Origin of the sequence: Actinoplanes sp. G11-F43, assembly GCF_050589265.1 — a bacterium.
GTDB lineage: Bacteria > Actinomycetota > Actinomycetes > Mycobacteriales > Micromonosporaceae > Actinoplanes.
This window is the reverse complement of sequence record NZ_JBNZCE010000035.1, coordinates 1-54,093: the sequence shown is the minus strand read 5'-3', so window position 1 is coordinate 54,093 and position 54,093 is coordinate 1. Positions and strand designations below refer to the sequence as shown.

Genomic DNA, 54,093 nt, shown 5'->3' with positions numbered 1-54,093 from the left:
CACGATGCCGTTCTTCGCCGGGGGTGTTTCGCTCGCCGCGTCCGGGGCACAGAAAGTGACGTACCACGATCCCCACGGACCACGATCCCCACGGACGAGGAGGCCCCCCGATGGCCGGGAACGAGCACGAGGTCAACCGCAGCGCTCGCAGCGGGCGGTTCGTCAAGGAGAGCACCACCGAGCGTGATCCACAGGGCACGGTCACCGAGACGGTGGGCGGTGACCGTGAGCGCGGCGACCGCGAGGTGCACCGCAGCACGAGCACCGGCAAGTTCGTCACCGAGACGACCGCCGACCTGCACTCCTCCTCCACGGAGACACAGAAGCTCTGACACGGGTCGGTGAACACCCAGGGGAGAGCCGCCCCTCACTCCACGTGAACTCGTCATGAGTGCACGTGAGTGAGGGGCGGCTCGCTTTGCACCTAGTGCAACGATGCACTTAGTGTAGGGACGTGACCATCTCCGTGGACCGGCGCGCCGCTCTCAAAGCGCGCCACCGGCGGGCCATCCTCGACGCGGCCAACGCGCTGATCAACGAGGGTGTGCGGGTCAGCGTCGACCAGCTCGCCGAGCGGGCCGACGTGTCCCGCCGCACCATCTTCAACCACTTCGTCTCGGTCGACGACGTCGTCACCACCGTCTGCACCGAGATGCTCGGCCCGGTCATCAGCACCTTTCGGGACTCCTTCGCCGCCGGCGGCCGGCCGTCGATGTTCGACGACATCGCCGAGGCGCTGCGCGACACCGACGTACCGGGAATCATCGGTTTCCTCCGGCACGCCCTCGGCGGATTCACCGCCGACGACCCGCGGCCCAACCAGATCTTCCTCGCCACCTTCTCCCGCACCGCCGACGAGATGGCCCGCGAACTGTCCGCCCGCTACCCCGAGGTGGACCCGCTGGACGCCGCCGTCCTGGTCAGCTCCCTGATGAACGGGATCGTCGTGGTCGCCAAACACTGGATCGCCGCCACCGACGCGGCCACCGACGACCGGTCCCGCGCGCTCTGGTCCGAACTGCTCGAACGCATGATCCACAACGTCCGTACCGGCTATTGAACCTCTCACCGAAGGAACGACACATTGGCCGAGTTTCTTTATCGCCTGGGCAGATTCTGCGCCCGGCGCGCCGGGGTGGTCCTGGCCTCCTGGCTGGTGATCCTGGGAGTCGCCGCCGGCGGCTACTTCCTGGCCCGCGGCGAACTCTCCCCGGTCGTCGACATCCCCGGCACCGAGACCGCGAAGGTGAGCGACCGGCTCGGTGAACGGCTCCCGGTCGCGGCCGGCGGCAACGGCAAACTGGTCTTCCACACCGTCGACCAGACCCCTCTCGACGACACCCAGCAGGCGGCCATCACCAACCTGCTGAAGACCACCGCCGACCTCGACGGGGTCAGCTCCACCACCGACCCGTTCGCGATCCGCAAACAGATCGAGGACCAGCGGGCCGAACTCGACGCCGGGCAGAAGCAGATCGACGACGGCCGGGCCCAGATCAACGACGGCCAGAACCAGATCAACCAGGCCAAGGGGCTCTGGGACGACCTGGACGCGGCCACCAAGGCCGAAGTCGAAGCCCAGCAGAAAGTGCTGATCGAGAAGAGCACCGAGCTGGAGGCCGGGGCCGCCAAACTCGCCAACGGCCGGCAGCTGCTCACCATGGCGTCACCGATCCGCACCGTGTCCGAGGACGGCACCACCGCGGTCGCCCAGGTGCAGTTCGAACTGCCCCAGCTGGACGTCACCCCGGAGGTCAAGGACGCCCTCATCGCCCACGTCAGCGCGGGTGTCCCGGCCGGAGTCAAGGTCGAATTCTCCAACGAGATCACCCAGAACGTGCCGGAGATCCTCGGCGTCGGCGAGGTGGCCGGCCTGGTCATCGCCGCGATCACCCTGCTGGTCATGCTGCGTACGCTGATCGGCGCGGTCCTGCCCCTGTTCAGCGCCCTCACCGGCGTCGGCATCGGCGTCACCGCATCGCTCGCCCTCTCCGGCGTCGTCGACATGCTGTCCATCACCCCGGTCCTCGGCGTGATGCTCGGCCTGGCCGTCGGCATCGACTACAGCCTGTTCATCCTCAACCGGCACCGGCGCCAGCTCATCGACGGCGTCGAATTCCACGAGTCGATCGGGCTCGCCAACGGCACCTCCGGCAACGCCGTCGTGTTCGCCGGATCCACCGTGCTGGTCGCCCTGCTCGCCCTCAACGTGACAGGCATCCCGTTCCTCGGCCTGATGGGCACCGTCGCGGCGATCTGCGTGGCGGTGGCCGTCCTCATCGCGGTCACCCTGACGCCGGCACTGCTCGCCCTCGTCGGCACCCGGATCCTGACCAAGAAGCGCGCCGAGAAGAAGGTCACTGTCAAGCCGATGGGCACCGGCCGTGCGGTGATCACCGTGCTGGCCCTGCTCGCCGCCCTGATCACGGTGGCCATCCCGGCCGCGTCGATGCGGCTCGGCCTGCCCGACGGCTCGTCCGAGGCGCAGGACTCCAGCCAGTACCAGGCGTTCAAGCTGATCGAGGAGAAGTTCGGCGCCGGCGTCAACGGCTCCCTCGTCGTCGTCGCCGACCTGCCCACCGCCGCCACCGGCGACACCCTGATCGCCGAACAGGCCCGGATCGGCAACCTGCTGCTCGCCCAGAACAACGTGGCAGCGGTCGCCCCGATCGGCGCCTCCGCCGACAACCGGACCCTCGGCTTCCAGATCATCCCGGAGACCGGGCCGACCACCGGCGAGACCGAACAGCTGGTGCACGACCTGCGCTCGCTCTCCCCGATGACCGGCGACGTCACCCTCGGCGTGGCCGGCTCGGCCAGCGGCAACATCGACATCTCGGAGAAGCTGGACAACGCGCTGCCCGGCTACCTCGGCCTGGTCATCGGCATCTCGCTGATCATCATGATCCTGGTGTTCCGGTCCATCCTGGTCCCGGTCACCGCCACCCTCGGCTTCATCCTGTCGCTGTTCGCCACCTTCGGCGGCATCACGGCGATCTTCCAATGGGGCTGGCTCGGCGCGATCTTCGGCATCCACGACCCCGGCCCGGTGCTGAGCTTCCTGCCGACCATCCTGATCGGCATCCTGTTCGGCCTGGCCATGGACTATCAGCTGTTCCTGGTGTCCGGGATGCGCGAGGCGTACGCCCACGGAGCCCCGGCCCGGCTCGCCGTCCAGCAGGGTGTGCACGCCGGGCGGACCGTGGTCACCGCCGCCGCCATCATCATGATCGCGGTGTTCGGCGGGTTCATCTTCTCCAACACCGCGATGATCCGGTCGCTCGGCTTCGGACTGGCGTTCGGGGTGCTGGTCGACGCCTTCCTGGTGCGGATGCTGCTCATCCCGGCGGTCATGCACCTGCTCGGCGACAAGGCGTGGTGGATTCCGCGCTGGCTGGACCGGATCCTGCCCAACGTGGACGTGGAGGGGGCGGCTCTCGAACGCGCCCATCCCGTGGTGCACCGGCAGCCGCACTCGGAGCCGGCTGAGCCCGTACTCCGGTAGCTCTCGCGCCTTGCGGGCCTTGTGCCCGTCCGCCTTGCGGGCCTTGTGCTTGTGGGCCTTGCCGGGTCGCTTCCTGTGCCGCCGGTCACCGTCTCCTTCGGTGACCGGCGGTTGCCGTCCCGGTGCCCTGCTCCGGGGCGTTCGTGACGGTGACGATCCGGGTCAGCGGCCTCATGCCCAAGCCGGTGTAGAGCCGGTGCGGCACCGGATAGGCGTCGTCCCCGCGCGCGTTCACCACCGCCTGAACCGCCCCGAGACCCGCCGCCACCCGCAACACCTCGGCACCGAGCGCCCGGCCCAGCCCGAGCCCGCCGTGCTCCGGCACCGTGCCGACCGGCTCGAACAACACCGAACGAGACACCGGATCAAACCAGCCGATTGCGTACGCCACGAGCTCACCGTCCGCTCCGACGGCCACCAGATCCAGCTCCGGCCGGTAGACCGGTGACGCCATCACGGCCCGATGCCGCGTCAGGTCGTAGCCCGAGCCGCTCTCGTCCCCGGTGACGGCCAGCCCGAGCATCCGCTTGATCCGCTTCGGATCCCAGGCCCGCCGGTGCACCTCCACCCGTGCCGCGATCTCGTCGCCCGCCACCGCCCGGATGGTGAACCCCGGTGGCGTCCCGGCCTCCGGAAGATCATCCAACTGCCGCCACAAGCGCGCGAACCACGGCCCCGGCCCCAGCCCTGGCTTCGGGTCCGCCCCCAGCCCTGGCTTCGGGTCCGCCCCCAGCTCGGGCTCCGGCCCTGGCTTCGGGTCCGCCCCCGGCTCCGGCCCCGGCTCCGGCCCCGGCTTCGAGCCTGCCCCCGGCTCCGGCCCCGGCTTCGAGCCTGCCCCCGGCTCCGGCCCTGGCTTCGAGCCTGCCCCCGGCCCCGGCCCTGGCTTCGGGCCCGCCCCCGGCTTCGAGCCTGCCCCCGGCCCCAGCCCTGGCCCCGGGCCGGGCTCCGGCCTCGCCCTCGGGCCCGGCCTCGGCTCGGGCCTCGGGCGGAAACCCCGCGCGGCCAGCACCGCGACCACGTCACTTTCGCCTTCGGACACCTCGACGGTCAATGTCGGCACCACCGCCAAGACCTCGTCGACCGCCGCTGCCGCCGCCCTCGGGCTCAGCCCGGCGAGATGCAGCGAGGCGGACCCGTCGGCCCAGACGTCGGCGAACCCGCGCAGCGGCGACCCCCACCCGAACGAATGCTCCGGTTCGGTACTGCCGTCCCCGTGCGCCCCGGACCAGGCCACATCTCCGACATGCAGCCGCCGCTGCGGCGTCCAGCCCTCGGCCACACAGTCGAGACGGCTTCTGCCGGCTCGCTCCGAGCGGCTCGTATCGGCTCGTTCCGGGTGGCTCACACCGGCTCGCGGAAATACTCGATCGGCGCCACCGAGACCCCCTCGACGATGCGGCGCGGATCGTCGTCGGGCGCTCCCGGATCCAGCTCGGCGGCGGGCAGCGACGACATCGAGAAGATCGCGAAACCCGGCTCGAAGGCGAACCCGATGTCGAACGGCTCGGCCCGCAGCCCACGCCCGGCCAGCTCGGCGACCACGTCGTCCATGAACCGGTAGGTCAACTGGATGCCGTCGTAGAAGACCTCCTCACCACCGTTGGCGATCTCGACCAGCTCGACGGTGTCACCGTCGGTGTAGGTGATGACCAGCATCGGCTCGGTGTCGTAGACGGCCCGGCTGTGCCGCCCCGGGTGCACGGGAGCGCCTATCCGGCCCTCGACCACGTCACGGCTCTCGCCCACCCTCGCGAACACGACACCCTCACCTGGCCGAATCTCCATGCACTTGATGATGCCAGCACCCTCTGACACTTTCCGGGCAGGATTCGGGCATGGACGAGGTTCTCCAGAATGAGCCGCACCGCCGGATCGAACGTATCGGTGACACGGTCCGGCGCCCCACCCATCCGTGGTCGCCGTCGGTCCACGAGCTGTTGCGGTATCTGGAGGATGTCGGCTTCCGCTGGTCACCCCGTTTCCTCGGGATCGACGACCAGGGCCGGGAGATCCTCACCTTCCTGGACGGCGACTCCGGCGGCGGCGCCTGGCCCCGTGTCGCCGACGAGACCGGCCTGGTAGCGATGGCCCGCCTGCTCCGCGAGTATCACGACGCGGTCCGCGACTTCCACCCACTCGCCGAAGCCGGCTGGGCGGCACCCACTCCTCCAGCCCCGGCTCCCGGAACCCGCGTTCCCGCGCCCGGCCCTCATCCCGCGCCCGGCCCTCATCCCGCGCCCGGCCCTCATCCCGCGCCCGGCCCTCATCCCGCGCCCGGCCCTCATCCCGCGCCCGGCCCTGGTTCCGCGCCCGGCCCCGGCGGCTCCTTCGGCGCGGGCACCGTGATCTGCCACGGTGACTTCGGCCCGTGGAACCTGGTGTGGCATGGCCTTCAACCAGTGGGCATCCTGGACTGGGACTATGCGTGGCCGGCCCGCCCGGTGCACGACGTCGCCTACGCCCTGGAGTATGTCGCGCCCTTCCGCGACGACGCCGAATCCCTCGGCCCGCTCCGGCATCGGGTCCCGCCGGACCGCCGCCGCAGGCTGGAACTCTTCGCCACCGCCTACGGCCTGACCAGCACGGACGGCCTGGTCGAGGAGGTGATCATCCAGCAGGAACAGGTCCTGGCGAGGGCCCGCCAACTGGCCGTCGAGGGACGGGAACCGCAGGCGTCCTGGCAACGAGCCGGAGCCCTCGACGCGGTGACGGCCCGGATCACCTGGAGCCGAGCCCACCGCCACCTGTGGCGCTGACAAGATCCATCGCCAACCGCACCCAGGACGACACGGAGAGCAGACGGTCCAGCGGAAGCCCCCGGGCACCACGGACCAGAGCGGCCGCAGCGCCCAGCAGTACCGCCACCCCTGCCGCCGCGGACACTCCGAGCGGGCCGTACGACGCCCCCTCGGTCAGCTCCGGATCCCCGGCCCGGTGGGCCGACCACACCATCCAGCCGATCGCGGCCAGCCCGCCGACCGCCCCGGCCGACACCAGGGTCAGGAACGCGAGCGGACATCGACAGCCCCGTGCCGCGGCCATCCGCGGTCCCTCTCGCCGCCGTCGATGCGCCGGTAACGCTATCGGACGGTATCGGACGGCGGTGCGGTCCGTGGGCTTGAACCGCCCCTCCCGGGGTAGCCCTTAGCGCCGGTCGTCGAAGGAGGTTGCCGGATGACCCGCATGATGGGGGTGCTGCTGGCGATGGTGCTGTCGGGTGTCGTGGCAGGTTGCGGGCTGCCCCGCGACAGCGGCACGACCCTGCGTGACGTCCGTGGGGGAGTGCTGCGGGTCGGGGTGACCGAGAACCCGCCCTGGACCGAGGTCCCCGGTGACGGGCCACCGGCCGGGGCCGAGGCGGTGCTGGTCCAGCGGCTCGCCACCCGGATGGGGGCGACCGTGCAGTGGTATCCGGGATCCGAGTCGGAACTGATGGCCGCGGTCAAGGACCGGGTGCTCGACCTGGTGATCGGTGGTCTCGACGCGGCCGCGCCGTGGACCGACGACGCCGCGCTGACCAGGCCCTTCGTCACCATGCGGACGGTGGTCGCCGCGCCGGCGGGCGTCCCGGTGCCGGATGACCTGGCCGGTGTGACGGTGGCGGTGGAGGCCGGCACCGCCGAGGTGGCCGCGGTCGCCGCCGAGGACGCGACGGTGGTCCCGGTCCGTGAGGTGACCGGTGACGAGGGCATGCCGGTCGTCGTCGGGGAGTGGCGACTGGCCGAGCTGAACCTGATCGAATCCGGCCATGAACTGGGATCCCACGACCACGTGTGGGCGCTTCCGCCGGGTGAGAACGGCTGGCAGGCCGAGGTCGAGCGGTTCCTGCTCGCCCAGACCCACACCGGTGTCGAGGAGTTGCTGGTCGCCGCGGAGCGCGCGTCATGAGGGTCTACCGCCGGTTCGAGCTGCCGCCGGACAAGGCCCGCCTGCACGCCCGGGCGGTCCGCCTGGAGTGGTGGACGATCGTCTTCTTCGTGGTGGCGATCGGCATGCTGGCGGCGACGCTGGGTCAGTCGCAGGCGATGAAGGCCGCCTGGATCGAGGACATGCTCGGTCTGGTCCCACCGGCCGCTTTCCTGATCGCCGCCCGTTTCCGCCATCGACCACCGACGACCCGTTTCCCGTACGGCTACCACCGCGCGGTCAGCATCGCCTTCCTCTCCGGCTCGGTGGCGCTGCTGGGCCTCGGTGGCTATGTCGTCTACGACTCGATCGTCCGGCTCGCCCTCCGGGAACGCCCACCGATCGGCATGATCGAACTCTTCGGTCAGCGTTTCTGGCTGGGCTGGTTGATGATCGTGGTGCTGCTCGCCACCATGGTCCCGGCGATCCTGCTGGGCCGGGTCAAACAGCGGATCGCCCGGGAACTGCACGACAAGGTGCTCTTCGCCGACGCCGAGATGAACCGGGCCGACTGGCTGACCGCGGGCGCCGCCGTCCTGGGCATCCTCGGCATCGCGGCCGGGCTGTGGTGGGCCGACGCGGTGGCCGCCCTGATCATCGGCGGTGACATCGTCCGTGACGGGGTCCGGACCACCCGGGCGGCGGTGGCCGACCTGATGGACGAGGCCCCGTCGCTGGTGGACGGCAGTGGCCCGCACCCACTGCCGGATCAGCTGCATGCCGCCGTGCTGGACCACGACTGGGTCACCGACGCGTGGCTGCGACTGCGCGAGGAGGGGCATGTCTTCGTCGGTGAGCTGCTGGTGGTCCCGGCCCCGGGGACCGACCGTCTCCCGGAACGGCTGGACGAACTGCAGCGGTTCGCCCTGGATTTCAACTGGCGGGTGCACGACCTGGTGGTGTCCCCGGTGGCCCGCATCGAGACCTGACATCGCCCGCTCCTCGGGACGGCCGCCGAGACCATCAGGCCGAGGTCGCGGATGACCTCGGAGAACACCACAGGCGGCACCTGCTCCTCGGCGGCACCGGGATGGCCGGCGATGCGTGGATCCCCGGGCCGGTCCGGGGCCCGGATGACGGTCGTCGGTGAACGCCGGTGTGCGGTCGGCCACGGAGCGTCCAGCAGGCTGGTGAGATCGGTGGTTCACCCTCATGGCGACACGTTAGAACAGGGGTACGACAGTTTTCCGCGGCGTGTAACCCCGCGGCAACCCACCGCCGCTAGGTTTGCGCCACTTCACCGCCGATCGTCGAAGGCCGAACGGATGACTCGTGGACGGCATCCACCCGCCGACAACCTGTACCTGGCGGCGCATGACGGCATCGGCGGCCGTGCACTGCTCGGCCCCGGGCTGCTGGCCGTCGGTCTCGGCGCCGCGCTGCTCGGCGAGCTGCTGTTCTGGCGCCGGCTGCGGCTCGCCGGCGACACCCTGCACGTGGTCGACCCGCGGCCCACCGGCGATCCGGCCACCACGTCGATCCTGGCCCGGCTGGCGGCCACGCCCGGCCCGCACGATCCGCGGTCCTGGATCGCGCACCTGCCGGCGACGGGCCTGGCCACCGACCTGATCGAACAGCGCCTGATCAGTTCCGGGGCACTCCGCAAACAGACCCGGAGACGCCTGCTCGGTTCCACGTCGTCGCTGGTCTTCACCGATCCGCGGGGCCCCGGCGAGCCGGCCGAGCGGATCCGGACCGCGCTGTCCTACAACGAGCCGCTGGACGTCGCCGACCTGATGCTGGCCGGGATGATCCTGGCCACCGGCCTGGACCGGTTCGTGCTCGACACCGTCAACCCCCGCGACCGGGCGCGCCTGTCCGACCAGTTCCGCCGCAACCTGCCGGAACCGCTGCACCACCTGGTCGCCCACACCCGTGAGGTGGCGGTTCAGGCCGGCGGGACCCTCCCGAGCAGCGGTTGACCGTCACGCATCCGGACGATGAGGAGAGACAGGGACAAGACCCGGGACAGCGCCGGTACGTTCATCGCTGCACGGCACCCGGATCGCCTCCTCAGGGGCAGCCGATGCCCTCCTTGTAGTGGTCCGGCAACGTGCCGGACGCGACCTCGTCGGCCACGTCCCAGATCGCCTCCGGCCAGTCGCCCTCGCCGTTCATGTCCTTCAGGACCTTCCACTGGTGGCTGCTGCGCAACGCCGACACCGCCTGTCCGGCCGCCGCGGCGTCGCCGGACTCACCGGCCCGCTTCCACTCGGCGATCCAGGTGCACGTGACCTGACCGGTCACGGCGGCCCCGAACTGGTACGGGTCGTTGGCCCCGGCCACGTCGATCCGCTCGACGTCGAACCCGGGTGGGATTGGCACATCGGTGAGGATCCGGGCGGCCGCGGCACGAACCTTGCCCGGCGTGACGACCTCGGCCGGCATCGCCGCCAGGAACGCCTCCGGTTCGGCCTTCACCACATGGGTGAGCAGGGTGTCGAAGTCACCGCGATCCATCCCCTGCGCGCGGAGCTCCACGAAGGCGCTGCCGTCCGGATCCAGCATGGCCGCGAAGTCGTCGGCCGCATACGTGAAGACGTTCGCCTTCACTCCGGCCACCGTCGCGGCCTCCGGATCGCTGACCTCCAGCCGGTCGTCGTAGTAGCCCTGATGGCTGTCGGCCGGATACCAGTTCATCTCCAGCGACCGCCGGCCGTCGGTGAATTGGATGGTGCCCTCCTCGGCGGCGAAACCGTACACCGTGGTGATCTTCCAGCCCGGCTCGTCGACCAGCAGCCGCGGAAGTCTCTCGACCGCCTTGAGATCCAGTTCGACACCGTCGGTGGTGGTGCCGGCGTCCGCGCTGGGCAGGCCGACCGGCCCGGCCCAGTCCGCGCCGCCACCGTCCCGCAACAGGGTGGAAGCGCCGATCACACCGGTCACGACCGCTGCCGCGGCCAGGGCCCCGGCCAGGCGGCGCACCGGGAAAGCCGATTTGCGAGTGGACACGATCTCCTCCAGGAGCGTCTGCTCCGCCCCGCCGAGCCGGCCGGTCAAGCCGGTCCGGTAGGGGTCGGCGTCTCGCACCAGCCGGTCGAGCTGCTCGTCGGTCATCGGCCCTCCCCCGGGGCGGTGGTTCCGGTCAGGACATCGAGTTCATGTCCGGGTGGACCCGCGACGTCACCGAGCATCTCCCGAAGTCTCGCCCGGGCCCGCGACAGCCGGGTACGCACCGAGCCCGGGGTCATCGCCAGCACCTCCGCCACCTCCCGGGGCTGCAGCCCCTCCCAGATCGTCAACATCACCAACTCGCGGTCCGTCTCGTCGAGCCGGGCCAGAGCCGCGCGCACGGCCAGCCGCTGCGGCACCTCGTGACCCGGATCCCGGGAGACGACGGTCGCCAGCCGCTGACGGAGCCGCTCGCCGAGCCGTGCCCGGCGGGTCCTGCCCCGATGGTGGTTGGCCAGCACCCGGCGCGCCACCCCGTACAGCCAGAGCCGTGCCTCATCACCTGGCGGCAACTCGCGGCTGCGCCGCCAGGCCACGAGAAAGGTCTCGGCGACCACGTCCGAGGCGTCCTCGGGCTGCTCGACACGCCGTGTCGCGTAGGCCAGCATCGCCTCGAAGTTGCCCACGTAGATGTGGCGGAACCGCTGCTCGTCGCGCTCGTCTCCAGAACCCACGTCATCGTCATGTCCGGTCCACCAGCCGGCGTTACCGCCGGTTCGCGGAAATCTCTCAGACCGCACGGAGCGCCCCCGGCCGACGGCCCGACAACCGGTCCAGCGCCGCCGCGGTGGCCTCGTCGGCGGGCAGGAACACCACGAGCCGCTGCTCGTCGGCATCCGGAAGATCCAGGCTCTCGTACGACAAGACCAGCCGCCCCGCCTCCGGGTGCGCCATCCGCTGGCTCCCGCTGCGCCGTGGTGGCCCGGACGGCGCCGCCATCCGATCGGCGAACTCGTCGCCGGCCAGCACCGTCAGGTCACCCGACAGCTCCACGGCGTGCCGGTCACCGCGCCGCACCTCGGTCTTGAGCCGGGCCACGTGGTCGTCGGCGATCACATCCCAGTCCGGATGGGCCGCGCGGGCCCGCTCGTCCACGAAATGCCAGCGCACCACGTTCGCCCGCGGCTCCTCCCACATCCCCAGTGGGATGGTCAGCGACTCGTAACCGCTGGTGGCCGCCAGCATGTCCCCGAGACGGTTGAGAACCACCGCGGGCCCCGGCTCGAGTCGCTCCAGCAGGGCGCGCACGGTCGGCCGCACCTCGGCGGCCGGTGCGTGCCCCGACGGGCACATCACCCCGGCCAGCGCCTTGCCCAGGAAGCGCAGGTGCTCCCGGTCGGCCGCGGTGAACCGGAGCGCGGTGGCCAGCGCGTTGAGCACCTCGGGTGAGGGATGCCGGTCGCGCCCCTGCTCCAGCCTCGTCAGATAATCAACGCTCACCCCTGCCAGAGTGGCGACCTCGGCCCGGCGCAGCCCCGGAGTCCGCCGCCGGATCCCTGGTGCGAGACCCACCGCGGCCGGTGCCGTGCTCTCGCGCCGGGATCGCAGAAACTGACCCAGTTCGTTGTCGGTCGCCATGCCGTCGAACGTAGCGGCTCGCCGCTCCCGGATCGTGGCCCTGTCAGTGCCAGTAGAACCACGGCCTCCCCGCGCTCCGCCCGATCCGGCACGGTGGCGACATGGACATGGGACTCGCGGGACGCACTGTGATCGTCACCGGAGCGACCGGAGGGCTGGGCGAGCCGATCGCCCGCCGCTTCGCCGCCGAGGGCGCCGACGTGGTGCTGACCTATCACGACGCCGCCGGCAAGGCGGCGAAGCTCGCTGCCGACCTCGAAGGACAAACATTAACTATTCGGTACGATCTGGGCGACCCCGACACGGCCCGAGCCCTGATCGATCAGGTCCTCGCCTGGACCGGCCGCGTCGACGTGCTGGTCAACAACGCCGTCCGCTGGGGGTCCGCGCAGCCCGGCGGCGGTTTCGAGGAGGCCCCCGACGACCTCTGGCGACGGGTCGTGCGGGACAACGTCGAGGGCGCGGTGACGCTCAGCCGGCTCGTCTTCCCCCACATGCGGGAGCGAGGGTGGGGCCGGCTGGTGCACGTCTCGTCGTCGATCGCCACCCACGGCATGGCCGGCGGGGAGTTCTATGGTGCCGCGAAGGCGGCGTTGCACGGTTTCAACCGCTCCGCGGCGTTCTCCCTGGGCAGTGCCGGAGACATCCTCACCAACGTGGTCTCACCCGGGCTGACCAGGACGGCGGCCAACCGGCACATCGCTGACGCGGTGCCGGACAGCTACTACGACCAGATCCCACTCGGCCGGCTGCTGTCCGCCGAGGAGATCGCCGCCCCGGTCGTCTTTCTCGCCTCGGCGGCCAACACCGGGATCACCGGCCAGGTGATCGCCGTCGACGCCGGCTGTTGACCGGCCTGTTGACCGGCCTGTTGACCGGCCGGCAGGCCGGTCTCAGCGCTGGAAACGCTCGCGGCGGACGGTGGGCCGGCGACCACGGATCGCGGTGTTCTGCAGCGCCTTGATCACCCGGTCGGCCGCCGACTCCGGCACCTCCACCAGGGAGAACCGGTCGGTGATCTGGATCGCGCCGACATCCCGGCCCTGCAGCCCGGCCTCGCCCGCGATCGCGCCGACCAGGTCCTGCGGGCGCAGCCCGGCGCGCCGGCCCAGCCCGACGAACACCCGGGCCACCCCCTGCCCCGGCCGTGACGTCTGGTTGCGGGGGCCGCGGCCGTGCTCCCGGTCCCGGCTCTCCCGGTGCCGCTCGCGAGGGGCCTCGACCAGCGGGATCTCCGTCTCGTCGACATCGCCGCCGGAGTTCTCGTGGAGCAGCTTCAGCCCGGCCAGAGCGATCTGCTCCAGGTCGAGGTCGTCGGTGAGGGAGGCCAGCACCGACCGGAACCGGTCCAGGCCCTCGGCGCCGACCGCCTCCCGCATCGTCTCCAGCAGGAGCTCCATCCGGCGGGCCCGCAGGTCGGTCACAGTCGGCAGTTGCTCCGGCTTGACCTTCTGCCCGGTGAGCCGCTCGACGGCCTGCAGCAGGCGCTGCTCACGCGGCTCGACCAGGGTGATCGCGGCACCCTCCCGGCCGGCGCGGCCGACCCGGCCGATCCGGTGGACGTAGGCCTCCGGCGCGGTCGGCAGGTTGTAGTTGATCACATGGGTGAGCAGATCGACGTCCAGCCCGCGGGCGGCCACGTCGGTGGCGACCAGCAGCTCCGTGTTGCCGCCCCGCAGGCGCCCCATCACCCGGTCACGCTGGTCCTGGCTGAGACCGCCGTGCAGGGCCTCGGCCCGGTAACCACGGCCGTTGAGGCCCTCGGTCACCGAGTCGACCTCCTCACGGGTGCGGCAGAAGACGATCGCGGCGGTCGGCGTCTCCACGTCCAGCACCCGGGCCAGCGCTGCCATCCGGTGCCCGCGCGGCACCAGATAGGCGCTCTGCCGGACCTTCGGCAACCGGTCGGCGGCGGCGGTGTCCCGGCCCATCCGGATCCGCATCGGATCACGCAGGTGCCGGCGGGCGATCGCGTCGATCCGCGGCGGCATCGTCGCCGAGAACAGCACGGTCTGCCGCTCCTTGGGAGTCTCCGCCAGGATCGCCTCGATGTCCTCGGCGAAGCCCATGTCCAGCATCTCGTCGGCCTCGTCGAGCACGACGGTGCTGATCGTGTCGAGGCGCAGCGTGCCCCGCTCGATGTGGTCCAGGACCCGGCCGGGGGTGCCGACGACCACGTCGACTCCGCGCTCCAGCACCCGGAGCTGCCTCTGGATCGGCTGGCCGCCGTAGACCGGGAGCACCCGGACGTTCAGCTCACGCCCGTACCGGTGAACCGCCTGGGAGACCTGCTCGGCCAGCTCCCGGGTCGGCACCAGCACCAGGGCGCCCGGGTCGTTCGAGGTCCCGCTGCTCAGCCCGTGCAGCAGCGGCAGCGCGAAGGCCGCCGTCTTGCCGGTGCCGGTCGCGGCCTGCCCGACCAGGTCACCACCGGACAGCAGCGGCGGGATCGCCTCACGCTGGATCGGCGTGGGCTCCTCGTAACCCAGGTCGCTCAGTGCCCGCAGCAGCTCGGGACGCAGACCGAGGGCGGAGAATCCCGCATCGGCGCCCACCAGATCGTCGTCCATGTGCTCCAGGATATGACCGGTCCGGTTCACCGGCGCGCCGAGTACCCACTATACCAGCGATCATCGATATGTAAGGGGGCCTGGTGCGGTTACCCGTACCGACAGGCGCGTGCCTGCCCCACCGACAGATCCGGCGCCCGCGGCCAGAGTGGACCCATGAAGCGGAAGCTAGCGGTGCCGGCCGGCGATCAGCACCTCGGTGACATCGGCGGTGCTGAATCGATCGGGCTTGAAGCCGGCGGCCGAGTCCAGGCCCAGCCACTCCAGCCGCGCGTGGTGTTCGGGATGGTCCGGGTCCGCGATGACCTCGACGAGGTCGTGGTGACTCCCGATGCCGCCGCAGTCGTCCGGAGGCGCGGCCCGGCGGCCACCGGTGCATCGGGGGTGGGCCACGTCCTGACGTTCGAGGACCTTCTCCACCAGGATCTCGTGGTCCCAGTCGTCACCGAAGTCATAGGTGTAACGGATCTTGTCACCGGGATCCGGCGCCACCTGCTCCAGCGTGACCGGCTTCTCGGAGCGATGTCCCAGCTCGGGGTCGGCGACGCCGAAGTCGCCGAAGGGGGTCTCGAAAGCGTGCGGGTGGCCGTCGGCCCAGCCGAAGGCGATCGGCAGGATGCCGTGCAGGGCGGCGAGGCTGGTGTCGGCGGGGACCTCCAGGCGCCGCCAGATCGGTGGGCGCGCGCCGCGCGGGCTCACCTTGAGCCGCCGGATCGGCGCGGGTCCATCCGGCTTCTTCCGCTTCGGCGGCATCTTCCGGCCGCGGCTCCGGGGGCTCATGGATTCTCATCCTTCAACAGGACGGAATCGATCTCCAGTCAATGCTCCCGTTCGGGTGACTCCCACGGGCCGAGGATCCGCGGCAGGCGGCGCGGGCTCCGCTCGGGGCCGGCGCGTTCCGCCGGGCCGGGTTCACCCGGCCCGGCAATCGCCCGGACGGCGGGAGAGGCGCGGCTGCGCCCGTCATCATCCGGGTCAGACGGGCTCCCGAACCGGTGAGCGGTCCGAGGCGAGCCGAGGAACGGTGGAGGTGAGATGACGGTGCATGAACGCGGCGGTCGCGTCGGCGGCCCGGGTCGTGTGGGGCTCCACGTCGTAGAGGTCGATGTGCTGGGACGCGTCCAGCCACAGCAGCTCCTTCGGGCCGGGGGCGGCCTCGTGAGCGGCGGCGGCCAGCTCGGGGGAGCAGTAGTCGTCGACCCGGCCGTGGACCACCAGCAGCGGGGTGTCGCCGAGCAGCGGAGCCGCGCCCAGGGCGTCGAGGGTCATCAGCGAGTGCAGCGAACCCCAGGTGACCCGGTTCTCCCAGTGTTCGGCTGCCGAGCGGGACGTGCCGTAGTAGGCGTAGGGCTCGTCGCCGCCCATCGCCGCGGGAGCGCCGCCGGGAGCCACGGCCGGCAACTCCTCGTCGTAGCGTTCCACGAACGACAGCAGCGACCGGCGGTAGGCGGCCGGGTCGCCGGCGCTGAAACGGGCCGGACTGTTGTAGGCGCCGGCGATCCCGGCGACCGCGCGCAGCCGGGGGTCGGTGGCTGCGGCCCGGATCGCGTAGCCGCCGCCGAGACACACGCCGACCACACCGATCCGGTCGGTGAACTCGGTGAGGACCGTGACCGCGGCCCGCAGGTCGGACAGCTTGCCCTGGCTGTCCTCGTGGGCCCGGCGCCCGCCGCTCTCCCCGAAACCGCGGTGGTCGATGGCGAGCGTGGTCAGGCCGCGGTCGTGCAGCAGCCTCGCGTAGGTGCCGGTGACCTGCTCCTTGACTCCGGTGAACGGGCCGGTCAGCACGACCGCCGGCGCGTTCGGCGCGGCGATGGCCAGGTTGCCGGCGAGGGTGATGCCGTCGGCGGTGAAGGTGATGCGCTGCTCGGACATGTCGGCCCCGTGTCTGTCGACGCTTATCGTTGGCTCGACGGTAGGCGGCCGGGAGCCGGCCGTACCAGAGGGCACTTGGGGGTGCGTATGGCGCTGGTGATCCCGGACGTGATCGAGGAGGGCTGCACGACGCGGCAGGCCATCGAGCGGCTGGCGTCGAAGTGGCGGGTTCTGGTGATCTATGCGCTGCTGGCCGGGCCGCAACGGCATGCCGAGTTGCGCCGGCGGATCGCCGGGATCACCCAGAAGATGCTTACCGAGACGCTTCGCGACATGGAGAGTGACGGGCTGGTCCAGCGGCGGGTGCTGAAACAGGACCCGCCGCAGCACGTCGAGTACTCGCTGACCGCCCTCGGCAAAACCCTGCAGGAGCCGCTGGCCGCGATCTGCGCCTGGGCCACCGAGCATCCCAGGACGGGCCGCGAGGCCGGAGCGTCTGGGATGGGGCAGGGGACGTGAGCGTCTGGGCTGGACAGGTGATGTGAGCGCCCGGGGCAGGGCAGGAGGTGTGAGCGTCGGGGACGGGGGTAGTGGGCATCGATGTTCGACGGATTCACGCTTGAGCGGGTGACGGTCGGTGAGGTGACGCTGCGGGTTCGGCATGGTGGTGGTGGGCCGCCGGTGGTGTTGTTGCACGGGCATCCGCGGACCCATACGACCTGGCATGCGGTGGCTCCGCGGCTGGCCGAGGCGTACACCGTGGTCGCTCCGGACCTGCGCGGATACGGCCAGTCGACGCTGCCGCCGGATCGGCCGGGGCACACCCAGTCGGCGAAGCGGGAGATGGCCGGTGACGTGGTCCGGCTGATGGGGCGTCTCGGGCACGACCGGTTCGCCGTGGTCGGGCACGATCGAGGGGCGCTCGTCGCCTTCCGGACGGCCATGGACCATCCGGACCTCGTCTCGCATCTGGTGGTGATGGACGGCCTGCCGGTCGTCGAGCATCTGGAGCGCACCGATGTGGCATTCGCCCGTGCCTGGTGGCACTGGTGGTTCCTCGGGCAGACCGACAAACCGGCCGAGCGCGTGATCAACGCCGATCCGGGCGCCTGGTACCGGACGCCGGGGCCGGAGGAGATCGGGGCGGGCAACCACGCCGACGTGTGGGCGGCGCTACGTGACCCGGCGGTCGTGCACGGCATGTGTGAGGACTACCGGGCCGGCCTGCGGGTGGACCGTGAGCACGACGAGGCGGACCGCGCGGCCGGCCGGCGGGTGAGGTGCCCGGCGATGCTGCTCGAATCGGTCCACGACGACCTGGACATCCACGGCGATCCGGCGGCGATCTGGGAGCCGTGGCTGGACCGGCCGCTGCGGCACCTGAAGATCGACAGCGGGCATCATCAGGCCGAGGAGAGACCCGGAGAGGTGGCCGCGGCGATCGGTGACTTCCTCACGACGAGCGCAGCGCGGTGAGGACCGCCGTCTCACGACGAGCGCAGCGCGGTGAGGACCGCCGTCACCTCCGGTCGTGGCGCGGGGGAGCGGCGGACGGCGGCGGTTATCCGGCGGGTCATCGGCGGGTCGAGCGGCCGGGTGACGACCTGATAGCGCGGGTCGACGGCCAGGCTGGGCAGCATGGTGACCGACCCGCCCTTCTCGACGTGCCGCAGCGCCAGCATGTAGTTGTTGAACCGGCAGATCACCGCCGGTTCGAAGCCGGCCTCCCGGCACAACCGGGTGGCCAGCGCCGACATGTAGGAGCCGGCGACGTCGAAGGTCCAGCGCGCGTCGGCGCACAGTTCCAGCCGGACGCTCTCCTGACCGGCCAGTGGATGCCCCACCGGCAGCACCAGCACGATCGAGTCGGCGGCGATCGGCACCAGATCGATCGCCGGATCCAGCTCGGTGCCGGCGAAATCGGCGGTCGTGACGATCACGTCCACGTCGCCGCGCCGCAGCGCCGGCATGCTGTCGTGCGGCTCCAGTTCGAGCAGCACCACCGTCACGTCCGGATGCCGGACGGCCAGGTCGGCGATCGCCGGTTCGGCCAGCGCGTGCACGGCGCTCTGAAAAGCGGCGAGGGTGACCGTACCGACGGGTTCGTCGGCGAAGCCGCGCAGTTCGGCCTCGGCCGCGTCCATCGCGGCGAGGATCTCCCGCGCCCGCCCGGCCAGCAGCACTCCGGCAGCCGTCAACCGGACCCGTCTTCCGGTTCGTTCCAGCAGCGCCGTCCGGGTCTCCCGCTCCAGGGTGGCCAGCTGTTGCGACACCGCTGACGGGCTCATGGTCCCGCGCTGGGCGACGGCCCGCACGGTGCCGTAGGTGGCCAGGTCGGCGAGCAGCCGCAGCCGCCACGGGTTGAGCGTCACGCCGCGACTGTACGGCTCCCCTTAACAGCATCGGCGAGAATGTGAGATGGACCCGATCAGCGGCGGCCCCTAGCGTCGACGGCATGGCTGATTCCTTCTGGTCCGACGCCGACCGTCACCTGGTCCGCTACTCCGGCGCCGGCCGCTTCGTGCCGGAGATCATCGAACGTGCCGAGGGCAGTTTCGTGTACGCCGCCGACGGCCGCCGCATCCTCGACTTCACGTCGGGCCAGATGAGCGCGATCCTCGGCCACTCGCATCCGGCCGTGGTCGAGACCGTGCAGCGCCAGGTCGCCATCCTGGACCACCTGTTCAGCGGCATGCTGAGCCGCCCGGTCGTCGACCTGGCCCGCCGGCTCGCCGGTACGCTGCCGGACCCGCTGGCGAAGGTGCAGCTGCTGACCACCGGCGCCGAGTCGAACGAGGCCGCGATCCGGATGGCGAAACTGGTCACCGGCGGCCACGAGATCATCTCGTTCGCCCGGTCCTGGCACGGCATGACCCAGGCGGCCGCGAGCGCCACCTACAGTTCCGGGCGCAAGGGTTACGGCCCGGCCGCGCCCGGCAACTTCGCGATCCCCACCCCGAACCCGTACCGCCCGGACTTCACCACCGCCGGCGGCGACCTGGACTGGCGGCGGCAGCTCGATTTCGCGTTCGATCTCTTCGACGCCCAGTCGGTGGGCGCGCTTGCCGCCTGCATCGTCGAGCCGATCCTCAGTTCCGGAGGCGTCATCGATCTGCCGCCCGGCTACCTGGCCGCGCTCCGCGAACGGGTGCACGCCCGCGGTGGCCTGCTGATCCTGGACGAGGCGCAGACCGGGCTGTGCCGGACCGGGCAGTGGTACGCCTTCGAACGTGACGGCGTCACCCCGGACATCATCACCCTGTCCAAGACGCTCGGCGCCGGCCTGCCCCTGGCCGCGATCGTGACCAGCGCCGAGATCGAGCAGATCGCCCACGAGCGCGGTTTCCTGTTCTTCACCACGCACGTCTCGGATCCGCTGGTGGCCGCGGTCGGCAACACCGTCCTGGACGTTCTGGAGACGGAGAGACTGGACGCGCGGGCCGCGGAGCTGGGCACGTACCTCCGCAAGGGTTTGCAAGATCTTGCCCAGAAACACGAGACGATCGGCGATGTGCGCGGCCGTGGGCTGCTCGTCGGCCTGGAACTGGTCGTCGACCGCGAGACGAGGGAACCGGCCGACGAGCTGGGCACCGCGGTCACCCGCCGCTGCCTGGAACTGGGCCTGCACATGAACGTGGTTCAGCTCCCGGCGATGGGCGGCGTCTTCCGGATCGCCCCCGCCCTGACCTCGACGACGGCAGAACTCGACCTGGGCCTGGAAATCCTGGACCAGGCCCTGACCGACGTGCTCAACCGGTGAGCCCCGGTTCCCCGGCGCCGACGTCATCGCGGCCGACGGCAGACGTGGCCCGGGCGTAACCCACAACGGTTGTTCCCAGGGCCACGCCCCAGCCCACGAAGACCAGCAGGGTCGCGACGACGGCCCAGCTCTCGCGGATCTCGGCCCAGGTCGGGCCGGCCGCGGTGAACACCGTGGCGCTCATCGTGCCGTAGACGATCAGTGCGATCGCCACCGCCGCGCCCGGGACGATCGCGAGCATCCGGGGCACCGGACGGTTCCCGAGCACCGGTAGCCGGCTCGGGAACCGCTGCCCCCAGCGCCGGGCCAGGCCCAGGGCCAGCAGGCCGAACAGCGGCGGCACCAGGGCGATCGCGAAGCCGGCCGGCGAGCTGAGTTCGGCCTGAGCATCGGCCAGCTGCCGGGCCGGGATGCCGAACGGAACCCCGAAGACCCACAGCAGATGCGGCACCGTCCAGCCCGCCGCCGGCAGCACGACCGCGACGTGGGCGGCTCTCCGGGTCCAGCGCGGCACCTCCCGGTACTCCCGCACCGGGTCACCGCGCGGACCGATTTCGTACGCCGTCCGCCCGGTCACCACGGCCGCGGCCACGAGGGCGATCCGGGTGCCCAGTTCGCCCCAGTCCGATGGGCGTCCGGCGAGCGCGGCCGGCACCTCGAACAGCAGATTCAGCGGAAAGGCGGCGACCAGCAGAACCGCCGCGCCGACCCAGAGCACTACATGACCCCACCGTGACCAGACCATGACGGCAGTCTGCGAAAGGTCCGCTGTGGACGGCCTGAGTCGCGCTCAGCCACCACTCAGTTCTTCAGCTTGTTCGCGTCGGCGACGGCTTTGCGCCAGCCCGCCCGTACCGCGAAGAGTTTGTCGCGGTTGTCGTTTCGCCAGGGTTTGATGCGCTCGGCCAGCAGGGTCATCGCGGTCTCGTAGGCGGGTTTGCGGCAGTCCGCGTCGGCCTTGAAGACCCGGTCGACGGTGGTCACGCCGGCGCGCCATGTCACGTTCACCGGCTTGCCGGGCACTGGTGCGAAGCGGCGGTCCAGGCGCGGTGCGAACAGGAACTCGCTGCGATCCTTCACGGTGAATCCGTGCCGCTGTTTCATGCAGCTCTGATATCCGGCCATCGCGTTCACCACCGCCGGATCGCGGTGCACCGGTTCCAGCAGTTCCTTCAGGGCGGACAACTCGGTGACGCCGGCCGGCGGGTCGAAATCGTGGTAGCCGCGGGAATCGAATTTCGCCGCGCATTCCTTGAGCACCGGCACGTCGGGTTTGGCGGCTTTGCGTTTCAGCACGCCGGCCCGGGCCAGACGAGCCAGAGCCATCTCATTGAGTACGAGCCGGCGACCGTTCGCGGTCATCGAGTCGACCACGGTGCCCCGCCCGTTGCCATAGCCGAGGTCGGTGTCGGTGAACCCCTCGTAGAAGCTGACGTACGGCAGCGGCTGATACCGGCGCCCGGCCGCCTTCATGCATTCGGCGATGCCGCCCTCCACCCGGTGGTAGTTGAGCAGCTCGGCGGCTTTGATCTCCTCGACGTCGCCGGTGATGCCGATCGTCAGGGCGTCGAGGTCGGCCGCCGCGGCCGCCATGTCGGGGACTGCCTCGGCCTGGTCGCCACAGCCGGCCTGGGCGGCTGCCAGAAGTACGGCGGCCAGCAGCCCCGCCACCATCTTGGTCCGGTTCATGGCCGGTCAAACGATCTGCCACGACCGCCGGTGACGCGTTTCCTTCAGTCCGGGCCGCCTCTGCCGACAGTCACGCCGAGGCCCGGAGGAGGTGGCGCGACGCATGCTGCGCGAGGACGATACGTCCCGGTGGATCCGGGGTGCCGTCGCCGCCGTCTATCTCGGTATCGCCGTCGCGAACCTGCTCACGCTGACCGGCCCGGCCCGGGTGGTGATGACGGTTCTCGACCTGGTCACCGCGGTGCTGATGGCCGGTGCGGCGCTGCGCCGGAGCCGGGGTGAGGCGCTGGCCCTGCTGCCGGTCGCGGTCAGTGTGGCGCAGGTGGGCGTCACCGGTCAGCTCTACTACAGCGTCACGGTGATGCTGTCGTTCCTGGTGATCGGCGCGGCGATCGTGTCCCGCCGGATCGCCGTGTCGGCGGTGCTGCTCGGTGGCGTGGCCTGGGCGGTCATGGTTGCCGCGATGGAGCGTCTGCACGTCCCGGAGCTGGGCTATTACGCCGTACAGATGGCGTTCTCGGCTCTTCTGGGTGGTCTGTTGCACGAGGCGGTGCGGCGCCGGCGGCGGGAGCTGACGGCGGTGGCGGAGCGGTCCCGGGACGCGGACCGGCTGCTGGCCGCGGTGGGCACCGCCGCGAAACGGATCCGCGGTGGTGAGGACGCCCGGTCGACGATCACCGACGCGATCCGGGAGCTGGCCACCGCCGACACGGTGACCCTGCTGGAGCCGGTGGACGGCGGGGAGCTGGCGGTGACCCGGGCGGTCGGGGTGGAACTGGTCGGGACCAGGGTGCCGCTGGACTCCCCGTCGATGACCGCGATGGCCTATCACAGCGGGCAGCCGTTTTTCGTCGCCGACATGGAACGGGATCCGCGGGTGTCGCCGGCGTTGTGGAATCTGGTGCGGAGCCGGTCGATGCTGTTCCAGCCGGTCGTCCTGAACGGCGCGGTGGTCGCGGTGCTCGGGGTGGGCTGGGCGCAGCGGATCGATGCGATGTGTGATCACCGGACCCGGGCGGTGGATCTGCTGGCCGACGAGACCGCGCTGGCGCTGGAGCACGAGCGGCTGGTGCGCGGGCTGGAGCGGATGGCGTTCACCGACACACTGACCGGGCTGCCGAACCGGCGGTCCTGGCAGGAGTCGATGGACCGGCTGACCGCGGACGCGCGGGCGACCGGTGAGCCGTTGAGTGTGGCGATCGTCGACCTGGACCACTTCAAGCGCTACAACGACACGTACGGCCACTCCGCCGGACCAGCTGCTGTGCCGTGCCGCTGCCGCGTTCGTGGATGCGCTGCGGGCGGGCGACGTCATCGCGCGCTGGGGTGGTGAGGAGTTCGTGGTGGCGTTGCCGGCCAGTTCGTCGGCGCGGGCGGTGCCGGTGCTGGACCGGCTGCGGTCAGTGATGCCGGACGGTCAGACGTGCAGCGTCGGCGTGGCGACCTGGGACACCGTGGAGCCGGTCGAGCAGCTGCTGCACCGGGCCGACGAGGCCCTCTATGCCGCGAAACGTGAGGGCCGGGATCGGGTCCAGGTGGCCGGCGGGGTGCTGAGTCACTGACCTGTTCCCGACAGTCTCACGGCCGGGGAAAGTGCTCGAAGAAATCGTCCTGGTCGAATTCGTCGTCGGTCACGCCGTCCGACTCGTACTCCAATTCCGCCTCCGGCTCCTCGCTGACCTGCGATGACGTCATCCACCAGGGGCGAGTGACGGAGACTCCAAGAATGGTGATGGGCGGGCGTACGTCAAGGGTCACGGCACTCTCCGAATGCGAGCAGGAATGACTCGCCTGGACATTAAGAAAACGGAAAGAGTGCTGTCAACAATGCGCGTATACGTGCGCGTGTCGTCTATCGACGGCTTGACGGCGGTCGGGTCCCCGCGAGGTCTCGACCTGATCGGCTCTTGCGGGACCTGGGGTTCTTAGGGCAGCCTAACGAAGGCAAGGCTAGGCTACCGAAGGATCCACGCGCGATGTTCGTCTGTATATGTCACCACGTTCGCGAGCGTGAGGTCCGCGCCGTCATCCGTGCTGGCGCGCACACCGAGGAGTCCGTCGGGGACGCCTGTGGTGCCGGCACCGGATGCGGCAGTTGCCTGGACCGGATCTGTGACCTGATCGAGGAGGAGACCGCCGACACGCGCCTACCGCTCGTCGCTTAACGTGACCGACCCGTTACGCTGACCCCAGTTAGAGCCATAACTGGGGGTATTTGGCATGCAAGGCGACGCCCGTGTCATCGAGTTCCTGAACGAGCAGCTCACCGCGGAACTGACCGCGATCAACCAGTACTTCCTGCACGCCAAGATGCAGGAGAACTGGGGTTACACCGTGCTGGCGAAGCACACCAAACACGAATCCATCGACGAGATGCGGCACGCCGAGGTGCTCACCGACCGCATCCTCTTCCTGGAGGGCCTGCCCAACTACCAGAAGCTGTCCGTGCTGCGGATCGGCGAGACGGTCAAGGAGCAGTTCGAGTGCGACATGAAGATCGAGGTCGAGGCGGTCGACCGGCTGCGCCGCGGACTGGAGCACATGCGCTCGGTCGGTGACGTCACCTCGGCGCGGATCTTCGAGGACATCCTGGCCGACGAGGAGCACCACGTCGACTACCTGGAGACCCAGCTCAGCCTGATCGAGAAGCTGGGCGAGGCGCTCTACCTGCAGAACGTCACGGAGCACCCGGAGGCCGGCTGACCGGCGCCGGGGCGCCACCGTCCATCCCGAGCAGCCGCTCGCGGACGTGCGCGGCGATCGCCTCACGCCGGTCGCGGGCGCGTTCGCGCAGATCGTCGATCAGATCCAGGGCCTCGGCGCGTCTGGTGCCGAGGCCGGCGATCCGTTCCGCGTGGGCGTGCCGGGCGTCGGCGACGATGGTCGAGGCGCGCAACTCGGCGTCGCTGACCACCCGGGCGGCCTCGGTCGCCGCCTTGCGCAGGATCGCCGCCGCCTCCCGGTGGGCCTCGGCGAGATGTCCCTCGGCGGTACGCCGGGCCAGATCGAAGATGTGCGGGTTGTCCGCCGGCTCGTCGCCGGTGGGGAGGCGCTGCCCCGGCAGCCCGGCCCGGCCCGCCGTCCAGGCGATCTCCAGCTCGCCGGAGCGGCCGGCGTTCCAGGAGAACTCCAGCCCGCCCGGCCGCGTCTGGGAGCGGGCCTGCTCCAGCTCGGCCAGCACCGACCGGGCCCGGTCCTCGGCCCGGTCCCGGTCCCGCTCCAGCCGGCGCAGATGCCCGGCCAGGTCGTCGCGTTGCAGCTGCTGGGCGAGTGCCTCGTTCTCCTCGGCCAGCCGGCGCATCTCCACGGCCACGTCATCGAGGAACGCGTCCACCTCGGCCTCGTGGTAACCGCGGGCGCCCGGCGACGGCTGCCGGAACGCGACGCCGTTGACATCGGAGGGGGAGAGGGCCAACTTGCTGCCTCCGGTAGCCGTCAGAAACTCATCACGCGTCCCGGACACACGCAGGAGCCGCGTAGTCACGAAGTGAACGCGACCGCACATTCAATGTCAACACCGAGTATCCGAAAAGCACCCGGAACGTAATCGTCGTTCGAATGCCCATCCCTGTCGCACCAGTTCAGGGCGGTGTCGGGTGGTTTTCTGGAACGGTTCTACTTTGTGCCGCCGGGATGGCATCACCGGCTCGTCGCGACCGATTCTGATTATGTCGCCGGTCGTTTGCGAAAAGGGGAGCGCTCCCGGAAACACATCGGGGCGGGGCTACCCGAAACCGGTGCCGCCCCACCCCGCTATGCCAAGACCTCCTCAACTGGTCTCGCCGGTAAGTATCGAGGCGTGCCGTGGCGGTTACCGCGCGGTCCCATGACGACGGCATGACAAAACCTGTGGTGACGAATCGTCAACGAACTGTCACATACCCGTGGGTCTTCCGTTGAACCGGTCGGCGACCGTCGGATCCCTAGGCGAGAAGAGGTGGGTGCCGGTGACCGCAACGGTGACAGGGCTGCCGGGGTCGAGTGCGATCCGGGTCAGCGAGCACGACGGTTTCGCCGTCGTGACGGTTCGGGGTGACATCGACCGGAGACTGATTCCCGGTCTGCGTGACATCCTCTCCTGGGCGGTGGACAACCACAGCGGTGTGGTCGTCGACCTGGCCGGCGCGACCGGCATCGACCGGGACGGCCTGGCCCTGCTCCTGCAGACCCAGGACCGCGCCTACCTGCGGCACGGCGAGATCTGCTTCGCGCAGCCGTCGTCCCGCCTCCTCGGCGCCCTGGCCCGGCTCCAGGCCGACGCGATGTTCCCGATGGTCGAGGACACTCCGGCGGCGTTGCGGCACCTGCGCGACGGCGCCCGCGTCTGAACCACGAGACGCCCGGCTGGTCTCCAGCCGGGCGCGTCCTCCCTTACCGGCGGATCAGGCGTGCTTGTCGTGACCCCGCCAGCTGAACACCGCCAGCAGGATCACCACCAGGCCCACGGCGATGTCGTTGGCGGTGGCCGCCGGTGACATCCCGGCGTAACCGCGGACGAACGGCGCCGCCAGCAGCCACACCCCGAGCAGGCCACTGATCACCGCCAGCACCGACGTGTGCCGGGGGGACAGCACCCGGACGAGAGCCAGCACGACGATCGACAGGCCGACCGCCACATCGTTGAGACCGGGGTACGTCAGGCCGGCCTTGGCGTGGTCGAGCACCAGTGGCGCGCTGGTCAGCCACAGGCCGACGAGCACCAGCACCTCACCGGGCGTGTGGGCCATCTCGTCGACGAGCCGTCGCGTGCCCCGTGCGGCCGTCTGGACATGAGCGTTCATCGAAGCCGTCCTCCCCGTAGATAGGCTACGGAGATTGTTGCATCGGGATCGCACCGGTTCGGACCGATTCGCGGGGATTGGCGAAGGCCAGCGCCGCCTCCTCGTCCGGGAACGTGGGGAACATCCCGTCCAGGTGCATGGTGTGCAGCACGGTCACCACGAACCGGGACGGCGCCACCAGCGACAGCCCGGCCCCGCGCCGTTTCGCACAGCGGTAGGCGCGCACCAGCAGCCCCAGCCCGGCCGAGTCGATCACCCCGGCGTCGCGCATGTCGACGATCACGTCCCGGCCCGAGTCGGCCGCGTCCATCAGCGCCGGGCGCACGTGGTCCACCCGGTGCAGGTCCAGGTCGGCGCGCAGCACCACCACCCGGGCGTGCTCGCCCGGGTCGTACACGTCGCAGACACCCTCGGACGGCACCGGCGGCTCGGCGGACGCCGGCGCCGGCGACGCGTGGGCGTCCTCCGCGCACCGCGGGCACCGGTGGTTGCCGGTCGCGAACGGCGACCCGGTCCACCCCAGCGTCGTGATCGACGGCCACACCACGTCCTCGTCACGCAGCACGTCGGTGGTCTGCTTCGTCTCGCCGCACCCGTCACAGATCACCGTGACCAGCCCCTCACCGTCCCCGATGATCGCGGTCACCGGACGTCCTCCCGGGTGAAGGTGCTGCTCCGGGACGACGGGCGGTCCGCGGTCAACGCGACCACGGCCACCCCCGCCGCCGCGAACAGCACCTGCAGCACGATCTCCAGCGTCGTCGGGCCGGGCCGGTCCGAGTTCGCCATCCGGGCGATGACGGTGGCCAGCACCGCCGCGGCCACACCCGCGGCGACCGGCAGCCACACCGGGACGTTGCGGCCCCGGCGCGTCACAACCCGTCCGGCGATGCCGATGACGGCACCGATGGCCACGGCTGTGATCAGACTCAGCCCCGTCATGGCGGACCCCCTTCCGACGGGCGGGATGGACAACGCCAGACTGCCCCGGCAGGTCTGCGAACGGTTCCCGCACCCATGACAATCGCGTGACAAACGGCTCTCCGGCCGGTTCCGCCCGATCCGCACCCCCGGAACGGGACAATCATTGCCTCATGAGTGCCGTACTGCTGATCGAGGACGACGACCGGATCCGCCTGTCGCTGGCGATGGCCCTGGAGGACGAGGGCTACACCGCCCATGCCGTCGCCACCGCCGAGGAGGGGCTGGCCGCCCAGCGCACCCACCGGGCCGACACGGTGCTCATCGACCTGATGCTGCCCGGCATGGACGGCTACGAGTGCATCCGCCAGCTGCGCCGCGACGACGACGTGCCGATCGTCGTGGTCAGCGCGCGCGACGACACCCACGACATCGTGGCCGCGCTCGAAGCCGGCGCCGACGACTACGTGGTCAAGCCGGTCGCGGTCAAGGAGCTGGCCGCCCGGCTGCGCGCCCTGCGCCGCCGCGCCCGGGCGATCGCGCCACCGGCGGCCACCACCCCGACCACCTCGGTGCTGGCCTTCGGCGACCTGGAGGTCCGCCCGGAAGCCGGCGAGGTCCGGCTGCGCGGCGAGCCGGTGGCCGTCACCCGCACCGAGTTCCGGCTGCTCTGCGAACTCGCCGACCACCCCGGGCTGGTGCTGTCCCGCCAGCAGCTGCTGCAGCGGGTGTGGGGGCACGAGTTCGGCGACGAGCGGGTGGTCGACGTGCACGTCGGCCGGCTCCGGCAGAAGATCGAGGACGAGACCGGCAACCCGCGGCACCTGGTGACCGTCCGCGGGCTGGGCTACAAACTCCAGCCGTGAGAGTCCGCCCGATCGGACTGCGGGCCCGGGTCAGCGCCGCCTTCGCCCTCGGCGCGCTGATCCTGTCCGCGTGCGTGAGCCTGGTGTCGTACGAGTCGACCCGCAACACCCTGTTCGCCGAGCGGGAGCGGGCCGCGGTCCGGGCCACCTACTACGACGCCGCGGTGGTCGGCGCCGGCCTCACCGGCGCCGAGCCCAACATCCTCGAACTGCTGCGCGCCCTGGACACCGGCTCCGACCGGTACGTCCTGCTCCACCTGGACGGGCAGTGGCACTCGCGCAGCGCCGACTCGGCCGCTGACATCGCCGTACCGCAAGGGTTGCAGGAGATGACCGCCTCCGGTGAGGCGGGCGCCCAGCGCATCCACCGCGACGGCCGCCCGGCCCTGATAGTGGGCATCCCCCTGGTCGGCTCGGCGGTCTTCTACGAGATCTTCTCCCTCGCCGAGCTGCAGCGCACCCTGCAGACCCTCGCGCTGGTGCTGACCGCCGTCGCGATCATGGTGGCCGCCGCCGGAGCCGCCGTCGGGTGGTACGTCACCCGGCACGCCCTGCACCCGCTGACTGCCGTCACCGAGGCGGCCCGGGGCATCGCCGGCGGCGACCTGACCACCCGGCTCGACCCGGACGCCGAACCCGACCTGGCCTCGCTCTCGGCCGCCTTCAACGACATGGCCGACCAGCTCAGCAGACGGCTGGAACGCGACCGCCGGTTCGCCGCCGACGTCAGCCACGAACTGCGCTCGCCACTGCAGACCCTGGAAGCCGCCGCCAGCGTGCTGCACAAACGCCGCGACACCCTGGACGAACGCTCCGCCTCGGCGATCACCCTGGTCACCGCGGAGATCTCGCGCTTCCAGGCGCTCGTCAACGACCTGCTCGAACTGGCGCGCAGCGACCGTCCGGCCCACCGCGAACAGGTCGACGTGATCGAACTGGCCAAACGGGTCTGCCGCTCCCGCGACCTGCCCGCCGACCTGGTCGAGGTGGCCCCCGGCGTACCCCGGATGTGGTGGGTCGACCGGCGGCGGGTCGAGCAGGCGCTCGGCAACCTGATCGACAACGCCAACCGGTACGGCGGCGGGCCCACCGTGGTCCGGGTCGGCGCCGGATTCCTCGAGGTCGACGACGAGGGGCCGGGCGTCGCCGAGAAGGACCGGGTGACCATCTTCGACCGGTTCGTCCGCGGGCCGGCCGCCAACTTCCGCGGCGCCGGCGACGGCACCGGGCTGGGCCTGGCGATAGTGGCCGGGCACGCCGCCGCACACGGCGGTGGCGCCAGCGTCTCCGAGCGTCCCGGTGGCGGCGCGCGCTTCCGATTCACCCTCCCCGGATTCGAGACGACATGACCGTACGCTCCCTCGCAGTCGCCCTTTCCGCCGGTTTTGTGCTCGGCGGGTGTGGGGTGCCGGCCCAGGACGAACCACACGTGGTGACCCTGCCGCGCCGGCCGCTCAACGTGACCGCCTCACCCGAGGCGTCCACCGACCCGGTCGGGGAGGTGGCCCAGGTGCTCTGCCTGATCCGGGACAGCCGGCTGGTCCAGACGGTGCGCCGGGTCGACGCCGTGCCCCGCCCGCAGCGCCTGCTCGACATGCTGGTCGAGGGCCCCAACCAGCCCGAACAGGCCCAGGGGCTGTCCACCGCGCTGGCCACCACCACGCTGACGGTCACCCTGCCGGCCGGCAGCACCACCGCCGCCGTCGAGGTCGGCGAGGCCGGCGAGGGAGCCGGGCGCAGTGACGAGGTGCTGGCGTACGGGCAGATCGTCTGCACCCTCACCTCGCGTGCTGATGTCTCCGCGGTCACCTTCCAGCGCGACGGGCGGCCGTTGCAGGTCCCGCGGGGTGACGGCATCCTTTCCGGGAGCCCGTTGCGCGCGGCGGACTATCGTTCGCTGATAGGGCCGGTCTGACCGGCCGGATGTGACGAGAGTGTCATGGAGTGAAACCCCTGATCGGGGTATATCTCGAAGGACGGGGTTCACGCACCGATAGGCGGTGAGGGAAGTTGTCCACCAGAGACACACGCCGGGAGTTCGATGAGATCGTCGGCCGGTTGGCGGCCGAGGATCCGGAGATGGCCCGCCCGGTGCGGATGCTCACACGCAGGGTCCAGATCGCCATCCTGGCGGTGATCGGCGCCCTGGTGTGGGCCGGATTGTCGGTGCTGATGGTGGCGTGGGGCGCCGCCGGAGTCGCCATCACCGTGGTGACCGTGCTGGTCACGGTCGGGGCGGGGATCTGGTTCAAGCGAAGGCGGGACCACGGCTGACCGTTTGCGGCCCGTCCCCGGGGGTATGTCGATCTTCATGACGACGCTACGCATCCCCGGCGACCCGGACCGTTATCCGCCGCTGGATCCCGGCGCGCCCATCCCGGATGATCCGGGAGAATTGTCGCCGGACAGCCCGGATCCGCTGCCTCCGCCGCCGCACGAGCCGATCCCGGTCGAACCGGATCCGGCGGTGCCGCTGCAGCCGGAGCCGACACCGGACGCGCCGCCGGCGGTCCCGGAACCGGCCTGACGCTCTCAGGCGGTGGCTGGATCGTCGAGGCGTGCCGTCACGGTCAGGGTCTTCGACTCGGTGCCGTTCGGGCCGGGGACCGTCAGCGTGTAGGTGTGCGTCTGCTCGCTGCCCATCTGCCGACCGCCTCCAGTCTTCCCACCGCTTGTCTTCCCACCGCCAGTCTCCGCACCACCCGTCTCCCCGCCGCCCGTCTCCCCGCCGCCCGTCTCGTCGCCGCACGGGAAGTCGATCGTGGCGGTGTCGGTGGCGCGGTAGGACGCGTGGATGTCCGGGCCGTCCACGGACAGGGTGACCTCGTCGGCGCCGGTGACCTTCCATTCCAGGGTCACCGGCCTGTTCTCGTTCCGGGCCCGGTCGGTCACCGGGTTGCCTTCGGTTCGTGTCTGGTGGGTGCCGGAGGGGCAGGCCGGTTCGCGGGTCACCCGGAAGACGGCGATCACCGGGTCGTTCGGTGCCAGCTTGCCGCTCCCCGCCTTCGTCTTCCCGGATTTCTCGGATCTGGGCCGGGCAGGGGAGGGGGCGACCGAGACCGGAATGACATCGGCCGAAGCGGCAGCCCGCTCCCCGGTTCCGTTCGCCCCGGCCTGACCAGGGCCGCCGTCTTCACCGTGGGCGCCGGGTCCGCCGGACGCGCCGGCCTGGCCGGATCCGCCGGGCCCGGCCGTTCCGTTCCAGGCGGCATCGATCCCGGGCGGTGTGGTCCCGGCCCCGCCCGGTGTCGACCCGGCTCCGGCCCGTGTCGTCGTGACGTCGCGGAGGGCGCCGGTCGTGCCTCGGGCCCGGGACAGTGCCAGCCCGGCCGCCACCCCCAGGATCACCATGGCGATCAGTGCGGTGATGAACCATCGGCGGGTCTTCTGAGCCGGCACGGCTTGTCCTCCTGGTGGGGCCGGATTTGACGGCAGCCTAGGGACGGCCGCGTCACCGTGGGGACAGGCGTGGCGGGGCGTGGCACGAAGCCGGTACCGGATCGAGGGCTGCGATAGGTATTCGCGGGGACGGCAGGGGAGGGCAAGGGCGGCGGGGACGGCGCCGGTGTTCGCGCAGACGGCAGCTGAGCCACCGGCCCAACCGCGCGGCGCGGACGCTGGGGCCGGGGCGGGCGAACGCGCCGTCGAGTGACGTCAGACCGGGGTCAGCCGGGCCCCGGTCAGCACGACGGTGCCGTTCGGATCACCGCACTCGACACGCAGCGTGAGCTTCTCGGCGTCCTCGACCGACACGGACAACCCGGCCTCCGCCGTGTACGTCGCCGCCTTCTGCACTCCGGCGACCGTGGTGTCCAGGCCGCCGTCGACGGTCCGGACCGCGACGAACGCGGTGACATGGGTGACGGCCTGCCGATCCGCGTCCTCCGGATAGTACGGGTGGACCGTCACGTCGAACCGCGCGTAACGCCCGCGGAGCAGGTAGGTGACGTCCGACGTGGAATCCCCGGTCTGGTTGGACGGGCACCGGACCGCGATCTCGTGCCCGGTCCAGCCGGCCTTCCCCCGGATCGCCCGGGGGACCTCGACCAGATCGGCGGCGCCCGACTCGGGCGGGAACGCCGAGCTGTTCAGAAAGACCGGCGTGACCGTCCCGCCGGCCGGCGCCGGTGGCCGCGTCCCCGTCCCCGTCGCCGTGGCGGTGGCGGTGGCGGGATTCGTTCCGGCCGCCTTCTCGTCCTTCTTGCCGCCGCCCGGCTCTCGCGGCCACAGCCAGGCCAGCAGCGCGACGATCAGGGCGAGCGCGGTGCACACGGCGCTGATCACACTGGTGCGGAGACTCAAGTCCCAGTTGGTCACCGGAGACAGCATGGCGGCGGGACTGCCGGAACGGGACGGTCGACCGGCCGGACAGTCACACCTTTCCGGCAGGCAAGTCCGTCTATGTTTCACGGTACGGTGCCGATTGCCCACCGTGGGTGATCGAGTCGAGAGTGCAGGCCAGGGCATGACCACACCGAATCCGCAAACCCCGGGACCGCGCCGCCGCACCGGCCGATCCCTGATCTTCCCGGTGATCGCCGTGCTGGCGTTCCTGCTCGGCGCGTTCGCCGCGGTGCAGTCGTGGCGTGCCGCGGAGAACACGGCCGAGGTGCTCGACCGGCTCGCCGCGCCGGCCACCGTGCCGCCCTCGGTCACCCCTCCGGAACCGGCCCCGGTCTCGGAGGCCGCCGAACAACAGGCCGAGCCGTCCACCGAACCGCCCACCGAGCCGGCCGGGGACAACACCACCGGGTCCGCGCCGGTGCTGGACGCCCGGACCCAGTACACCGACCGGTACGACAGCGAGGACCTGCGGGTGCCGGTGGACTGCAACAGCGCCATCTACGTGGACCTCGACGAGCCGCGGATGAAGGTGGAGTCGTCCCTCGCCGAGTTCTACTACCAGAACCCGTGCGGCACCTCCACCGCCTTCATCAACCTGAGCGACGGTGTCGAGGGCAGTGTGGTCACCTCCACCGCGGTCACCCCCGTCGAATGTGCCGAGAACATCCGCCGGAGCCCGATGTCCTCCGACCGCTACCCGATCCGCCGCGGCCAGGTCTACTGCATCAAGACGTCGCTGGACACCGCCCGCAGCTCCGCCGTGACCTGGAAGATGGTGCTCGTCGAGGTGACCGCCACCGGCCAGGACGGCACGGTGACCTTCCGGGCGTCGGCCTGGGACATCCCGGCCTGACCCGCTCTGGCATACCTGACGGGCGGAATCCGCGGCGTGGACGAGGGGGCGGCGTCCGCCGAGCGGGCACGTCGACAAGATCGCGGTGGGTGAGGACTTGCTCGACCTTAAGCGCTTAAGGTTATGCTGCACTCCCACCCGACCCCGGCAGGGAGATGTCCCCGTGCGCACAACGCTGGACCTGGCAGGACGCTGGACATGGACAGTCGTCACCGACGGCCGGACCCCGGTGCCGGAGGCGGCCCTCCCGCTCGCCGGCCGGGCCGTCGACGCGCGGGTCCCCGGGGCGCTGCACCTCGATCTGCTGGCGGCGGGCCTCATCCCCGACCCCCTCGCCGACCGCAACGAGGAGGAGGTCGCCTGGGTGTCCAGGTGCGACTGGCGGCTCAGCCGCACGTTCACCGCCCCGGCCGGGGCCGAGCGGATCGACCTCGTCCTCGACGGTGTCGACACCGTCGCGTCCGTCGCGGTCAACGGGCGGCCGGTCGGCGACGTCCGGAACATGCACCGGTCCGCCCGGTTCGACATCACGGCGGTGGTGGCCGGGACGAACACGGTCGATGTCCGGTTCACCTCGGCCTACACCGAGGCCGAACACTGGGAGAGCGTGCTCGGGGCCCGGCCCAGCGCCTACCCACAGCCCTTCGCGTTCATCCGGAAGATGGCGAGCGGCTTCGGCTGGGACTGGGGGCCGACCCTGCCCGGCTGCGGGCTGTGGCGCGACGTCCGGGTGGAGACGTGGAGCACGGCGCGGATCGCCGCGGTCCGTCCCCTGGTCGACGTCTTCGAGGACACCGGGATCCTCACCGCCCACGTCGACATCGAGCGAACCGCCTCGGGTGCGGACCTCCCGTTGCAGCTGGAGGTCGAGATCGCCGGGCAGGCCGTGCACGCCGAGGTCCCGCCGGGCGAGGACTCCGCGACCGTCGTGGTGGCCGTGCCCGGCGTCCGACGGTGGCAGCCGCGGGGACTCGGTGAGCCACACCTGTATCCGGTCGGGGTCACCCTCCGGTCCGGCCGGGAGCGGATCGACGAACACCGTACCCGGGTCGGGTTCCGGACCGTCGCCGTCGACCGGGAGCCCGACGCGTACGGCACCCCGTTCGTCGTCACGGTGAACGAGCAGCCGCTGTTCATCAAGGGCGTGAACTGGATCCCGGAGAGCGTCTTCCCCGGAGCGGTCACCGCCGGGCGGGTCCGGGCCCGTCTGGAACAGGCCGCCGACGCGAACATCAATCTCGTACGCGTCTGGGGTGGCGGGGTCTACGAGAGCGACGCGTTCTACTCGGCCTGCGACGAGCTCGGCCTGCTGGTGTGGCAGGACTTCCTCTTCGCGTGCGCGGCCTACCCCGAGGAGGAGCCGATCCGCTCCGAGGTGCTGGCCGAGGCCCGCGAGAACATCGTGCGGCTCAGCTCGTACCCCAGTCTCGTGGTCTGGAACGGCAACAACGAGAACCTCTGGATGCGCCTCGACAAGGACTGGGCGGCGCAGCCGGGAGGGGAACTCACCTGGGGCGAGCGGTACTACCTGCGGTGGCTGCCGGACCTGGTCCGTGAACTCGACCCGACCCGGCCGTACACCGAAGGAAGTCCCTGGTCGGGAAGTTGGGAGCACGATCCCAACGACACCGGCCACCAGACGTTCCACTCCTGGGACGCCTGGAACGAGGACGACTACGCGGTCTACCGGGACAGCTCGCCACGCTTCGTGTCCGAGTTCGGCTGGCAGGGGGCGGCGGCCTGGCGGACGCTGCGCGACGCGATCACCGACCCGGAGCTGCGGATCGACGCCGAGAACGTGCGCCACCACCAGAAGGCCATCGACGGGCACACCAAGCTGGCGCGCAACCTGGCCCGGCACCTGCCGCCCACGACGGACTTCGACCGGTGGCACCTGCGGACGCAGTGGATGCAGGTCGAGGCGGTCCGCACCGGCGTGCTGCACTGGCGCGCGAGCTGGCCGCGGACCGCGGGCACCATCGTGTGGCAGCTCAACGACCTGTGGCCGGTCGTCTCGTGGTCGGCGATCGACAGCGCCGGCCGTCTCAAGCCGCTCTACTTCGCGCTGCGCGAGCTCTACGCGCCGCGGGTGATCACCGTGGATCCGGGCGAACTCGTCGTCATCAACGACGACGACGGCCGGTGGGACACGACGGCCCACCTGGCCCGGCGGCGGCTCGACGGCGTGCCCGTCGCGCAGTGGTCGCGGTCGCTCTCGGTTGCGCCGCGTTCGGTGACCCGCGTCCGGCTGCCGTCGGCGGTCACCGACCCGGCGGATCCCGGCGCCGAGTTCATCGTCGCGACGGTCGGTGACATGCGGGCCGTCCGGCACTTCACCGCGCCACGGGACACCCGGCTGGACGGACCGCCGCCGCAGGTCACGGTCACCGCCGTCCCCGGTGGGCTGGACATCGGCGTCCATGCGCCGCACCTGGCGCGCGACGTGCTCGTCCAGCCGGACCGGATCCATCCCGCGGCGACCGTCGACCGCGGCTTCACCACCGTGCTGCCGGGGGAGACGGAGATCTTCCGGGTGCGAGCGCCGGAGCCGCTCGACACCGCCTCGGCGCGTGCGGCGTTCGTGGTGACCTCGCTCAGGGATATCATCGAGCCCGACTGACGGGAGCCGGCAAACCGGATGACGAGCGGTCCGCAGGCCCGGCGGGTCACCATCGCGGACGTCGCGCGGGAGGCGCAGACGTCGATCGCGAGCGTCTCCTACGCCCTCAACGACCGGCCCGGGGTGTCACCGGCGACCCGCGAGCGGGTTCTCGAGGTGGCGGCCCGGCTCGGCTGGTCACCGGCGAGCGCCGCCCGCACGCTGGCCGGCACCGGAGCGGAGACGATCGGCCTGGCGCTCGCCAAGGACCCGCGTGATCTCTCCGTCGAGCCGTTCTACATGCAGTTCATCGCGGGCGTTGAGGCGACGCTCGCGTCCCGCTCGATGGGGCTTCTGCTCCAGATCACCCCCGACGCGGAGGCCGGGGGCGAGGCGATCCGGCGCTGGCGGATGTCGCGCCGGGTGGACGGGGTGCTGCTCACCGATCTGGTCCCGGACGATCCACGGATCCCCGTCGTGTCGGCGGGCGGCATCCCCGCCGTCGTGGTCGGTGACCCGAGCGTCGCGGCCGGGCTGACGACGGTGTGGACGAACGACGCCGAGGCGACGCGGCAGGCGGTCGAGCATCTCGCGGACCTCGGCCACCGGCGCGTCACCCGGGTCGCGGCCCCGGGCCGGTACGCGTACACCGCCATCCGCGACCTCGCGTTCGAGCGCGCCGCCCGTGCCGCCGGCCTCGACCACGACATCGTGCGCACCGATCTCTCCCCGGATTCCGGTGCGGCGGCCACGCGTACCGTGCTGTCGTCGCCACGACCACCGACCGGGCTGCTGTTCGACAACGACGTGATGGCGGTCGCGGCGCTGACCACCGCACACCAGCTGGGGCTCTCGGTTCCCGGCGACGTGTCGGTCATCGCGTGGGACGACTCGCTGCTCTGCCGCGCCGTGACCCCGGGGCTGACCGCGCTCGGCCATGACGTCGCCGCCCTCGGCGCCCACGCCGCGCGCCGGCTTCTCGACGTCATCGACGGCGCGGGCCCGTCCACCCATCCGGACGCGACCCCGGAGCTGCGGGTCAGAGCCTCGACCGGTCGTGCACCGGCCGAGGCCTGAACCCGCTACCAGCGGAGGGTGGGATCCCACCGCAGCTGGACGCCCCCGCGTTCGAGGTCGCGCTGGAAATCGTCGAGCCGGCGCGGGTCGGAGCGCACCGCGGACGGTTCGAGGCCGTGGTCGAGGCAGTACGCGGCGAGGGCTCCCACGGCCTCGCCGATGGACCACTCGACGGGCTGCAACCGGTAGCTGCCGTTCGAGATGTGCGTGGTGCCGATGTTCTTCGCGGCCGGGAGCAGGTTGCGGACGCGCTGCGGCAGGAGGGCGCCGAGCGGGATCTCGAACGGCTCCGGCAGGCCGCCGCCACCCGCGCTGCCGCCGGTCGTGGCGTGCCGGTCGATCCAGTAGTAGTGGCCGACGCCCACGGTGTCCGGGTAGCGCTCGGCGCCCCGGCCGTCCCGGAAGTCCCGGTCGAAATCCTGCTCCAGGATGGTCCGCTCGGCCCGGATGCGGCGTGACTCGCGGAAGTACGGCATCATCGCGAAACCGTCCGGCGTCCCGGTGATCCGCGGCACGGTGCGGAGCCCGGGCCAGCCGGTGCCGCCGTCGGCTCGGGGCGCCTCGGTCTGCAGCCAGTAGAGCAGCGACCGGCTCAGCGCCTTCGCGCGATCCCAGTGGACCGCCGCGTCGCCGGTGCCGAACAGGGGCCCGCCGACGTAGTCGTTCATCGGCCAGTTCACGACGACGATGTCACTGGCGTACGCGCCGTCCTCGAACTGGCGCCGCGCCGCGACGCGCCGGTAGTTCCACAGCTCGGGTGCCCCGTCCATGTTGCGGTGGTCCACGTCGATGGCGAACGGGTCGTCGTCGTCGTTCACGCGCAGGGTGTACTCCCGGGCGATCGATCCGTCGTGGGCGGCGCGGCGGAACCCGAGCATCCTCTCGCCGTCGAGCTGCGGCGGCCGCCAGTCGCGGAAGAAGCCGTAGTCGGCGGGCCGGTCGATGGTGTGATCCTGGCCGGCCAGGTGCTCGATCGCGAAGCACCAGGTGACGCTCTGCATGTCGAGGGGATCGGCGGTCTCCGGCGCGCCGGGCTCGCCGGTCTCGCCGCGCGACTCGCGGCCGGTGACGAACTCGACCTTGCCGAGCTCCAGGAGGTCACCGAGCTCGGTCGCGTCCAGCACGAACGGCGTGACGATGTCGTGGAGGTCCCCCTCGCGATCGCGCACCGTCACCGCGGCGACCCGGTCACCGTCGGTGTGGACGGCGACGGGCGACGTCTCCAGCATGAGCGTGAGCCGCCCGGACGCCTCGTACGGGCGCAGCATGTCGTGGATCACCGCGAGGATCACCTTCGGTTCGGCGCTGAGCGGGCTGACCCACCCCGCGCCGGGGTTGAGACGCTGGTCGGCCCGGGCGGCCGCGGTGAGCGGGTAGTAGGTCCGGTAGTGCTCGCGGACCAGCTCGCGGAACCGTGCGTAGCTGCGGTTGCGGCCGGTCGTCTCGATCCGCCGGTGCTCGTCGCTGGGCACCAGTTGAGCGGTCAGCTGCCCTCCCAGCCATGGCGTCTGTTCAGTCATGAGCACCGATCGGCCGCGGCGCAGGGCCGCGAGGGCGGCGGAGACGCCGCCGACGCCTCCACCGACGATGAGGAGGTCAGCTTGCTGTCGTGTCACGGGAGAACACCCTTCTTTCCCGAAAATTTTATGTAATTTTCTCGATCATATCCAGGGTGAAATTTCTCCAAGCACCGTCCGCCGCCGTAGAATCCCGAGACTCAAGTGATCGAAGGGATGGCCCATGCGCGAGAAGAGGCGTCGACCGTCGCTCGCCGAGGTGGCGGGCGAGGCGGGTGTCTCGATCTCCACCGTGTCGAAGGTGGTGAACGGGGCGCCGGACGTCGCCGCCGCGACCCGGGTGCGGGTGGAGTCGGTGTTGCGCGACAAGCAGTACCTGTCGCCGAAACAGCGCTCCCGGGGTGATCTGGCGACGGTGGTGGTGGTGCTCGCGAGCTCCAGCATGTCGTCGCCGCTGACCGTGGAGATCCTGCGCGGCACCATGCGCGCGGCCCACGAGGCCGGGCTGGAGCTCGTCCTGCTGGACCTGCCGGACGGGATGCCCGCGGCGCGGTGGATCGAGCGGACCGAGCGCAACGGGCCGACCGCCGTGATCGCGCTGAAGTCCCGGCTGCGCACGGCGGAGCGGGCGAAACTCGCGCGCAACGGGGTGCCGCTCGTCGAGGTGGACACCTACCAGCTGCCGGACAGCGACTCGTACTCGGTCGGCGCGACGAACTTCGCGGGCGGCATGGCGGCCACCCGGTACCTGCTGTCACTCGGGCACACCCGCATCGGTTTCCTCAGCGGCGTGGCCGACACTCAGGCGTCGATCGCCCGCAAGCACGGGCACCTGGCCGCGCTCGCCTCCGCGGGCATCCAGCCGGGTGACGACATCGTCGAGGAGGGCGACTTCACCTATGAGTCGGGCCTGCGGGCCGCGGAGGTCCTGCTGAGCCGGCCGGACCGGGTCACGGCGATCTTCGCGGCGAGTGACTCGCAGGCGGCCGGGGTCCTGGAGGCCGCGCGGCGTGCCGGGGTGTCCGTCCCGCACGACCTCAGCGTCATGGGGTTCGACGATCAGCTTGTCGCGCGGATGACGGCGCCCCGGCTGACGACCATCAGGCAGCCCTCCGAGGCGATGGGGGCGTACGCGGTGGAGGTCGCGCACAAGCTGCTGCTGGGTGGAGCGCCGCCCGCGTTCCACACCGACCTGGCGACGGAGCTCGTGGTCCGGGACTCGACAGCGCCTCCGCGAATTCTCGAAACTTCTGATTGATTTTCTCGAAACCTTTGGTACTTTCGACCTCATCCTTCAGCGCTATGAAGCGCGGATCGAGTTCGAAGGAGTACCTCATGCGAGCTGACCGATCCCGGAGCGCTGTCATCGCGCTCACCGGAGTTCTTGCCCTTGCCCTCACCGCCTGTTCCGGCGGCAGCGGTGAACCGTCCGGTCCGGCCGACCTGAAGATGGCGCTCTGGTCGTCCAACAAGGACCACCTGGCGCTGTTGCAGAAGGTCGGCGACGCCTACGTCGCGGAGCACGGCGACCAGGTCTCGTCGATCACGTTCGAGCCCGTCACGAACCCGGACTACATCGCCGGGCTGACCACGCAGCTCGCCGGTGGCGACGTGCCCGACCTGGCCTGGGTCCCCGAGGCCAGCGGCCCCGAGTTCGTCGCCTCGGGTGTCCTGCACGAGGTCGGCGGCACCCTGAAGGGCACCGACGGCTACGACCTCGGCGACATCCTGCCCGCCGCGCTCGCGCCCTGGCAGGACGACAAGGGCGGCGTCTACGCCTACCCGTTCTCCAACTCGCCGTTCGCGCTCTACGTCAACGAGACCCTGCTGGAGAAGGCCGGCCAGCCCGATGTGACGGCACTGGCCGGAACCCCGGACTACACCTGGCAGAGGATCGCCGACATCGCCGCGGCGACCCACGACAAGACCGGGGCCGTGGGGTTGAACGTCCCGGCGTTCAACCCGACGAACTGGAGCGCGGTGACCATGCTCAGCACCGCGTGGGGTGCCGCACCATGGTCCGCGGACGGCACGACGTGCGAGTTCACCTCGCCGGCGATGATCGGCTATCTGACCTGGTACCAGGAGCAGATGAAGCGCGGCGCCATCCCGGCCGTCTCCGGGAACGCGGCGCCCGCGGCGTTCGCCGGCGGCGACGTGGCCTTCAGCGTCGCGCAGCTCAGCCAGTCGGGCAGCCTCGACGACAGCTTCGAGTGGTCGTTCCTGCCCCTGCCCGCCGGACCGTCGGGCTACCACCCGATCGTCGGGCAGGCCGGGGTGAGCGTGCTGGAACGCAGCGAGCACAAGGAGCAGGCGGCCGGATTCCTCGCCTACCTGACGAACCCCGCGAACGCCGAGCTGCTCGCCCAGTTCTTCCCGCCGCCCCGGGCGTCGCTGCTCAACGTGGAGACCCTCGCCCAGGCCGCGCCGAAGCTCTCGCCCGAGCAGATCCAGTCGGCGATCATCGACGTGGTGCCCAAGGCCTCGGTGAAGGCGCAGCACCCGGTGCTCTCGCAGTTCTCCGACAAGGTCCGCGCCGGACTCGACCCGGTGTGGTCGGGAGGCGACGTGACCGCCGCCGTCACCGGCGTCTGCGAACAGATCTCGCCGACCCTCAAGGGCTGACCCCAGTGGCCGTACGCACCTCCCAGAGCCGGCGGCCCCGTCCTGACGGGGACCGCTGGCTCGGCGTGGCCTTCGTCGCGCCCCAGATCCTCGGCGTCATCGTCCTCGGTGTCGTCCCCTTCCTCTTCGTCATCTGGTACAGCCTCAACGAGTGGCGGCCGCTCACCGGCGAGATGGAGTTCATCGGCCTCGGCAACTACACCAGCCTCTTCGCCGACCCGGCCTTCTCCGCCTCGGTGCTCGCCAGCCTGCTCTTCAGCGCCGGTGTCCTGGGGCTGAACCTGGTGATCGCCATCAGCCTCGCCGTCCTGCTCAACCGGCGGATGAAGGGCATCACCGCCTTCCGGACGATCTTCTTCTCGCCCGTCGTGGTGTCCGTGGTCGCCTGGTCGGTGACCTGGGGATTCCTCCTCGCGCCCGACGGCGGCCTCAACGGCGTCCTCCGGTTGTTCGGCGTCGACGGGACCAACTGGCTCGCCGACCCGTCCACCGCACTCGTCTCCCTCGTCGTCGTGCAGGTGTTCAAGGGCGTCGGCATGAACATGGTGCTCTTCCTCGCCGCGCTCCAGGGCGTCCCGGAGGAGATCCGGGAGGCCGCCCAGCTGGACGGCGCGTCGCCGTGGAAGTCCTTCTGGTCGATCACGGTCCCGATGATCGCGCCGACGATCCTGCTCACCGGGATCCTCACCACCATCGGCTCGCTCGAGGTGTTCGCCCCGGTCCAGCTGCTCACCGGCGGCGGGCCCGGAGACAGCACCAACGTCCTGCCGTTCCTCCTCTACCGCACCGCCTTCGTCAGCCAGCAGTTCGGGTACGCCAGCGCCATCGGCGTCGTGCTCTTCGCCATCATCCTGGTGCTGACGATGCTGCAGTGGACCTCCCGCCGGAAGTGGGTGCACGATGAGGTCTGACGCGTCGAGCGCGGCGCGCAGCCGCGAGCGGGTGGTCACCGCCACGCTGTACGTGCTGCTCGTGGCCGCGTCCATCCCGTTCCTCTATCCGACACTGTGGATGTTCTTCTCGGCGTTCAAGCCGGCGAACGAGATCTTCCTGCAGCCGCCCGCGTTGCTGCCCCGGGAGTGGACGCTGGACGGGTTCACGCGGGTGTTCACCGCGCAGCCGTTCCTCCAGCAGTACGGCAACTCGCTGTACATCGCGGCGATCGTCACGGTGGCGTCGATCCTGCTGTCGGCGATGGCCGGGTACGCCTTCGCCCGCATCCGGTTCCCGCTGCGCAACGCGGCGTTCACGCTGATGCTCGCGGTGATGATGGTGCCGACCGAGGTGACGATCATCCCGATCTTCACGGCGGTCAACGCGATGGGTCTCAGCGACACGCACTGGCCGCTGATCGTCCTGCCGATCCTCGGGCCCACCGCGGTCGTCTCGGTGTTCATCTTCCGGCAGCACTTCCTCAGCTTCCCCAAAGAGTACGAGGAGGCCGCCCGGCTGGACGGCGTGTCCCGGGCCGGGGTGTTCTTCCGGATCGCCCTTCCGCTGGCCAAACCGGCGATCGCGGCGGTCGGGATCATGGCGTTCCTGCGCTCGTTCAACATGTACTTCGAGGCGCTCATCTTCCTGCGGACGCCCGAGAACTTCACCCTCGGCCTCGCGATCACGCGTTACCAGGACTTCTACGGCGAGCAGATGTGGAACACGCAGCTCGGCGCGGCGTCGCTGACCGTCGTCCCGATCCTCGTGGTGTTCCTGATCGCGCAGAAGCAGTTCGTGCAAGGACTCGCCCAGACCGGGCTCAAAGGATGACCAGCGATGAAGGAGTCGAGATGACGCGGGATCAGCGACACCCCCTGATGCCGCCGGCGCTCAGCCGGCGCAACTTCCTGGTCGGCGCCGGCACCACAGCGGCACTGCTCGCGGCCGGGGCGCCGGCGCTGGCCACCTCGGCCGGCACCGTGCTGCCGCTGGTCGCGCCGCTCCCGGCCGGGCAGCCGGTGCGGACCCTGTTCGCGCCGAATGAGCAGGTGCTGGCCGCGTACCTGATGATCGTCGCACCGCTCGCCAACAGTGTCCGGGACGTCGCACCGAACTACGGGTGGATGGAGGACGGCTGGCAGCGCACGCCCAACCAGCCGTACAACTCCCGGATCATGGAGCACGTCGCCACGCTCTCGTGGTTCTACGCCAACGATCGATCCTGGAACCCGTACTACCGTGATCCCGCTCTTCTCGCCCGGCTGGACGCGGCCCTCGGCTACTACCTCTCGCTGCAGCACGCCGACGGGTCCTACCCGGAGTACTCGCCGACCGAGCACCATCTCTCCCCGACCGGCTTCGGCACCGTCGCGCTGGCCGCCGTCCTGCGCGATCTCCGCGCGGCCGGTGAGCTCTACGAGCGCCGCGTGCAGATCCGCGACGCCATCCGGGCCAGCTCCGCGTGGCTCGTCGACACCTCCAAACCGCACTGGAACCGCCCGGTCCAGTTCGCCAACCAGGTCGTCGCGGGACTCTCCGGCGTGGTCGAGGCGGCGCACATCCTCGGTGAGCCGGCGGTCAGCGCCGCCGTCCCGAACCGGCTGCAGATCATCCTCAAGGACGGGCAGGCGCCCGCCGGGTTCTTCCACGAGCCGGTGGCCCCGGACGCCGGATACAACTTCGACGTGATGCTGCCCGACCTCGGCGCGCTGTACCAGCGGCTGCCCGACCCGGCCGTCATCCGGCTGGCCGAACGGTTCGCCGACTGGTTCGGCTACGTCGTCGTGATGGAACCCGGGCGCGACGAGGGTTTCATCCTGTCCGGGACGAGCGCCCGCAACATCGTCCCGACGTTCGTCACCACCCCGGTGGACGACCTGGACCGCAGCGCGCTCGCCCGGGTCCTGCTGCCGCACGTGCCCGCGCTGGGCGCGTTCTTCGCCAGCGCGGAGGAGAAGACGCAGGCGCGCAACGCCTGGCGGGCGTCCACCGCGCCGGTCTCGCCCCGGAAGAAGCAGGACTCGTCGCCCCGGCTGCACATGCACGTCCCGCAGGCCCCGGCCGGGATCCCCGGCTCCCAGCGGGACGCGCGGGCCGCCGCGCTGCGCTACCGGCGCGAGTCCACGTTCACCGAACTGCGCAAGGGCACCCTCGACCAGCAGTACGTGTTCGTCCGCCGTCCCGGCTACTACACCGCCGGGCTGTACGGCGTACGGCCGAACTCGCTGCAGCGGATGGGGACGAACGCCTTCTGGCATCCCGTCGCGGGCATGCTGGCCCTGACCGTCAACAGCACCGGCCCGGACGACTGGACGACCGTCGCCGACACCGTCGGCACCGCGTCCTCCCGGGGCCCGGTGACCGCGACCCACCATGCCGGGCCGACGGCGTCCGGTGCGGTCATCGCGGCGGACGCGCTGACCGGATATACCGGCGTGTTCACCACCAGGTACGTGACGGCGGACGGCGCGGTGACGACCGACGTGACGCACCGTGCCGACGGGATCAGGCGGGTGCTGAGCACACCGGGAGCCTCCCGGGAACGCATTCCCCTGATCATCGGCACCGGAGATCAGGTGGTGTTCGCGAACGGCACGCCGGCGCCGTACGGACAGGAGACGATCACCGTCACCCGGGGGATCACCGTCACCCGTGGCGGCATGCGGTTCATCATCGACTGGGGGGTGGAGCGGGAGGCGAAGTACGCCCCGATGGACCGGTCGTACCTCGGTGATCGCACTCATCGCATCCTGACCGTCAGCTTCTCCGGGACGCTGTCCGTCGATCTCCGCGTCGTGCCGGTGACCTGAGCCGAGAGGTAGCCCGCTCGGACGCTGAGCGAGGATATGCTCAGAAAACTGTGCAAAACGGCCCGCTTCGACTGCTGGGGACCGGGCCACGGGCCGCGGCCCGGCAGGCCGGTGTCCTCCTCAGCGTGGCCGGGTTACTGGCCCTGCTCGGCATCGCCAACGATCCGGGCCGGGCCGACCGGCTGCTGATCGTGGCCCTCTGCGACGCCGCGCTCGCCCTGATCGCGCTGCTGGTGCCGTGGGACCGGCTGCACCCGAACGCGCCGGCCCTGGCCGGACTCGGCGGCTTCGGCGTCCTCGGCCTGTCCACCTGGTCGTTCGGTGGGATCGCGGCCGGCACCGGGCCGTTCCTGGTGCTGCTGTACGCCTGGGCCGCCCTGCACTTCCCACGCTGGCTGCTGGCCGCCTACGCGCTGCCGGCCACCCTCGCCTACGTGGTTCCGCTGATCATCACCGGTCAGTCGCCGATGGTGATCGGCAGCGCGTTCATCCTGATGCCGGCCGCCCTCGCGATCGCCTTCCTGATCGAGGCCCAGGCCCGCGGTCTGCGCGAGGACCGGGCCCGGCTGGCCCGGATCGAGCAGTGGCGAACCGCAATGATCAACACCCTGGCCCATGACGTACGGGCACCGCTGAGCACCGTACGCGTGGTGCTGGAGGAACTGCGCGAGTCGTCCACCGGCCAGCACGCCCGCATGCTCGACGCGGGTCTGCGGCAGACCGCCCGGATCGCCCGGCTCGCCGACAGCCTCCTCGACGTGCACCGCATCGACAGCTCCGGCGAACTCAAGCTCGACCGCGCCCACCACCCGGCACACGCCCTGGTCAAGGACGCGCTGTCGTACGTCCGCGACGACGCCGACGTGCGCGCCGACGTGGACGAGGACGTCACCCTCTACGTCGACCGGCAGCGTTTCGAGCAGATCCTGCTCAACCTGATCACCAACGCCCTGCGGTACGGGGCCCCGCCGGTGATCGTGCGGGTCGTCCGGGCCGGGGCGTACCACCGTCTGGAAGTCCGCGACCACGGGCCGGGCATCCCGGAGACGCTGCGCCCGCGCCTGTTCGGCCAGTTCGCCGCCGAAGGCGCGCAGGGTGTCGGGCTGGGCCTGTGGATCGTCCGCCAGTTCGCCGCCGCGCACGGGGGAGAGGCCGCCGCCGAAGCCCGCGAGCCCGGCGTCGCCATGGTCGTGACCTTCCCGGTGCCCGAATCCTGAGACCGGCCTGCCCGGTCAGCGCGACCGGGGCGGCGTCACCCCACCGCCGGGCGGCTGATCCCAGCCCGGCGGCAACCCGGCCGGCAGCGGCGGCCAGGACGGGTCCGGCGTGAAGTCGCACCATGAGCCGTCGAACGGGAACACCCCCGCCTCCACCAGCCCGATCACCTCCTTGCCGGCCCGGCGCACCCGGTCCTCGTCGTCGACCCAGTACGACTCCGGCTCGGCCAGCCGGGCGACGAACTCCTCCTCGTCCTTCCACCGCCACGAACGGTCCGGCTCGACCACCACGTCGAGATCCCAGTCCGTGGTGTCGACACCGGCGATCCCGTCACCACGCCAGATCAGCGAGGGGGCCTCCAGGTTCGCGTACCACCGGAAGAATTCGCCCTCCGGGGTGAAGAACCACCGGATCGAATAGTCGCGCTCCCGCCAGTGCCAGCTCAGCACCCCGTGGTCGATCGAATGCGACATCGGGATCCGGTCCGACGACGACCACTCCGGCAGCGGGGTGGCCGCCATGCCCCGCCCGTCCGGCATGTTGAAATGCCAGGCCCGGGTGCCGGCCGGCGCCCATAGCACCACCGCGTCACCCCGCTCCTCGACCACCCGCAACGGCAGCACCAGACTGGGACGTTCCCGCTGCCAGTGACGCAGGTGAACGACCTCGCCAGGGATCAACGAATCCGACATGCGCCCAGGCTATCGACTCGGCCGGCCCCGTTCAGGCCGGCGTGCCGTACTCCTCTCGGCCGACGCGGTCGACCTCGGTGCGGGCGACCGCCGCGTCCCGCTGACCGGCCAGCGCTAGCCGCCGCTCGTCGGCGAGGAACCCGTCGTACCCCGCCTGATCGCCGAATTCGATCAGCTGGATCTCGGTCGGCCCGCCGGTTCCGGTGATCCGTTCCAGCAGACGCCCGCCGTGGTCGGGGAGAAGATCCAGGACCGCGTTCTCGTACGCGTTCAGAGCCTCGTCCGCCCCCGGCCGTGCCCACAGCCGCACCCGGAGCCGGACGGCCCGCAGGCTCTTGTCCATCACATGCTCCCGGCGCACCCCGTCCGGCATCAGATCACCGAGCTCACCGGTGGCCCGGAACCCGGACCGCTCGTACAGCGCCCGGGCGTTGGTGTTGCCCTCCACCACGGACAGTCGCAGCGTGGCCGCGCCCACCCCGCGGGCCCAGTCCTCCACCGCACGCATGAGCAGGTCACCGACACCACGGCCACGGCCGGCCGGGGACACGTACATCGAGATCAGTTCGATCACCGTCCCGTCCCCGGCCGGCATCCCGCCGGCCATGCCGACGGCCCGGCCATCATCGAAGACCATCACGTTGTACGAGCCCGGGACCTCCAGCCGGGCCCGCCATCGGTCCTCCCGGTCCCCGTCGCCCTGCCAGTCGGCGAGCTGGGAGCCGAACGCGTACCCCGCTTCGGTCAGCGCGAGAAGCCGCAGCTCACGCCAGTGCGCCCAGTCGTCGGTGGTCAGAACCCGTGTCTCGATCACCCGCTGACCCTAATTTTCCGCCGCACCCGGGCGATAGCGATTTCTTGTCGTACCCGGGCGATAGCGTGCGGGTCCTCGATGCGGGTGGATGGAGTTCGGGCATGCGGGACACAGAGATCGACGAGGACACGTTCGTCCTCCCGTCCGCCTGGCTGCGGCAGCGGACGCCGCGCCGGGGCAGCGAGCGGATCACACCGTTCGTGCCCGACCCGGAGGCCCGCACCCTGACCCAGCGGATCGTGGCCGACCCGTCCCGTGGCATCAAGGGCCTGCTGGAGGCCTCCACCACCCCGGAGCCGGTGCGGGCGGCGGCGCTGGCCTGGCGCCGCCGCGACCCGGCCGCCCCGCCGCTCGGGGCGGCGGTGATCGCCGCGCTCAAGGCCGCCGGGCAGCAGGGGCACGTCGACGACATGATCAAACACGCCGACCTGTGGATCGCCGAGCGCGGCCTGACGTTCGCCGCGGTCGCCGCGGTGGAGCTGTTGTCGCTGGTGGTGCTGGACGACACGGCGCCACCGCATCACCGGTTCTGGAGCACCCACGCGCGCGGCGTCCGCCACCTGCGGCCCGGCGAGGCGAGCCCACCCGGCGGGGCGGACACCCCGCTGCAGATCCTGCTGCGGGTCCGCGCCGCGCTGGCCGCCGCGCCCGGCGACGAGTTCGACCGGGCGGTGGCCGCGCTGGAGCCGTTCCGCGGTGGGCATCCGGAGACCCGGGTGGCCTGCTCGGTCCTGGTCCCCCGGGCCGACTGGGTGGCCGCCGACGTGGCGGACGCGCTGGCCGACGACGACTCCGGCCGGATCGGCATGCTGATGTACGCGACCGGCACCAGCGAGCAGGCCGAGGCCCTGGCCCCGCACAGCGACCTGTGGCGGTTCATGCGCCGTCCGGGCATGGTGTTCACCCTGATCGACGGGCTGGGCGCGGGCGCCGCGCCGGCGATGTTCCGCTGGATCGACCGCGACCTCGGTGACCTGCTCGGGGTGGCCAACGAGCGCTGGCTGCTGTCGGTGCTGGCCACCCTGCCCGGTGATCACGTGATCCGCGGCCTGGTCGAGCGGGTCACCGCCCGGAACGTGCGGCCCGCCCTGTTCGAGGCGATCAGCCGGTTCCCGGCCCGAGGGATCCGGATCCTGGCCGAGGAGGCCGGCACCCCGGCCGTCGACGAGCTGCTGCGCACCCACGTGCTGGGCCATCTCGACCTGGTCGATCGGGTCGTCCCGGCGCTCAGCCCGGCCGCCGTCGCCCGGGTGGAGGCGATCGTGAGCACCGCCACCAGCGTGCCGGTTGCTCCGCTGTCCGCGGTGCCCCACGTTCTGGTCCAGCCACCCTGGCAGAACCGTGTGAAGGTCGCGAAACCGGCCGTCGTCCCCGGTCTGACCTGCCCCGATCCGGCTTCGGTGAGCTGGCGGCCCGGCGAGCGGGAGCAGTGGACGCGGCTGCGGGCGGCCTATCTGGAGGACGACGCCGGCCACTGGGCCCGGATCGCCGGGAAGATCGCGGCGGACAAGGCGCCGTGGTATGAGGCGCGCCTCTTCTTCGTCCAGGCCCCCGAGGAGCTGGCCCGCCCGCTGCTGGCCACCTGGCAGGTGCGCCACATCTGGGACGCCGACGTGATGCGGATCGTCGCGGCCCGGTTCGACGCCGCCGCACTCCCCGCGGTGCTGGCCAGCGCCCGGGAGTTCCCGGCCGACCAGAGCCCGATCCTGCTGCCGTTCTCGTCCCCCGAGCTGGCCGTGCAGATGGCCGACTGGCTGGCCCGGCTCAAGTCGCTGCGCAAGACCGCCCTGGCCTGGCTGCTGCGGCACCCGGCCGAGGCGGCCCGCGCGCTGGTCCCACCGGCTCTCGGCAAAGCCGGCACCGGGCGCCGGCAGGCCGAGCGGGCGCTGCTCACCCTGCACGGCAACGGCCACACCGGGCACGTCCGGGCGGCTGCCGACAGCTACGGCCCGGAGGCGGCCGCCGCGATCGAGGCGCTGCTGTCCACCGACCCGTTGCAGGTGCTCCCGCCCCGGATGCCGGCGGCACCGGTGTGGGCGGCACCCGGCCTGCTGCCCCCGGTGCGCCTGCGCGACGGCTCCGGGGCGTTGCCCGCCGAGACCGCGGTCCACCTGGTGACCATGTTGATGATCAGCAAGCCCGGTGAGCCGTACGCCGGTGTGGACCTGGTCCGGGCGGCGGTCGATCCGGCCGACCTCGCCGAGTTCGGCTGGGCGCTGTTCCAGATGTGGCAGTCGGCCGGCGCCCCCGCCAAGGAGAACTGGGTGCTCGACGCCCTCGGCCTGACCGGCGACGACGAGACGGTCCGCCGCCTCGCCCCGCTGATCCTGGCCTGGCCCGGCGAGGGCGGGCACGCCAGGGCGGTCGCCGGGGTGGGCGTGCTCGCCGGGATCGGCACCGGCGTCGCCCTGATGCACCTGCACCGGATCGCGCAGCGGGCCAAGTTCAAGGGCCTGAAGACGGCCGCCGCCACCAGGATGGACGAGGTGGCCGACAGCCTCGGTCTGAGCACCGAGCAACTGGCCGACCGGCTCGTCCCCGACCTCGGCCTGGACGCCGACGGCAGCCTGCGGCTGGACTACGGGCCGCGCCGGTTCACCGTCGGCTTCGACGAGCAGCTGCGGCCGTTCGTCGTCGACGAGCAGGGCAGACGTCTCAAGGCGCTGCCGAGACCCGGTGCCCGCGACGACGCGGACCTGGCGCCGGCCGCCTACCGGCGGTTCACCGCCCTGAAGAAGGACGTGCGCACCATCGCGGCCGACCAGGTGCGCCGTCTGGAGCAGGCGATGGTCACCGGCCGCCGGTGGACCGGGGCCGAGTTCCGGGAGCTGTTCGCCGGTCACCCGTTGCTCTGGCACATCGTCCGCCGCCTGGTGTGGGGCCGGTTCGACACCTCCGGGGCGCTGACCGGCACCCTGCGGATCGCCGAGGACCGGTCGCTCGCCACCGTCGCCGACGAGCCCACCACCCTCGCCGGCGACGAGATCGTCGGCATCGTCCACCCGCTCCAGCTCGGTGCCGAGGAGGCCGGCGGGTGGGCCCGGGTGTTCGCCGACTACGAGATCCTGCAGCCGTTCCCGCAGCTCGGCCGGGCCCGGTTCACCCTGACCGCGGACGAGACGGCAGGCCCCCGGCTGGCACGTTTCGAGGGCCTGCGCGTGCCGACGACCAAGCTGCTCGGCCTGGAGCGGCGCGGCTGGCGGCGGGAGAGCCCTCAGGACGGCGGCATCCAGTCGGTGTTCGAGAAGCAGGTCGGTTCCGGCCTGACGATGATGGTGCAGATGGACCCGGGCATCGCGGTCGGCGAGCTGGCGTACTTCCCGGATCAGAAGCTGGAGTCGGTCTTCCTCCACAACGGCACCGGCACCTGGTGGTTCGACAACAAGGGCGAGGTGCCGCTGAAGGATCTGGACCCGGTGGCGCTGTCCGAGATCGTGCGTGACCTGACCGAGGTGACGGCCTGACCGCGTACCAGAAAGCGGGTCTCGATGTGTGGTTTTGGGGACGGCTGAACGGATGATTATGCGGTAGTCTGTATAGGTATCATCGGATCGATCGGACGGAGGATGGCCCTGCCGTGAGATAAGAAGCCAGGTGGGCGCCCGTGACGACGGTGTTTCGGGGCCGGATTCCCTGGAGTCTGCGTGCGTATTCTTCTTCTCGTCTCGGCGTTCAACGGTCTCAGTCAGCGGGTGTGGTGCCGGCTGCGGGATTCCGGGCACGACGTGGGTGTGCTGCTGGCGACCGGTGGCGACGGCAGTGACATCGCCGACGGCGTGCGGGCGGTTCGGCCCGACCTGATCCTGTGCCCGTTCCTCAAGGACCGGGTGCCGGCCGAGGTGTGGCAGCACTGGCGCACCGTGATCATCCACCCCGGGCCGGTCGGTGATCGTGGACCGTCGTCGCTGGACTGGGCGATCAGTGAGGGTGTGCCGCGCTGGGGTGTCACCGCGCTGCAAGCCGTGGAGGAGATGGACGCCGGGCCGATCTGGGCCACCCGGACCTTCGCCATGCCGGCTGCGGCGGTGCGGAAGTCGGCCCTCTACAACGGGCTGGTCGCCGACGCCGCACTGGAGTGTGTGGACGAGGTGGTGGCGAAGGCCGCCGACCCCGGGTTCGTGCCGGTGCCGGCTGAGGACCTGCCGGTGGGGGTGCCCGGGGCGCGGTTGCGGCCGATGATGCGCCAGGACGATCGCCGGTTCGACTGGAGTGATCCGGCCGAGTCGGTGGTCCGGGCCATCCGGGCCGCCGACGGGGCGCCCGGTGTGCGGACACGGATCGCCGGGCGGGACGTCTTCGCCTACGACGCCCATCCGGGGCCGGTGGTGGACGCCGCGCCGGGGACCGTGGTCGGCCGCCGCGACGACGCGATCCTGGTGGCGGCCGGTGACAGCAGTGTCTGGGTCGGTCATCTCCGCCCGTGCGGCCCGCATCCCGCTTCCGCTTCCGCTTCCGCTTCCGCTTCCGCTTCCGCTTCCGCTCCCGCTCCCGCTCCCGCTCCAGCTTCGGCTTCGGCTTCGGCTTCGGCTTCGGCTTCGGCTTCGGCTTCGGGACCAGCCTCCGTCCCGGCTTCCGGCCATCCATCCATCCCGGCTTCCGGTGTCCCGGCTCTCGGTCATCCGGTCGGCCCGGCTTCCGGCGTCCCGGCTTCTGACGGCCCGGCCTTTGACGGCCCGGCTTCTGGCGGTGCGGCTTCTGGGGGTGCGGCTTCTGACGGCCCGGCTTCTGGCGGTGCGGCTTCCGGGGGTGCGGCTCTCGGACGTCCGTTCGGTCTGGGTTCCGGAAGTCCGGCGGGGGTCGGCGGGGTGGTTGGGGCCGTCAAGCTTCCGGCTGCCTCTGTGCTCGGGGACGGGATCGCGGAGCTGGCGGGGGAGTTCGGGGCGGGGCGGCGTGAGGTGTCGTATCGGCGGGACGGTGCTGTCGGATGGGTGGAGTTCGACTTCTACAACGGGGCCATGGGGGTCGCGCACTGCCGGCGGCTTCTTGACACTCTCCGGCACGCGGTGAGCCAGGACACCAGTGTGCTGGTGCTGGTCAGCGGGTCCGAGGTGTTCAGCAACGGCATCCACCTCAACCTGGTGCACGAGTCGGCGGACCCGGCGCGGACCGCCTGGGACAACATCCGGGCCATCAACGACGTCTGCCGGGAGATCGTCTCCTGCACCGGGCAGACCGTGATCGCCGGCGTCGCGGGCAGTGCCGGAGCCGGTGGGGTGATGCTCGCACTCGGTGCGGACGTGGTGGCGGCCCGCAGTGGGATCGTGCTCAACCCGTACTACGACATCGGCCTCTATGGCTCCGAACTGCACAGTCTCACCCTGCCCCGGCGGGTCGGCCCCGAACAGGCCCGGCGCCTGCTCGACGACCGGCTGCCGGTCGGGACCGAACAGGCGCTGGCCATCGGACTGGTCGACCAGGTCGGGCCGCGTGAGCCGGGGGAGTATCGCGAGTGGCTGGCCGCGCTGGCTGACCGGTATGCCGCGCTGCCACCGACCCACAGCCTGCACCGTGACAAGGCCGCGGCGCTGGAGCGGACCCCGATGCCGCCGGACGCCTACGAACTACGCGAACTTGCCGAAATGAGCCACGACATGTTCGACGACCGGTCCGGGTTCGGGGCGGCCCGGAACGCGTTCGTCGGCAAGATCCGCCCCACCGAGACCCCGGCCCGCCTGCGCTTCCCCGCACCCGTCGCCGCCGAAGCCGCTGCCGCTGGGCCTGACGCCATCGCCGGGTCCTCAGCCGTCGGGTCTGGCGCTGTCGGGTCTGGCGCTGTCGGGTCCGTCGCTGTCGGGTCCGTCGCTGTCGGGTCTGGCGCCGTCGGGTCTGGCGCTGTCGGGTCCGGCGGTGTCGGGTCTGTCAGCGTCGGGTCCGCCGCGTTCGGGCCTGTCGTTCCGGTGTCCGAGGCCGCGACGTTCGAACCCGCGATGCTTGACGCCGACCCGGCCGACGCCGGGACGTCCAGGACCGCGAGGTCGGAAGCCACGGTGTTCGAAGCCCCGGCCCTGGAAGCCGTCGTGCTTGAAGCCTCGACGCTGGAGCCCGTATCGCTCGAAGTCGGGGCGTTCGAAGCCGAGTCCTCCCATCCCGCGCCGCCGAATGCCGCAACCCTGGAAGCCTCGGCGCTGGAAAAGACAAGTGCCTGCAACGCCGGAGCACGATGACGCGATCCGCGAGACAGCAACAGCTCCGGCGTGACCCGGCGCTGGAGAGCTTCCGAGGTCAGACCGTGTGCCGATTTGTGGCTCGAATCGAGCCACAAATCGGC

52 protein-coding genes and 1 pseudogene are annotated in these 54,093 nt (G+C 71.2%); 31 read left to right on the top strand and 22 right to left on the bottom strand.

The window, feature by feature from the left end; translation table 11 throughout:
* Positions 1-110 precede the first annotated feature (110 nt).
* The 3 genes from ACQ0O7_RS34760 to ACQ0O7_RS34750 all read left to right on the top strand — a co-directional run bounded on the left by ACQ0O7_RS34760 (position 111) and on the right by ACQ0O7_RS34750 (position 3,505).
* Positions 111-332 (top strand): hypothetical protein, encoded by a 222-nt coding sequence (locus tag ACQ0O7_RS34760; protein WP_430788673.1) that lies wholly within the window; start codon positions 111-113, stop codon positions 330-332.
* 122 nt (positions 333-454) lie between these two features.
* On the top strand, positions 455-1,060 hold the full coding sequence (locus ACQ0O7_RS34755) for a TetR/AcrR family transcriptional regulator (protein ID WP_430788671.1): 606 nt from the start codon (positions 455-457) through the stop codon (positions 1,058-1,060).
* Between the two features lie 24 nt (positions 1,061-1,084).
* Positions 1,085-3,505 carry an MMPL family transporter gene (locus tag ACQ0O7_RS34750; protein ID WP_430788669.1) on the top strand — a complete coding sequence of 807 codons (2,421 nt, stop codon included), beginning with the start codon at positions 1,085-1,087 and terminating at the stop codon, positions 3,503-3,505.
* Positions 3,506-3,590: 85 nt separating this feature from the next.
* On the opposite strand, the gene ACQ0O7_RS34745 is transcribed toward ACQ0O7_RS34750, so the two are convergent.
* Together ACQ0O7_RS34745 and ACQ0O7_RS34740 are read right to left on the bottom strand one after the other, a co-directional pair.
* Positions 3,591-4,151: a GNAT family N-acetyltransferase gene (locus tag ACQ0O7_RS34745; protein WP_430788667.1), complete on the bottom strand. Its 561-nt coding sequence runs from the start codon at positions 4,149-4,151 to the stop codon at positions 3,591-3,593.
* A gap of 695 nt (positions 4,152-4,846) precedes the next feature.
* Positions 4,847-5,290: a hypothetical protein gene (locus ACQ0O7_RS34740; protein ID WP_430788665.1), complete on the bottom strand. Its 444-nt coding sequence runs from the start codon at positions 5,288-5,290 to the stop codon at positions 4,847-4,849.
* Positions 5,291-5,340: 50 nt separating this feature from the next.
* Here ACQ0O7_RS34740 and ACQ0O7_RS34735 point away from each other — a divergent pair, with 50 nt between their 5' ends.
* On the top strand, positions 5,341-6,261 hold the full coding sequence (locus ACQ0O7_RS34735; RefSeq protein WP_430788663.1) for a phosphotransferase: 921 nt from the start codon (positions 5,341-5,343) through the stop codon (positions 6,259-6,261).
* Here ACQ0O7_RS34735 and ACQ0O7_RS34730 read toward each other — a convergent pair.
* Positions 6,224-6,547 carry a hypothetical protein gene (locus tag ACQ0O7_RS34730; RefSeq protein ID WP_430788661.1) on the bottom strand — a complete coding sequence of 108 codons (324 nt, stop codon included), beginning with the start codon at positions 6,545-6,547 and terminating at the stop codon, positions 6,224-6,226. The genes ACQ0O7_RS34735 and ACQ0O7_RS34730 overlap by 38 nt on opposite strands.
* Positions 6,548-6,679: 132 nt before the next feature.
* On the opposite strand from ACQ0O7_RS34730, the gene ACQ0O7_RS34725 reads away from it, so the two are divergent.
* From ACQ0O7_RS34725 to ACQ0O7_RS34715, 3 genes are all read left to right on the top strand, one after another.
* Positions 6,680-7,393 (top strand): substrate-binding periplasmic protein, encoded by a 714-nt coding sequence (locus tag ACQ0O7_RS34725; RefSeq protein ID WP_430788659.1) that lies wholly within the window; start codon positions 6,680-6,682, stop codon positions 7,391-7,393.
* Positions 7,390-8,340 carry a cation diffusion facilitator family transporter gene (locus ACQ0O7_RS34720; protein WP_430788657.1) on the top strand — a complete coding sequence of 317 codons (951 nt, stop codon included), beginning with the start codon at positions 7,390-7,392 and terminating at the stop codon, positions 8,338-8,340. The genes ACQ0O7_RS34725 and ACQ0O7_RS34720 overlap by 4 nt, the downstream gene beginning before the upstream one ends.
* 336 nt (positions 8,341-8,676) lie before the next feature.
* The gene (locus ACQ0O7_RS34715) at positions 8,677-9,333 is read left to right on the top strand and encodes a GOLPH3/VPS74 family protein (protein WP_430788655.1); all 657 of its coding nucleotides are present in this window, start codon (positions 8,677-8,679) and stop codon (positions 9,331-9,333) included.
* A gap of 91 nt (positions 9,334-9,424) precedes the next feature.
* On the opposite strand, the gene ACQ0O7_RS34710 is transcribed toward ACQ0O7_RS34715, so the two are convergent.
* Genes ACQ0O7_RS34710 through ACQ0O7_RS34700 form a run of 3 tightly spaced genes read right to left on the bottom strand, consistent with a single transcriptional unit; the run spans position 9,425 to position 11,941 of the window.
* Positions 9,425-10,468: a hypothetical protein gene (locus ACQ0O7_RS34710; RefSeq protein WP_430788653.1), complete on the bottom strand. Its 1,044-nt coding sequence runs from the start codon at positions 10,466-10,468 to the stop codon at positions 9,425-9,427.
* The gene (locus tag ACQ0O7_RS34705) at positions 10,465-11,037 is read right to left on the bottom strand and encodes an RNA polymerase sigma factor (protein ID WP_430788651.1); all 573 of its coding nucleotides are present in this window, start codon (positions 11,035-11,037) and stop codon (positions 10,465-10,467) included. Before ACQ0O7_RS34705 ends, ACQ0O7_RS34710 begins: the two co-directional genes overlap by 4 nt.
* A gap of 55 nt (positions 11,038-11,092) precedes the next feature.
* Positions 11,093-11,941: a helix-turn-helix transcriptional regulator gene (locus ACQ0O7_RS34700; RefSeq protein ID WP_430788649.1), complete on the bottom strand. Its 849-nt coding sequence runs from the start codon at positions 11,939-11,941 to the stop codon at positions 11,093-11,095.
* A 101-nt stretch (positions 11,942-12,042) separates the two neighbouring features.
* On the opposite strand from ACQ0O7_RS34700, the gene ACQ0O7_RS34695 reads away from it, so the two are divergent.
* Positions 12,043-12,792: an SDR family NAD(P)-dependent oxidoreductase gene (locus ACQ0O7_RS34695; RefSeq protein ID WP_430788647.1), complete on the top strand. Its 750-nt coding sequence runs from the start codon at positions 12,043-12,045 to the stop codon at positions 12,790-12,792.
* Between the two features lie 42 nt (positions 12,793-12,834).
* Here the strand turns inward: ACQ0O7_RS34695 and ACQ0O7_RS34690 are convergent, their stop codons facing one another.
* From ACQ0O7_RS34690 to ACQ0O7_RS34680, 3 genes are all read right to left on the bottom strand, one after another.
* Positions 12,835-14,511, bottom strand: a complete 1,677-nt coding sequence (locus ACQ0O7_RS34690) for a DEAD/DEAH box helicase (RefSeq protein ID WP_430788645.1) — start codon at positions 14,509-14,511, stop codon at positions 12,835-12,837.
* A 168-nt stretch (positions 14,512-14,679) separates the two neighbouring features.
* A complete protein-coding gene (locus ACQ0O7_RS34685) occupies positions 14,680-15,291 on the bottom strand; it encodes a plasmid pRiA4b ORF-3 family protein (RefSeq protein WP_430788643.1) in 612 nt (203 codons plus the stop codon).
* 195 nt (positions 15,292-15,486) lie between these two features.
* Positions 15,487-16,386: an alpha/beta hydrolase gene (locus ACQ0O7_RS34680; RefSeq protein WP_430788641.1), complete on the bottom strand. Its 900-nt coding sequence runs from the start codon at positions 16,384-16,386 to the stop codon at positions 15,487-15,489.
* Positions 16,387-16,467: 81 nt separating this feature from the next.
* On the opposite strand from ACQ0O7_RS34680, the gene ACQ0O7_RS34675 reads away from it, so the two are divergent.
* Entirely contained in the window at positions 16,468-16,845 is a 378-nt protein-coding gene (locus ACQ0O7_RS34675) for a winged helix-turn-helix transcriptional regulator (RefSeq protein WP_430788765.1), read from the top strand.
* An 81-nt stretch (positions 16,846-16,926) separates the two neighbouring features.
* Positions 16,927-17,802 (top strand): alpha/beta fold hydrolase, encoded by an 876-nt coding sequence (locus ACQ0O7_RS34670; RefSeq protein ID WP_430788639.1) that lies wholly within the window; start codon positions 16,927-16,929, stop codon positions 17,800-17,802.
* A gap of 11 nt (positions 17,803-17,813) precedes the next feature.
* Here the strand turns inward: ACQ0O7_RS34670 and ACQ0O7_RS34665 are convergent, their stop codons facing one another.
* Positions 17,814-18,698 (bottom strand): LysR family transcriptional regulator, encoded by an 885-nt coding sequence (locus ACQ0O7_RS34665; RefSeq protein WP_430788637.1) that lies wholly within the window; start codon positions 18,696-18,698, stop codon positions 17,814-17,816.
* 83 nt (positions 18,699-18,781) lie between these two features.
* On the opposite strand from ACQ0O7_RS34665, the gene ACQ0O7_RS34660 reads away from it, so the two are divergent.
* The gene (locus tag ACQ0O7_RS34660) at positions 18,782-20,086 is read left to right on the top strand and encodes an aspartate aminotransferase family protein (protein WP_430788635.1); all 1,305 of its coding nucleotides are present in this window, start codon (positions 18,782-18,784) and stop codon (positions 20,084-20,086) included.
* Here ACQ0O7_RS34660 and ACQ0O7_RS34655 read toward each other — a convergent pair.
* Together ACQ0O7_RS34655 and ACQ0O7_RS34650 are read right to left on the bottom strand one after the other, a co-directional pair.
* Positions 20,076-20,831, bottom strand: coding sequence for a hypothetical protein (locus tag ACQ0O7_RS34655; RefSeq protein WP_430788633.1), 756 nt, complete (start codon positions 20,829-20,831; stop codon positions 20,076-20,078). The genes ACQ0O7_RS34660 and ACQ0O7_RS34655 overlap by 11 nt on opposite strands.
* 56 nt (positions 20,832-20,887) lie before the next feature.
* Positions 20,888-21,775, bottom strand: a complete 888-nt coding sequence (locus tag ACQ0O7_RS34650; RefSeq protein WP_430788631.1) for a hypothetical protein — start codon at positions 21,773-21,775, stop codon at positions 20,888-20,890.
* A 103-nt stretch (positions 21,776-21,878) separates the two neighbouring features.
* On the opposite strand from ACQ0O7_RS34650, the pseudogene ACQ0O7_RS34645 reads away from it, so the two are divergent.
* A pseudogene (locus tag ACQ0O7_RS34645) lies at positions 21,879-23,337 on the top strand (diguanylate cyclase).
* A 16-nt stretch (positions 23,338-23,353) separates the two neighbouring features.
* Here ACQ0O7_RS34645 and ACQ0O7_RS34640 read toward each other — a convergent pair.
* Complete coding sequence (locus tag ACQ0O7_RS34640; RefSeq protein WP_430788629.1) at positions 23,354-23,533, bottom strand: hypothetical protein; 180 nt, start codon at positions 23,531-23,533, stop codon at positions 23,354-23,356.
* 218 nt (positions 23,534-23,751) lie between these two features.
* Between ACQ0O7_RS34640 and ACQ0O7_RS34635 the strand changes: the two genes are divergently transcribed.
* Together ACQ0O7_RS34635 and bfr are read left to right on the top strand one after the other, a co-directional pair.
* Positions 23,752-23,940, top strand: a complete 189-nt coding sequence (locus tag ACQ0O7_RS34635) for a (2Fe-2S)-binding protein (RefSeq protein WP_430788627.1) — start codon at positions 23,752-23,754, stop codon at positions 23,938-23,940.
* A 55-nt stretch (positions 23,941-23,995) separates the two neighbouring features.
* On the top strand, positions 23,996-24,478 hold the full coding sequence (gene bfr, locus ACQ0O7_RS34630; RefSeq protein ID WP_430788625.1) for a bacterioferritin: 483 nt from the start codon (positions 23,996-23,998) through the stop codon (positions 24,476-24,478).
* Here bfr and ACQ0O7_RS34625 read toward each other — a convergent pair.
* Positions 24,453-25,259, bottom strand: coding sequence for a DivIVA domain-containing protein (locus ACQ0O7_RS34625; RefSeq protein WP_430788623.1), 807 nt, complete (start codon positions 25,257-25,259; stop codon positions 24,453-24,455). The two genes, bfr and ACQ0O7_RS34625, sit on opposite strands and share 26 nt — an antisense overlap.
* A 463-nt stretch (positions 25,260-25,722) precedes the next feature.
* Here ACQ0O7_RS34625 and ACQ0O7_RS34620 point away from each other — a divergent pair, with 463 nt between their 5' ends.
* On the top strand, positions 25,723-26,103 hold the full coding sequence (locus ACQ0O7_RS34620; RefSeq protein ID WP_430788621.1) for an STAS domain-containing protein: 381 nt from the start codon (positions 25,723-25,725) through the stop codon (positions 26,101-26,103).
* 54 nt (positions 26,104-26,157) lie between these two features.
* Here the strand turns inward: ACQ0O7_RS34620 and ACQ0O7_RS34615 are convergent, their stop codons facing one another.
* The 3 genes from ACQ0O7_RS34615 to ACQ0O7_RS34605 are packed head-to-tail and all read right to left on the bottom strand — an operon-like array spanning position 26,158 to position 27,498.
* Entirely contained in the window at positions 26,158-26,556 is a 399-nt protein-coding gene (locus tag ACQ0O7_RS34615; RefSeq protein WP_430788619.1) for an SPW repeat domain-containing protein, read from the bottom strand.
* A gap of 25 nt (positions 26,557-26,581) precedes the next feature.
* The gene (locus tag ACQ0O7_RS34610; protein WP_430788617.1) at positions 26,582-27,202 is read right to left on the bottom strand and encodes an STAS domain-containing protein; all 621 of its coding nucleotides are present in this window, start codon (positions 27,200-27,202) and stop codon (positions 26,582-26,584) included.
* The gene (locus ACQ0O7_RS34605; RefSeq protein WP_430788615.1) at positions 27,199-27,498 is read right to left on the bottom strand and encodes a GlsB/YeaQ/YmgE family stress response membrane protein; all 300 of its coding nucleotides are present in this window, start codon (positions 27,496-27,498) and stop codon (positions 27,199-27,201) included. Before ACQ0O7_RS34605 ends, ACQ0O7_RS34610 begins: the two co-directional genes overlap by 4 nt.
* Positions 27,499-27,650: 152 nt before the next feature.
* Here ACQ0O7_RS34605 and ACQ0O7_RS34600 point away from each other — a divergent pair, with 152 nt between their 5' ends.
* The 5 genes from ACQ0O7_RS34600 (at position 27,651) to ACQ0O7_RS34580 (ending at position 30,870) form a co-directional block, all read left to right on the top strand.
* On the top strand, positions 27,651-28,343 hold the full coding sequence (locus ACQ0O7_RS34600; RefSeq protein WP_430788613.1) for a response regulator transcription factor: 693 nt from the start codon (positions 27,651-27,653) through the stop codon (positions 28,341-28,343).
* Positions 28,340-29,692, top strand: coding sequence for a sensor histidine kinase (locus ACQ0O7_RS34595; RefSeq protein WP_430788611.1), 1,353 nt, complete (start codon positions 28,340-28,342; stop codon positions 29,690-29,692). The genes ACQ0O7_RS34600 and ACQ0O7_RS34595 overlap by 4 nt, the downstream gene beginning before the upstream one ends.
* Positions 29,689-30,258, top strand: coding sequence for a GerMN domain-containing protein (locus ACQ0O7_RS34590; RefSeq protein ID WP_430788609.1), 570 nt, complete (start codon positions 29,689-29,691; stop codon positions 30,256-30,258). Before ACQ0O7_RS34595 ends, ACQ0O7_RS34590 begins: the two co-directional genes overlap by 4 nt.
* Before the next feature lie 95 nt (positions 30,259-30,353).
* Complete coding sequence (locus tag ACQ0O7_RS34585; RefSeq protein WP_430788607.1) at positions 30,354-30,617, top strand: DUF3040 domain-containing protein; 264 nt, start codon at positions 30,354-30,356, stop codon at positions 30,615-30,617.
* A 37-nt stretch (positions 30,618-30,654) separates the two neighbouring features.
* A complete protein-coding gene (locus ACQ0O7_RS34580; RefSeq protein WP_430788605.1) occupies positions 30,655-30,870 on the top strand; it encodes a hypothetical protein in 216 nt (71 codons plus the stop codon).
* A gap of 5 nt (positions 30,871-30,875) precedes the next feature.
* On the opposite strand, the gene ACQ0O7_RS34575 is transcribed toward ACQ0O7_RS34580, so the two are convergent.
* Positions 30,876-31,742, bottom strand: a complete 867-nt coding sequence (locus tag ACQ0O7_RS34575; protein WP_430788603.1) for a hypothetical protein — start codon at positions 31,740-31,742, stop codon at positions 30,876-30,878.
* 255 nt (positions 31,743-31,997) lie between these two features.
* On the bottom strand, positions 31,998-32,660 hold the full coding sequence (locus ACQ0O7_RS34570; RefSeq protein ID WP_430788601.1) for a hypothetical protein: 663 nt from the start codon (positions 32,658-32,660) through the stop codon (positions 31,998-32,000).
* A gap of 148 nt (positions 32,661-32,808) precedes the next feature.
* Between ACQ0O7_RS34570 and ACQ0O7_RS34565 the strand changes: the two genes are divergently transcribed.
* The 3 genes from ACQ0O7_RS34565 to ACQ0O7_RS34555 all read left to right on the top strand — a co-directional run bounded on the left by ACQ0O7_RS34565 (position 32,809) and on the right by ACQ0O7_RS34555 (position 37,216).
* On the top strand, positions 32,809-33,540 hold the full coding sequence (locus ACQ0O7_RS34565; RefSeq protein WP_430788599.1) for a hypothetical protein: 732 nt from the start codon (positions 32,809-32,811) through the stop codon (positions 33,538-33,540).
* 163 nt (positions 33,541-33,703) lie between these two features.
* The gene (locus ACQ0O7_RS34560) at positions 33,704-36,160 is read left to right on the top strand and encodes a glycoside hydrolase family 2 protein (protein ID WP_430788597.1); all 2,457 of its coding nucleotides are present in this window, start codon (positions 33,704-33,706) and stop codon (positions 36,158-36,160) included.
* An 18-nt stretch (positions 36,161-36,178) separates the two neighbouring features.
* The gene (locus tag ACQ0O7_RS34555; protein WP_430788595.1) at positions 36,179-37,216 is read left to right on the top strand and encodes a LacI family DNA-binding transcriptional regulator; all 1,038 of its coding nucleotides are present in this window, start codon (positions 36,179-36,181) and stop codon (positions 37,214-37,216) included.
* Between the two features lie 5 nt (positions 37,217-37,221).
* Here ACQ0O7_RS34555 and ACQ0O7_RS34550 read toward each other — a convergent pair whose 3' ends face one another.
* Complete coding sequence (locus tag ACQ0O7_RS34550) at positions 37,222-38,832, bottom strand: FAD-dependent oxidoreductase (RefSeq protein ID WP_430788593.1); 1,611 nt, start codon at positions 38,830-38,832, stop codon at positions 37,222-37,224.
* Positions 38,833-38,956: 124 nt separating this feature from the next.
* On the opposite strand from ACQ0O7_RS34550, the gene ACQ0O7_RS34545 reads away from it, so the two are divergent.
* The 6 genes from ACQ0O7_RS34545 (at position 38,957) to ACQ0O7_RS34520 (ending at position 46,318) form a co-directional block, all read left to right on the top strand.
* On the top strand, positions 38,957-39,991 hold the full coding sequence (locus tag ACQ0O7_RS34545; RefSeq protein WP_430788591.1) for a LacI family DNA-binding transcriptional regulator: 1,035 nt from the start codon (positions 38,957-38,959) through the stop codon (positions 39,989-39,991).
* A 77-nt stretch (positions 39,992-40,068) separates the two neighbouring features.
* On the top strand, positions 40,069-41,358 hold the full coding sequence (locus ACQ0O7_RS34540) for an ABC transporter substrate-binding protein (protein WP_430788589.1): 1,290 nt from the start codon (positions 40,069-40,071) through the stop codon (positions 41,356-41,358).
* Positions 41,359-41,363: 5 nt separating this feature from the next.
* A complete protein-coding gene (locus tag ACQ0O7_RS34535; protein ID WP_430788587.1) occupies positions 41,364-42,269 on the top strand; it encodes a carbohydrate ABC transporter permease in 906 nt (301 codons plus the stop codon).
* A complete protein-coding gene (locus tag ACQ0O7_RS34530; protein WP_430788585.1) occupies positions 42,259-43,122 on the top strand; it encodes a carbohydrate ABC transporter permease in 864 nt (287 codons plus the stop codon). The genes ACQ0O7_RS34535 and ACQ0O7_RS34530 overlap by 11 nt, the downstream gene beginning before the upstream one ends.
* Positions 43,123-43,142: 20 nt before the next feature.
* Positions 43,143-45,101, top strand: coding sequence for a twin-arginine translocation signal domain-containing protein (locus ACQ0O7_RS34525; RefSeq protein WP_430788583.1), 1,959 nt, complete (start codon positions 43,143-43,145; stop codon positions 45,099-45,101).
* A gap of 125 nt (positions 45,102-45,226) precedes the next feature.
* A complete protein-coding gene (locus ACQ0O7_RS34520) occupies positions 45,227-46,318 on the top strand; it encodes a sensor histidine kinase (RefSeq protein WP_430788581.1) in 1,092 nt (363 codons plus the stop codon).
* Positions 46,319-46,333: 15 nt separating this feature from the next.
* On the opposite strand, the gene ACQ0O7_RS34515 is transcribed toward ACQ0O7_RS34520, so the two are convergent.
* Together ACQ0O7_RS34515 and ACQ0O7_RS34510 are read right to left on the bottom strand one after the other, a co-directional pair.
* On the bottom strand, positions 46,334-47,011 hold the full coding sequence (locus ACQ0O7_RS34515) for a DUF402 domain-containing protein (RefSeq protein ID WP_430788579.1): 678 nt from the start codon (positions 47,009-47,011) through the stop codon (positions 46,334-46,336).
* Between the two features lie 31 nt (positions 47,012-47,042).
* Positions 47,043-47,825 carry a GNAT family N-acetyltransferase gene (locus ACQ0O7_RS34510; protein ID WP_430788577.1) on the bottom strand — a complete coding sequence of 261 codons (783 nt, stop codon included), beginning with the start codon at positions 47,823-47,825 and terminating at the stop codon, positions 47,043-47,045.
* Positions 47,826-47,926: 101 nt separating this feature from the next.
* Between ACQ0O7_RS34510 and ACQ0O7_RS34505 the strand changes: the two genes are divergently transcribed.
* Positions 47,927-51,289 carry a DUF4132 domain-containing protein gene (locus ACQ0O7_RS34505; RefSeq protein ID WP_430788575.1) on the top strand — a complete coding sequence of 1,121 codons (3,363 nt, stop codon included), beginning with the start codon at positions 47,927-47,929 and terminating at the stop codon, positions 51,287-51,289.
* A gap of 180 nt (positions 51,290-51,469) precedes the next feature.
* A complete protein-coding gene (locus ACQ0O7_RS34500; protein WP_430788573.1) occupies positions 51,470-53,989 on the top strand; it encodes an enoyl-CoA hydratase-related protein in 2,520 nt (839 codons plus the stop codon).
* The last annotated feature ends 104 nt before the right edge of the window (positions 53,990-54,093 follow it).

Coding starts and splice junctions, on each gene's coding strand:
- bfr (WP_430788625.1), top strand. CDS start 23,996: ATGCAAGGCGACGCCCGTGTCATCGAGTTCCTGAACGAGCAGCTCACC.
- ACQ0O7_RS34590 (WP_430788609.1), top strand. CDS start 29,689: ATGACCGTACGCTCCCTCGCAGTCGCCCTTTCCGCCGGTTTTGTGCTC.
- ACQ0O7_RS34565 (WP_430788599.1), top strand. CDS start 32,809: ATGACCACACCGAATCCGCAAACCCCGGGACCGCGCCGCCGCACCGGC.
- ACQ0O7_RS34740 (WP_430788665.1), bottom strand. CDS start 5,290: ATGGAGATTCGGCCAGGTGAGGGTGTCGTGTTCGCGAGGGTGGGCGAG.
- ACQ0O7_RS34605 (WP_430788615.1), bottom strand. CDS start 27,498: ATGACGGGGCTGAGTCTGATCACAGCCGTGGCCATCGGTGCCGTCATC.
- ACQ0O7_RS34635 (WP_430788627.1), top strand. CDS start 23,752: ATGTTCGTCTGTATATGTCACCACGTTCGCGAGCGTGAGGTCCGCGCC.
- ACQ0O7_RS34655 (WP_430788633.1), bottom strand. CDS start 20,831: ATGGTCTGGTCACGGTGGGGTCATGTAGTGCTCTGGGTCGGCGCGGCG.
- ACQ0O7_RS34615 (WP_430788619.1), bottom strand. CDS start 26,556: ATGAACGCTCATGTCCAGACGGCCGCACGGGGCACGCGACGGCTCGTC.
- ACQ0O7_RS34710 (WP_430788653.1), bottom strand. CDS start 10,468: ATGACCGACGAGCAGCTCGACCGGCTGGTGCGAGACGCCGACCCCTAC.
- ACQ0O7_RS34530 (WP_430788585.1), top strand. CDS start 42,259: ATGAGGTCTGACGCGTCGAGCGCGGCGCGCAGCCGCGAGCGGGTGGTC.
- ACQ0O7_RS34695 (WP_430788647.1), top strand. CDS start 12,043: ATGGACATGGGACTCGCGGGACGCACTGTGATCGTCACCGGAGCGACC.
- ACQ0O7_RS34555 (WP_430788595.1), top strand. CDS start 36,179: ATGACGAGCGGTCCGCAGGCCCGGCGGGTCACCATCGCGGACGTCGCG.
- ACQ0O7_RS34760 (WP_430788673.1), top strand. CDS start 111: ATGGCCGGGAACGAGCACGAGGTCAACCGCAGCGCTCGCAGCGGGCGG.
- ACQ0O7_RS34515 (WP_430788579.1), bottom strand. CDS start 47,011: ATGTCGGATTCGTTGATCCCTGGCGAGGTCGTTCACCTGCGTCACTGG.
- ACQ0O7_RS34735 (WP_430788663.1), top strand. CDS start 5,341: ATGGACGAGGTTCTCCAGAATGAGCCGCACCGCCGGATCGAACGTATC.
- ACQ0O7_RS34685 (WP_430788643.1), bottom strand. CDS start 15,291: ATGAGCCCCCGGAGCCGCGGCCGGAAGATGCCGCCGAAGCGGAAGAAG.
- ACQ0O7_RS34660 (WP_430788635.1), top strand. CDS start 18,782: ATGGCTGATTCCTTCTGGTCCGACGCCGACCGTCACCTGGTCCGCTAC.
- ACQ0O7_RS34540 (WP_430788589.1), top strand. CDS start 40,069: ATGCGAGCTGACCGATCCCGGAGCGCTGTCATCGCGCTCACCGGAGTT.
- ACQ0O7_RS34730 (WP_430788661.1), bottom strand. CDS start 6,547: ATGGCCGCGGCACGGGGCTGTCGATGTCCGCTCGCGTTCCTGACCCTG.
- ACQ0O7_RS34525 (WP_430788583.1), top strand. CDS start 43,143: ATGACGCGGGATCAGCGACACCCCCTGATGCCGCCGGCGCTCAGCCGG.
- ACQ0O7_RS34680 (WP_430788641.1), bottom strand. CDS start 16,386: ATGTCCGAGCAGCGCATCACCTTCACCGCCGACGGCATCACCCTCGCC.
- ACQ0O7_RS34670 (WP_430788639.1), top strand. CDS start 16,927: ATGTTCGACGGATTCACGCTTGAGCGGGTGACGGTCGGTGAGGTGACG.
- ACQ0O7_RS34580 (WP_430788605.1), top strand. CDS start 30,655: ATGACGACGCTACGCATCCCCGGCGACCCGGACCGTTATCCGCCGCTG.
- ACQ0O7_RS34720 (WP_430788657.1), top strand. CDS start 7,390: ATGAGGGTCTACCGCCGGTTCGAGCTGCCGCCGGACAAGGCCCGCCTG.
- ACQ0O7_RS34725 (WP_430788659.1), top strand. CDS start 6,680: ATGACCCGCATGATGGGGGTGCTGCTGGCGATGGTGCTGTCGGGTGTC.
- ACQ0O7_RS34690 (WP_430788645.1), bottom strand. CDS start 14,511: ATGGACGACGATCTGGTGGGCGCCGATGCGGGATTCTCCGCCCTCGGT.
- ACQ0O7_RS34505 (WP_430788575.1), top strand. CDS start 47,927: ATGCGGGACACAGAGATCGACGAGGACACGTTCGTCCTCCCGTCCGCC.
- ACQ0O7_RS34700 (WP_430788649.1), bottom strand. CDS start 11,941: ATGGCGACCGACAACGAACTGGGTCAGTTTCTGCGATCCCGGCGCGAG.
- ACQ0O7_RS34715 (WP_430788655.1), top strand. CDS start 8,677: ATGACTCGTGGACGGCATCCACCCGCCGACAACCTGTACCTGGCGGCG.
- ACQ0O7_RS34545 (WP_430788591.1), top strand. CDS start 38,957: ATGCGCGAGAAGAGGCGTCGACCGTCGCTCGCCGAGGTGGCGGGCGAG.
- ACQ0O7_RS34650 (WP_430788631.1), bottom strand. CDS start 21,775: ATGAACCGGACCAAGATGGTGGCGGGGCTGCTGGCCGCCGTACTTCTG.
- ACQ0O7_RS34600 (WP_430788613.1), top strand. CDS start 27,651: ATGAGTGCCGTACTGCTGATCGAGGACGACGACCGGATCCGCCTGTCG.